This window comes from Stenotrophomonas sp. SKA14, from assembly GCF_000158575.1.
GTDB lineage: Bacteria > Pseudomonadota > Gammaproteobacteria > Xanthomonadales > Xanthomonadaceae > Stenotrophomonas > Stenotrophomonas forensis.
Genome location: NZ_DS999412.1, coordinates 4,050,995 through 4,092,198 on the forward strand (window position 1 = coordinate 4,050,995; position 41,204 = coordinate 4,092,198).

The 41,204-nt window shown below is 65.7% G+C and carries 32 protein-coding genes and 1 tRNA gene (1 of these 33 cut by a window edge); 11 read left to right on the plus strand and 22 right to left on the minus strand.

The window, feature by feature from the left end; genetic code table 11:
• On the minus strand, positions 1-1,164 hold the 5' portion of the coding sequence (radA, locus tag SSKA14_RS18370) for a DNA repair protein RadA (protein WP_006425111.1). It extends 213 nt beyond the left edge of the window; the window shows 1,164 of its 1,377 coding nt (coding positions 1-1,164); the start codon lies at positions 1,162-1,164; the stop codon falls past the left edge of the window.
• 150 nt (positions 1,165-1,314) lie between these two features.
• Here radA and SSKA14_RS18375 point away from each other — a divergent pair, with 150 nt between their 5' ends.
• The gene (locus SSKA14_RS18375) at positions 1,315-3,375 is read left to right on the plus strand and encodes a bifunctional diguanylate cyclase/phosphodiesterase (RefSeq protein ID WP_008264960.1); all 2,061 of its coding nucleotides are present in this window, start codon (positions 1,315-1,317) and stop codon (positions 3,373-3,375) included.
• Between the two features lie 117 nt (positions 3,376-3,492).
• On the opposite strand, the gene cyoD is transcribed toward SSKA14_RS18375, so the two are convergent.
• From cyoD to SSKA14_RS18425, 10 genes are all read right to left on the minus strand, one after another.
• Positions 3,493-3,834: a cytochrome o ubiquinol oxidase subunit IV gene (cyoD, locus tag SSKA14_RS18380; protein WP_005408584.1), complete on the minus strand. Its 342-nt coding sequence runs from the start codon at positions 3,832-3,834 to the stop codon at positions 3,493-3,495.
• Positions 3,834-4,472, minus strand: coding sequence for a cytochrome o ubiquinol oxidase subunit III (cyoC, locus tag SSKA14_RS18385; protein WP_006425005.1), 639 nt, complete (start codon positions 4,470-4,472; stop codon positions 3,834-3,836). The genes cyoD and cyoC overlap by 1 nt, the downstream gene beginning before the upstream one ends.
• Entirely contained in the window at positions 4,469-6,466 is a 1,998-nt protein-coding gene (gene cyoB / locus SSKA14_RS18390; RefSeq protein WP_040008505.1) for a cytochrome o ubiquinol oxidase subunit I, read from the minus strand. Before cyoB ends, cyoC begins: the two co-directional genes overlap by 4 nt.
• Before the next feature lie 2 nt (positions 6,467-6,468).
• The gene (gene cyoA / locus SSKA14_RS18395) at positions 6,469-7,509 is read right to left on the minus strand and encodes a ubiquinol oxidase subunit II (protein ID WP_008267587.1); all 1,041 of its coding nucleotides are present in this window, start codon (positions 7,507-7,509) and stop codon (positions 6,469-6,471) included.
• A 316-nt stretch (positions 7,510-7,825) separates the two neighbouring features.
• Positions 7,826-8,182 (minus strand): hypothetical protein, encoded by a 357-nt coding sequence (locus SSKA14_RS18400; protein ID WP_008267900.1) that lies wholly within the window; start codon positions 8,180-8,182, stop codon positions 7,826-7,828.
• Positions 8,183-9,437: 1,255 nt separating this feature from the next.
• On the minus strand, positions 9,438-10,205 hold the full coding sequence (locus tag SSKA14_RS23080; protein WP_008266470.1) for a hypothetical protein: 768 nt from the start codon (positions 10,203-10,205) through the stop codon (positions 9,438-9,440).
• A 949-nt stretch (positions 10,206-11,154) separates the two neighbouring features.
• Positions 11,155-12,381 (minus strand): lysozyme inhibitor LprI family protein, encoded by a 1,227-nt coding sequence (locus SSKA14_RS18410; protein WP_083797403.1) that lies wholly within the window; start codon positions 12,379-12,381, stop codon positions 11,155-11,157.
• 340 nt (positions 12,382-12,721) lie between these two features.
• A tRNA-Thr gene (locus SSKA14_RS18415) sits at positions 12,722-12,797 on the minus strand.
• 50 nt (positions 12,798-12,847) lie between these two features.
• Entirely contained in the window at positions 12,848-13,852 is a 1,005-nt protein-coding gene (locus tag SSKA14_RS18420; protein ID WP_008265971.1) for a 2-hydroxyacid dehydrogenase, read from the minus strand.
• Positions 13,853-13,949: 97 nt separating this feature from the next.
• Complete coding sequence (locus tag SSKA14_RS18425) at positions 13,950-16,823, minus strand: autotransporter outer membrane beta-barrel domain-containing protein (protein WP_008266923.1); 2,874 nt, start codon at positions 16,821-16,823, stop codon at positions 13,950-13,952.
• A gap of 235 nt (positions 16,824-17,058) precedes the next feature.
• On the opposite strand from SSKA14_RS18425, the gene SSKA14_RS18430 reads away from it, so the two are divergent.
• From SSKA14_RS18430 to SSKA14_RS18440, 3 genes are read left to right on the plus strand one after another with little or no spacing between them, the layout of a single operon-like run.
• A complete protein-coding gene (locus SSKA14_RS18430) occupies positions 17,059-17,586 on the plus strand; it encodes an RNA polymerase sigma factor (RefSeq protein WP_008267539.1) in 528 nt (175 codons plus the stop codon).
• Entirely contained in the window at positions 17,583-18,551 is a 969-nt protein-coding gene (locus tag SSKA14_RS18435; protein ID WP_008265170.1) for a FecR domain-containing protein, read from the plus strand. Before SSKA14_RS18430 ends, SSKA14_RS18435 begins: the two co-directional genes overlap by 4 nt.
• A gap of 14 nt (positions 18,552-18,565) precedes the next feature.
• Positions 18,566-21,352 carry a TonB-dependent receptor gene (locus SSKA14_RS18440; RefSeq protein ID WP_008266499.1) on the plus strand — a complete coding sequence of 929 codons (2,787 nt, stop codon included), beginning with the start codon at positions 18,566-18,568 and terminating at the stop codon, positions 21,350-21,352.
• Between the two features lie 87 nt (positions 21,353-21,439).
• Here SSKA14_RS18440 and SSKA14_RS18445 read toward each other — a convergent pair whose 3' ends face one another.
• The 7 genes from SSKA14_RS18445 to murJ all read right to left on the minus strand — a co-directional run bounded on the left by SSKA14_RS18445 (position 21,440) and on the right by murJ (position 31,156).
• Positions 21,440-22,105 (minus strand): lysoplasmalogenase, encoded by a 666-nt coding sequence (locus SSKA14_RS18445; protein ID WP_008265519.1) that lies wholly within the window; start codon positions 22,103-22,105, stop codon positions 21,440-21,442.
• Complete coding sequence (locus SSKA14_RS18450; RefSeq protein WP_040008509.1) at positions 22,102-23,991, minus strand: M61 family metallopeptidase; 1,890 nt, start codon at positions 23,989-23,991, stop codon at positions 22,102-22,104. The genes SSKA14_RS18445 and SSKA14_RS18450 overlap by 4 nt, the downstream gene beginning before the upstream one ends.
• Positions 23,992-24,198: 207 nt before the next feature.
• The gene (gene ispH / locus SSKA14_RS18455; RefSeq protein WP_008264966.1) at positions 24,199-25,149 is read right to left on the minus strand and encodes a 4-hydroxy-3-methylbut-2-enyl diphosphate reductase; all 951 of its coding nucleotides are present in this window, start codon (positions 25,147-25,149) and stop codon (positions 24,199-24,201) included.
• Between the two features lie 27 nt (positions 25,150-25,176).
• Positions 25,177-25,701: a signal peptidase II gene (gene lspA, locus SSKA14_RS18460; RefSeq protein WP_008266713.1), complete on the minus strand. Its 525-nt coding sequence runs from the start codon at positions 25,699-25,701 to the stop codon at positions 25,177-25,179.
• Positions 25,701-28,532, minus strand: coding sequence for an isoleucine--tRNA ligase (ileS, locus tag SSKA14_RS18465; RefSeq protein WP_008265914.1), 2,832 nt, complete (start codon positions 28,530-28,532; stop codon positions 25,701-25,703). Before ileS ends, lspA begins: the two co-directional genes overlap by 1 nt.
• Positions 28,529-29,476 (minus strand): bifunctional riboflavin kinase/FAD synthetase, encoded by a 948-nt coding sequence (locus SSKA14_RS18470; protein WP_008264991.1) that lies wholly within the window; start codon positions 29,474-29,476, stop codon positions 28,529-28,531. Before SSKA14_RS18470 ends, ileS begins: the two co-directional genes overlap by 4 nt.
• A 75-nt stretch (positions 29,477-29,551) precedes the next feature.
• Positions 29,552-31,156 (minus strand): murein biosynthesis integral membrane protein MurJ, encoded by a 1,605-nt coding sequence (murJ, locus tag SSKA14_RS18475; RefSeq protein ID WP_040008511.1) that lies wholly within the window; start codon positions 31,154-31,156, stop codon positions 29,552-29,554.
• Between the two features lie 117 nt (positions 31,157-31,273).
• Here murJ and rpsT point away from each other — a divergent pair, with 117 nt between their 5' ends.
• On the plus strand, positions 31,274-31,543 hold the full coding sequence (gene rpsT / locus SSKA14_RS18480; RefSeq protein ID WP_005408560.1) for a 30S ribosomal protein S20: 270 nt from the start codon (positions 31,274-31,276) through the stop codon (positions 31,541-31,543).
• A gap of 195 nt (positions 31,544-31,738) precedes the next feature.
• On the opposite strand, the gene cgtA is transcribed toward rpsT, so the two are convergent.
• From cgtA to rplU, 3 genes are all read right to left on the minus strand, one after another.
• Entirely contained in the window at positions 31,739-32,791 is a 1,053-nt protein-coding gene (gene cgtA, locus SSKA14_RS18485; protein WP_006424789.1) for an Obg family GTPase CgtA, read from the minus strand.
• A gap of 203 nt (positions 32,792-32,994) precedes the next feature.
• Positions 32,995-33,258, minus strand: a complete 264-nt coding sequence (rpmA, locus tag SSKA14_RS18490; protein ID WP_005415704.1) for a 50S ribosomal protein L27 — start codon at positions 33,256-33,258, stop codon at positions 32,995-32,997.
• A gap of 18 nt (positions 33,259-33,276) precedes the next feature.
• Entirely contained in the window at positions 33,277-33,585 is a 309-nt protein-coding gene (gene rplU / locus SSKA14_RS18495; protein ID WP_006424709.1) for a 50S ribosomal protein L21, read from the minus strand.
• A 318-nt stretch (positions 33,586-33,903) separates the two neighbouring features.
• Here rplU and uvrA point away from each other — a divergent pair, with 318 nt between their 5' ends.
• From uvrA to SSKA14_RS18510, 3 genes are all read left to right on the plus strand, one after another.
• Positions 33,904-36,906, plus strand: a complete 3,003-nt coding sequence (gene uvrA, locus SSKA14_RS18500; RefSeq protein ID WP_008265013.1) for an excinuclease ABC subunit UvrA — start codon at positions 33,904-33,906, stop codon at positions 36,904-36,906.
• On the plus strand, positions 36,906-37,313 hold the full coding sequence (locus SSKA14_RS18505) for a thioesterase family protein (RefSeq protein WP_006424673.1): 408 nt from the start codon (positions 36,906-36,908) through the stop codon (positions 37,311-37,313). The genes uvrA and SSKA14_RS18505 overlap by 1 nt, the downstream gene beginning before the upstream one ends.
• A 90-nt stretch (positions 37,314-37,403) precedes the next feature.
• Positions 37,404-38,129 carry a hypothetical protein gene (locus tag SSKA14_RS18510; RefSeq protein WP_008266038.1) on the plus strand — a complete coding sequence of 242 codons (726 nt, stop codon included), beginning with the start codon at positions 37,404-37,406 and terminating at the stop codon, positions 38,127-38,129.
• Between the two features lie 239 nt (positions 38,130-38,368).
• Here SSKA14_RS18510 and SSKA14_RS18515 read toward each other — a convergent pair whose 3' ends face one another.
• A complete protein-coding gene (locus SSKA14_RS18515) occupies positions 38,369-38,815 on the minus strand; it encodes a copper chaperone PCu(A)C (protein ID WP_040008517.1) in 447 nt (148 codons plus the stop codon).
• Between the two features lie 34 nt (positions 38,816-38,849).
• Here SSKA14_RS18515 and SSKA14_RS18520 point away from each other — a divergent pair, with 34 nt between their 5' ends.
• The 3 genes from SSKA14_RS18520 (at position 38,850) to SSKA14_RS18530 (ending at position 41,192) form a co-directional block, all read left to right on the plus strand.
• A complete protein-coding gene (locus tag SSKA14_RS18520; protein ID WP_008266076.1) occupies positions 38,850-39,626 on the plus strand; it encodes an enoyl-CoA hydratase/isomerase family protein in 777 nt (258 codons plus the stop codon).
• Between the two features lie 140 nt (positions 39,627-39,766).
• Positions 39,767-40,675: an acyl-CoA thioesterase II gene (gene tesB / locus SSKA14_RS18525; protein ID WP_008265305.1), complete on the plus strand. Its 909-nt coding sequence runs from the start codon at positions 39,767-39,769 to the stop codon at positions 40,673-40,675.
• Positions 40,676-40,679: 4 nt separating this feature from the next.
• Positions 40,680-41,192, plus strand: coding sequence for a pathogenicity-related protein (locus SSKA14_RS18530; protein WP_008264513.1), 513 nt, complete (start codon positions 40,680-40,682; stop codon positions 41,190-41,192).
• Positions 41,193-41,204: the final 12 nt, after the last annotated feature.

Below are 41,204 nucleotides of genomic sequence, written 5' to 3' on the forward strand. Positions count from 1 at the left end.
CCGGTCCTGCAACGAGGACAGCACCGCCAGCAGCACCGGCAGGTCGGCGGCGGTTTCCTGCACGCGGATGCCACCGACCACATTGACGAACACGTCCTGGTCGCCGACCAGCACGCCGCCGTGACGGTGCAGCACCGCCAGCAGCATGGCCAGGCGGTTCTGCTCCAGGCCAACGGCGACACGGCGCGGATTCGACAGCGGCGATGCATCGACCAGCGCCTGCACCTCCACCAGCAGCGGCCGGGTACCCTCGCGGGTGACCATCACGCAGCTGCCCGGCTGGTGGGTACTGCCCCCGGACAGGAAGATCGCCGACGGATTGGAGACCTCCTTCAGGCCCTTGTCGCCCATCGCGAACACGCCCAGCTCGTTGACCGCACCGAAGCGGTTCTTGAACGCGCGCAACAGGCGGAAGCGGCTGCCGCTCTCACCCTCGAAGTACAGCACCGCATCGACCATGTGCTCCAGCACGCGCGGGCCGGCGATGCCGCCCTCCTTGGTCACGTGGCCGACCAGGAACACGGCGGTGCCGGTCTCCTTGGCGAAGCGCACCAGCCGCGCCGCGCTCTCGCGCACCTGGCTGACCGAGCCGGGCGCGGCGGTCAGGCTTTCGGTCCACAGGGTCTGCACCGAATCGGCCACGATCAGCCGCGGGCCGGCCCTGGACGCATGCTGCAGGATCGATTCAACCCCGGTCTCGGCCAGCGCATTCACACCGTCCAAGGGCAGCTCCAGCCGGTGCGCACGGCCGGCCACCTGGGCCAGAGATTCCTCGCCGGTGACATACAGCACCGGCAGCTCAGCCGCCATCTTGGCCACCGCCTGCAGCAGCAGGGTCGACTTGCCGATGCCCGGATCGCCACCGACCAGCACCACTGCACCCTCGACCAGGCCGCCGCCCAGCACGCGGTCGAACTCGCCGATGCCGGTGGAGACCCGGCGGTGCTCGGTCTGCTCGACGTCCTTCAACGCGGTGATCTTCGGCGGATCGATCTTGCCGGCCCAGCCGGCCCGGCGCGAGGCCGGCGCCTTGGCCGCCGCCGCGCTCTCCAGCACGATCTCCGACAGCGAGTTCCAGGCATTGCACTCGGTGCACTGGCCCTGCCACTTGCTGTATTCGGCGCCGCATTCATTGCAGACGTAGGCGGTGCGGGCTTTTGCCATCGGATGATTTCCAGCAACGGGAACAGGCGTGGCAGGATAGCCGAGCCGGGTCGCAGGTGCTGCGACCGCTCAAGTCCCGCCCACCCGCGCCGATAGGGGTCGCGGGCGTGCGCCTTGCGGGCGCCCCTCCCTTCTCCCACTGGATTCAACATGACTGGCAGTTACAGTCAGAGCCTGGTTGCCATCTCGCTGCTGGTGGCCATTCTTGCTTCGTACACCGCGCTGGACATGGCCGGCCGCCTGGCCACCGCCGAAGGCCGCGTGGCCCGCTGGTGGCTGGCCGGGGGCGCGGCAGCGATGGGCCTGGGCATCTGGTCGATGCACTTCATCGGCATGCTCGCCTTCGACCTGCCGATTCCGGTGGGCTACGACCTCGGCATCACCCTGTACTCGCTGGCGGTCTCCATGGGTGCCTCGGCCTATGCGCTGTGGCTGGTGTCGCGGCCGAGCCTGCCGTGGCGACGGCTGCTGGCCGGCGCGGTGCTGATGGGGCTGGGCATCGCCACCATGCACTACCTCGGCATGGCGGCGATGCGCATGCAGCCGGGCATCGATTACCACCCGGGCTGGTTCGCCGCATCGATCGCGGTGGCCATCGGTGCCGCCGGCGCCGCGCTGTGGATCGCCTTCCGCCTGCGTGCCGAGCAGCACAACACCCTGCGCCTGCGCGCCCTGGCCTCGCTGGTGATGGGCCTGGCCATCGTCGGCATGCATTACACCGGCATGGCCGCGGCGCGCTTCCCCGAAGGCAGCATCTGCGGCGCGGTCGGCAGCGGCGCCATCGACACCCGCTGGCTGGCGGTGCTGGTGATCGTCACCACCGTGGCCACGCTGGGCATCGCGCTGGTTGCCTCGCTGTTCGACCGGCAGATGCGCGTGCGCACCGGGCTGCTGGCCGATTCGCTGGCGCGCGCCAACAACAAGCTGATCCAGGCCGCGCTGCATGACCCGCTCACCCAGCTGCCCAACCGCATGCTGCTGCAGGACCGCATCGAACAGGCCATCGAGAAGGCGCGCCGCCGCGGCCATACCGTGGCGGTGATGTTCTGCGACCTGGACGGTTTCAAGGCGGTCAACGATGCCTACGGCCACCAGCTGGGCGACCGCCTGCTGGTGGCGGTGGCGCAGCGCATCGGCGGCCTGCTGCGGCCGCAGGATACCTTCGCCCGCCTCGGCGGCGACGAGTTCGTGATCGTGCTGGCCATCGACATTCCCGACGATGCGGTGGTGGTGGCCGAGCGCATCATCGCCGCGGCCGGCGAGCCGTTCACGCTGGATGCGGCCGAACTGCAGGTCAGTGCCAGCCTCGGCATCGCGCTGTACCCGGACGATGCCGGCAACGAGCGCGAACTGATGGCGCACGCCGATGCGGCGATGTACCACACCAAGGAAACCGGCCGGAACGGCTACACCTTCTTCACCCCGTCGATGCAGCTGAGCGCCAACCGCCAGCTGCGCCTGCTGCAGGACCTGCGCAAGGCCATCGCCCGCGACGAACTGATCCTGCATTACCAGCCCAAGTTCCCGGCCGCGGGCGCACCGGCCACCGGCGCCGAGGCGCTGCTGCGCTGGCAACACCCGGAGCTGGGCCTGCTGGCCCCGGATGTGTTCATCCCCATCGCCGAGCGCAGCGGCCTGATCCTGCCGATTGGCGACTGGGTGCTGGACCGTGCGTGTGCGCAGCTGCGTGCGTGGCACGACGCGGGGCACAGCGAATGGTCGATGGCGGTGAACCTGTCGCCGTTGCAGTTCGCCTCGCCGGCATTGCTGGACAGCGTGCGCGAGGTGCTGCAGCGGCACCGGATCGAACCGGCACGACTGACCCTGGAGATCACCGAGACCACGGCGATGAAGGATGTCGATGCCAGCCTGGCGATCCTCAACGACCTGACCGCGATGGGCGTGCACATTGCCATCGACGATTTCGGCACCGGCTATTCCAGCCTGCTGTACCTCAAGCGCATGCCGGCCACCGAACTGAAGATCGACCGCGCCTTCGTGCACGACCTGGAATGCAATGACGAGGACGCCGCCATCGTCTCGTCGATCATCGCGCTGGGCCGCACCCTGCAGCTGCAGGTGGTGGCCGAAGGCGTGGAGACGCAGGCGCAGCGCGAGTACCTGAGCGAACTGGGCTGCGACCAGTTGCAGGGTTATCACCTGGGGCGGCCGATGGAGGCCGAGGAGTTCCTGCGCAAGGTGGCGGGGTAGAGCCGGCCGCTGGCCGGCTTCCCGCGATTGCCGGCCAGCGGCCGGCACTACCGGACAACGGAAAAACAAAAAGGCCGCCCGGGGGCGGCCTTTCTGCGTGGCAACGTCGCGAGGACGTCAGTGCATCATGTGCACGTTCATGTTGTGCATGACCCACAGGGTACCGACCACGATGATGCCGATCACCACCACGGTGAAGGCCGCAGCGTTGACGTTCCAGCGGCTTTCCGAAGAGCGGTCCAGGTGCAGGAAGAACACCAGGTGGACCAGCATCTGCAGTACCGCGGTGATCGCGATCACCACACCGTTGACGGTGCGCGAGAAATCACCCGACATCACCATCCAGAACGGGATGACGGTCAGCACCACCGCCAGCACGAAGCCGATCAGGTACGACTTCACGGTGCCATGGCTTTCGCCGCCGGTGCCGTGGTCGTGTGCATGGTTGTCATGTGCCATTACAGCGCTCCATTGAGGTAGACGACGGAGAACACGCCGATCCAGATCAGGTCCAGGAAGTGCCAGAACAGGCTCAGGCACGCCATGCGGGTCTTGTTGGTCGGGGTCAGGCCGTACTTCTTCAGCTGCACGAACATCACCAGCAGCCACAGCAGGCCGGCGCTGACGTGCAGGCCGTGGGTACCGACCAGGGCGAAGAACGCCGACAGGAAGGCACTGCGGTCCGGACCGTAGCCCTGGTGGATCAGGTGCTGGAACTCCCACACTTCCATGCACATGAAGCCGAAGCCCAGCAGCCAGGTGATGGCCAGCCACAGGTACATCTGGCCCATCTGCTTGCGGTGCATGGCGATCATGCCCAGGCCGAAGGTCAGCGACGAGGTCAGCAGCAGCGCGGTTTCCCACGCCACGAACGGCAGCTCGAACAGGTCCTTCGCGCCGGGGCCGCCATCGGTACCGCCGGACAGCACCACATAGGTGGCAAACAGCGAGGCGAAGATGAGGCAGTCGCTCATCAGGTACACCCAGAAACCGAAGACGGTGTTGCCGCCGGTGTCGTGGTGCTCGTGGTCGTCATGGCCATGGGCCGCCGCATGCGCGGCGTGCCCGTGGCTCAGGGTCGAGGTATTGGTGCTCATGCCTTCAGCTCCGACTTCACCAGGCCCTGGTTTTCCAGGTGCTTGCGGTGTTCGTTCTCGATGCGTTCCACCTCGGCGGCCGGGACCCAGTAGTCCACGTCCTGGTCGAAGGTGCGGTAGATGAACGTGGCGATCATGCCGACGAAGCCAACGATGGCCAGCCACCAGATGTGCCAGATCATCGCGAAGCCGAACACCAGGCTGAAGGCACCGATGACCACGCCCGTGCCGGTGTTGCGCGGCATGTGGATGTCGGTGTACTTGGCCGGCTTCGGCCAGGCTTCACCACGCTGCTTGCGCTCCCAGAAATCGTCCAGCTCGGTGACTTCCGGCAGCGTGCCGAAGTTGTAGAAGGCCGGCGGCGAAGAGGTTTCCCACTCCAGCGTACGGGCATCCCACGGGTCGCCGGTCAGGTCGGCAGTCTTCTTGCGGTCGCGGATCGACACGGCCACCTGGATGATCTGGCACAGGATGCCGGCGCCGACGATGAAGGCACCTGCAGCGGCCACCAGCAGCAGCGGCTCGTAGGCCGGGTTGACGGTGCTCTGCAGACGACGGGTCATGCCCATGAAGCCCAGCACGTACATCGGCATGAAGGTCACATAGAAGCCGATGAACCAGCACCAGAACGCGCACTTGCCCCAGAACTCATTGAGGCGGAAGCCGAACATCTTCGGCCACCAGTAGGTGATGCCGGCGAACATGCCGAACACCACGCCGCCGATGATGACGTTGTGGAAGTGGGCGATCAGGAACAGGCTGTTGTGCAGCACGAAGTCGATGGCCGGGATCGCCAGCATCACGCCGGTCATGCCGCCGATGGTGAAGGTGACCATGAAGCCGATGGTCCACAGCACGGGCGTGGTGAACTGCACGCGACCGCGGAACATGGTGAACAGCCAGTTGAAGATCTTCACGCCGGTCGGGATCGAGATGATCATCGTCGTGATGCCGAAGAAGGCATTGACGTTGGCACCCGAGCCCATGGTGAAGAAGTGGTGCAGCCACACGATGAACGACAGCACGCCGATGCAGGCGGTGGCGTAGACCATGCCCTTGTAGCCGAACAGCGCCTTGCGCGAGAAGGTCGCGATGACTTCGGAGAACACACCGAACGCCGGCAGGACCAGGATGTACACCTCCGGGTGGCCCCAGATCCAGATCAGGTTGATGTACAGCATGGCGTTGCCGCCACCGTCATTGGTGAAGAAGTGCGTACCCAGGTAACGGTCCAGGGTCAGCAGCACCAGGGTGATGGTCAGCACCGGGAAGGCAGCGACGATCAGCACGTTGGTCACCAGGGCGGTCCAGGTGAACACCGGCATCTGCATCAGCTTCATGCTGGGGGTACGCATCTTCAGGATGGTGATGAAGAAGTTGATACCGCTCAGCGTGGTACCCAGGCCTGCGACCTGTAGACCCCAGATGTAGTAGTCCATGCCGACGCTTGGACTGTATTCGATGCCCGACAACGGCGGGAACGCCAGCCAGCCGGTGGCGGCGAATTCACCGATCCAAAGCGACAGCATGATCAGCACCGCGCCGGACACGAACAGCCAGAAGCTGAGCGAGTTGACGAACGGGAACGCGACGTCGCGCGCACCGATCTGCAGCGGCACGGCCAGGTTCATCAGGCCGGTGATCAGCGGCATCGCCACGAAGAAGATCATGATCACGCCGTGGGCGGTGAAGATCTGGTCGTAGTGGTGCGGCGGCAGGTAACCCTCGGACCCGCCGACGGCGAGCGCCTGCTGGGTACGCATCATGATGGCGTCGGAGAAACCGCGCAGCAGCATGACGAAGGCGACGATGAGGTACATCACGCCGATCTTCTTGTGGTCCACCGAAGTGAACCACTCCTTCCACAGATAACCCCACAGCTTGAACTTGGTGATCAGGGCCATGACGCCCAGGCCACCCAGCACCGCGCCGACCAGGGTGGTCAGCACGATCGGATCGTGGGGGATCGACTCAATAGAGAGTTTTCCCAACATGTTCATTCTCCCGAACCCGCGTGGCCGGCATGGCCTGCGTGTTCGTGTTCGTTGGCATCCAGGTTTTCACCCGATTCCTTGGAATCATGCGCGTCACTGGGGGCGTGGCCCTCGTGCGCTTCATGGCTGGCGGCATCGGCAGCGGCGGCACCGGCGTGTTCGTGCTTCATGCCGTAGTGCTTGTTGTCGCCCATGTGCTTGGCGATGACCCAGTTGAACAGGCCTTCTTCGGTCTTGCCGAAGTAGGTGACCGGGTACCACTCGGCGTTGCGTGCTTCACCCAGGGCCTTGAACGAGGCCTTGTCCAGGGTCTGCTCGCCGGCACGGACCTGGTCCAGCCACTGGCGGTATTCGGCATCGGTGACCGAGTAGGCGGTGAAGTGCATCTTGGCGAAGCCCGCGCCGCTGTAGTGCGAGGACATGCCCGGGAATTCACCGGTCTCGTTGGCAATCAGATGGAGCTTGGTCTCCATCGCAGCCATCGAGTAGATCATGCTGCCCAGGTGCGGGATGAAGAAGGCATTCATCACCGTGTCGGACGTGATCTTGAAGTTCAGCGGCGTGTTGACCGGGAACTTGATTTCGTTGACGACCGCCACCTTCTCTTCCGGATAGATGAACAGCCACTTCCAGTCCAGCGAGATCGCCTCGATGGTGACCGGCTTGACGTCCGATTCCAGCGGCTTGTACGGGTCAAGCGCGTGCGACGAACGCCAGGTCAGGACCGCCAGCACCAGCACGATCATGCAGGGAATGGACCACACCACCACCTCGATCGCCGTCGAGTGGGACCACTTCGGCTCGTAACGGGCCTTGGTGTTGGAGGCGCGATACTTCCACGCGAAGGTCAGGGTCATGATGATGACCGGGATGACGACCAGCAGCATGAGCACGGTAGCCGTGATCAGCAGGGTCTTCTCATCCTGGCCGATCTGGCCCTTCGGACTGAGGATGGCCACGGCATCGCAGCCGGTGAGCATCACCAGCAACGACAGCAGCAGGCCCGGGCGCAACCAGCGCCCAAGGGTTTTCAACGGAATCATCGGTCGATCCAATTGCGAGGGAATGCCGTTCCCCGTCCTGCCTGTTCCGGCCAAAGCCGGTCCCACCGGTCCGGGGACAGGCAGGGAGGTGGGGTCGAGTCAGCCCTACAATTTTAGGCCGTCACCCACCATTTAAGAAAGGCATTGACAATGATCGAGCGCAGGAAAGGCGCCGATCTGGCTGCGACACGTTGTCGCACCGCGCACCCGCGGGCTGTCCCAGCAGCGCGGGCACGCAGCGTAGCATCGGGCCCGGCCCCGCCAAAGCCACCGGACCGGCAAAGCCTACTGAACGTGTTCAGCCATGCGCGGCAGGTCAGGACGGCCGTACTTCCCTGCACACCAGTTCAGCCAGCTCACGGCATGCGAAGAACAGCCCCTCGACGACGCCCTCATCCAGATGGCGGTCGGGCGTGGCCATGGATTCGCAGCGACTGGCCGCATGCAGCATTTCCACCGCCGTCAGCATGCCCACCGCCGCACGGTCGATCCTGGCCAGGGACTGACGGCGGCCGTCTGACAGGTTCTCTTCTGGCCACAGCATGCCATCGGACCCTTCGCCATCGCGGATGCGCTTGAGGCAGCCCTGGAAGGTGCTGAGGTCAAAAGCGGGGTTGTCGTCGTCGTTGGTGGGTTCATCGACGGGGAATGGCGGAATCTTGCGAGTGGTCATGGCGTCGGCTTCCGTGGCTGTACTTAACACTGCCACCGCGCGGAAGCGGGGTGGCGGACGGTGCGGGTTGCAAACCGGGCATAGCTAAACCGGCGGGTCCGGAGACCCCCACGCACCGCCCGCCATATAGGCCGACGGATTGCCAGCCGGCACCGCTTTTGGGCGGTGCCGGCTGGCAAGCGTTTACAGCTATGGTCGGGTTTGCACGCCCGGCCACCCTTTTTCGGTGGCGCGCCATGTTGTTTACGCCTGCACCTTCGATTCAATGAGAAAAATCCGAAAGGTTCGGATGCATCGGAAGGAGCGGTACGAATTGTTGCATGCCCAGTAGATGGCGAGGGCGACACGAGAAGACGCGAGCCCGCTGATGCCTAGGTGGCGACGACATGCGGTGCCGTAAAAAGCGCAGTAACGAGAGAGGCGCGTGACGCTTCTCGCTTACCAGTAGTTGTATGAAGCGCAGCAACTGAATGCATGGAGCACCGAGTGCTTGGTGCAACTTGACCCGATGGGCCGATTTGACGTGCAGGATGCGACAGATGGCCGGCTTCGGCTTTGCCAGCCGTAGGATGGCTCTACTGGAAGACCGGCACTGGTTACGGGAGTCGAGCCTTCGACCTACGTGCCAGTAATGCGCCGGGGATACAGGGACACAGCACCGGCTCTATCTCGCCCAGCCCCTACTCCAGACGTCCCTCATCCAACTTCTCCATCGCAGCCAAGGCGATCGCTTCGTACTCGTTATCCTGCTATTGGTGCGACGACAGCGCGAGGAACCCCAGCAAGTCGGATCGGGCAGTCGATCCTGCGCGTACAACCAATGGACCAGGCGCATGTGCAACGAGAGATTGGAGCCAGAAAGAAAATGACTGCGTACGACCCACGGGAGACACCGATCAGGGCTTCGGTATCGACACTGGCTAGATAAGCGGTGACGCCTACATCAATCGCCGTAGGAGCCGCGATTTCTCCCGACCAGTAGGCACCCCTCTGAGCAGGGTGATTTCGTTGCCGGCAGGGAGCACTCCCAATTCATGCAGATGCGCGACAAAGGCGCACTCGTCAACCCCCATTGACACCCACCTCCGATGCCAAACCGCCGAAAAGACATAATTCGGCCTGGATCACTGGTGTCCGCATCATATCTCGACAATTGAATTCAGATGTTCAAAGCGACATTCCACGCAAGCCGGCCAGGGCTGCCAAGGCCCTCGGAAATACGAAGTCGGCCAACATAAATCCGCCAGCAAAAAAGCTACAAGGACTCGGCCACTATCCACCCTTCGTGGGTAAGCTCGTACGTCAATTCTCCGAGCTGTTTGACGAGACCCCACTTGAGCAGCGATTCCAGTGCGCTTTCGTACCGCAAGAACTCACGCGTCCCCTTCATTCCAAAGGCTACCCCTCCGGCTTGCAGCCTACGTCCACCAATGTACTCAACACGCATGATGCTTCCGGAACCATCTTTAGTTGCCTGCTTCAGAAGATCAAGTTCCGTGGACGACAGCCGGTCCGACCAAAGCTCACCTTCATCCCTCCTCGACTCGAAATCACGCTTCTGGCGCAGGGCCTCTAATTGGGCCTCAGCTCGCTCCTTAACCTCCGCATCGCTGATCTTCTGGACCTCCACGTCGCGCATTGCCCGCTCGATGATTTCCGCCTCCTGCGTCGCCAGCAGGGCCGACCGGGATTGCTCCAGCTCAGTTTTTCTGACGGTTCGCCGATGCTCGGACTCAATCTGAAGATCGTCTATGTGCTCGAACGGCTTCTTCGCTAACCAAGCAAAGAGAAATCTGGTCCATGGTGTAGCTGCAGTAGCGACGACGCCCGCAGCCAATGGCCAAACGAACAGAGTCCAGGGGCTCGTCGCTGCGTCAAATGCAGCGAGCCGGACCAAGGGCGCCCCCTCTGTCGTTGCCAGCAGGAACATGCCTCGCCAGTTGATGGCGATGAACGCCAATACGGCGTAACCAAACCAGGGCGCTTTAATCCGAGCGCTCATTGCATCAAGAATGTCGTTCATTTGGCCCCCTCCGGCGGTGCCGGTACCGGAAGGGACAGTACCGTAGGGCGCAAGACGACGCCACGCCCCTAGCGCCTTCAGAGCCACCTGAAGCGGCTTCGAGGGGATCTGTCCTTTTTGGTCAGTAGGCCAGCTACCAAAGCGACCGCGCCACTCTACTCCTAGTCTCTAAGAATGACTCCCGGCCTCCCCGTTGGGTCCGAGGCTACTCCTACCGATACCCTGCCAACTAGCGTGAGTTGGATGACAGGAACGCGACCATAGGACCGATCCAGTGCCACGCCAACGTGACGCGCTTTAGCCGCAGGAGCGCGGAGCCTCTTCCAGCTTGCCGCCCCCCCGCCCACACGGAGCCGCGTGCAATTCGGCCAGCTCTTCGGCCGGAGCATCTTGAATCGAGGTGGTTACAGGTGCGCTACGTCTTGCCAAACGGCCGCCCTCCCGCCAATAATTGAACTAGGGTTTACCCCTCGAGCTTGGGTCCAACGGCAATCCATAAGCCTGCGGAAGTCCAGTCTCACTTCGGGTTGGAGCTTTCCCTGATGGGCGACGTTAACGTCATAACTGAGGAGAAAACTATGGCCACGAAAACCGTTGAAACGCGTAAATCAGCAGCTTTATTCGCAGAATCGCACGCCATTTCGGTCAAGAAAAATACCATTAGTGGAAAGATTCGAGTCTCGCTGACGACTGCGTTTTGGTCTGTTTGGTGCGGAGCATGTCTACTGCGGAGCCCAGGCTGGGAAACGCTCCAACCCGAATAGAAGACTGGATGTACGCGACCGCTTAGGAATGTCACCAAGAGATAGACTGGAAGGTTCGAGTCCTTCCCTCCGCACCAATCTTTAGACCTGTCGGTTTGGATCATCCCAATCAACGGGTCTTTCTCCGCGCGTGAATTCGAAACTTGCGGCAACACCCTAGTCGCTGCAACTGCAATGCCGCATTGCTATCTAATGTACCAGTTGAAGCTCGGAGGCTCGTCTGCGGCTGCAGAGATAGCCATCCAGTTGACCAGTACTTCATCAGGGTTGGTGACCAAGCGCCCAGAATCCGCATCCCACTCGAAGCGAACATCCTGAAGATCTCCGGCACCACTAAAGATGGAAAGTGCGCCAAAGTAGTGATAGTCCCAAGCACCGGCTGGGCCAGTTCTTACCCTGATGCACAACTCCTGCGTCCGCGCGCTCCAGCCGTGCTCAAGTTTGGCTTCAGAATCCATACGAATGACGTCACCAACCGTAAGCTGCCCTAATGGCCTTTCCAGGCCAACCCCCGGATAGTTATGGCCATTGCAGAGCGCAACGACGACGGAATCCACCGACCAGTCGTTGTTGAAACCTACCTCAACCTGAGTCTCCTCGTATCTGTACATCCATCGACTACCGTATGAGTAAGTCGGTGTACCTAGCAAATCTCGAACTCGATCCATCGGGACATTCAATTCAAGATGCTGCAGAAGATTTCTGGGAGTCGTCACCCTGCGGGCGTCCAACTCAGAACCATCGGGACCAGTAGTGTCACCCTTCAGTGCTGCTATCCTTTCGCGCGTCATTGCTTCGAACTTTGCGTTAACCATTAGGGGAAGAATAGACCCTCCCTCCCACGCACTCGCTTCACGATCAGCTTCAACCTTTCTAAACGCGAGCCAGTACCCTTGAGCCCGCTGCAACAATGCAGCCCCCTGTGGGTGAAGCTTCTGCATCAACTCCAACACCAAGGCCGTCAGCTCCCGGTCGGCCTCCTGAGCCTTTTCCGCTGACAGGATGTTCATTTCGGCTTGCGTGAGATTCCGTTCTTCTGCACTTAGAGCTGCGCTCAAAGAGTTGGAACGGGCGTAATCAATCTCCTCAACGTCAGCAACTAGGCGCTGCGCAACTTCACTGTACTGGTGCGCAATATTAATTGCACTTGCCGCCCCCTTACCAAGGACCTGACTACGAAGGGCATTCAAGTCAGCTATCGTCACGCTGTTCTCGCGAAGCTTCTTCTGAAGATCAGCGAGCTGGCTATAAGATTGAATTTGCTCATCGCTGGGCTTCCCTTCAACGCGTCTTTTAAGCAAATATTCCAAGAATCGGAATATTCCATATCCCAGTGGCAAGAAGACAGGCCACCAGGCACTGGATGTGATGCCGTCAAACCAAGCTGATATGAGTTCGCGTTGTCCGGACATTTCATGCTCAAATGGTTTGCGGCATCCAGATCTCAGTGTATATCGAGCTGAGCTTTGGTTTGAGTTGCCCAGCCAAAGAGAGCCCAAAGGCTTCCTCGCCACTGAAAGACGCAAGCTCTACCCGAGCAAGTACCCGTTCCCGACGGGAACCGCGTAAGTTGGAACTAAGCCGACTGTTCTCAACAAGTGCGCGTGTCACAAAAGGACACGAGCGCGTTTCTACGCGTCTACAGGCGAATGTGCCTCGCCCCGTGTCAGTCCCCCTCCCTCTCCAATCAACGAGTTCCAACACTCGCACAAACAAAAAGCCCCGGCCAAGGCCGGGGCTTTTCATTACAACTGGTGCCGGAAACAGGAGTCGAACCTGCGACCTACGCATTACGAATGCGCCGCTCTACCAACTGAGCTATTCCGGCGGAGCCCGCGATTTTACGGGCTGGGCGCCCCGGCGGTCAATCCACCCGGCTCAGCCCGCCTCTACCCGGTTGGCGCAGGGCCGGCCGGCGGCGAAATCGGCCAGGTTGCCCAGCGTGATCGCCGAGATCTCCTGCAGCGCCTCCACGGTGAAGAAGCCCTGGTGGCCGGTCACCAGCACGTTGGGGAAGGTCATCAGGCGCTGGAAGGCTTCGTCGTCGATGATCTCGCCGTACAGGTCCTGGAAGAACAGCGCGCTTTCCTGTTCGTAGACGTCGATGGCCAGATGGCCGAGCCGGCGCGACTTCAGCGCGCGGATCACCGCATGGGTATCGACCAGCGCGCCGCGTGAGGTGTTGACCAGCATCGCGCCGGGCTTCATCCGCGCCAGCGAGGCGTCGTTGATCAGGTGCTGGGTGTCGGGTGTCAGCGGGCAATGCAGCGAGACGATGTCGGCGTGCGCCAGCAGTTCGTCCAACGCCACCATATCTCCCACCCCGGCAAAGGCCGCCGACGGATACGGGTCGTGCCCCAGCACGGTGCAGCCCATGCCCTTGAAGATGCGCGCGGTGGCCAGCCCGATCTTGCCGGTGCCAACGATGCCGACGGTGCGGCCATGCAGGGTGCGGCCAAGCAGGCCATCGAGCATGAAGTTGCCTTCGCGCACCCGGTTGTAGGCGCGGTGGGTCTGCCGGTTGAGGGTCATCACCAGCGCCAGCGCATGCTCGGCCACCGCTTCAGGCGAATAGGCCGGCACCCGCGCGACGAACAGGCCCAGTGCCTTCGCCGCAGCAAGATCCACGTTGTTGAAGCCCGCGCAGCGCAGCAGCACCGCACGCACACCGAGCGAATGCAGGGCGTGCAGCACTGGCGCGTCAAGCCGGTCATTGACGAATACGCAGACGGCGGCGCAATCCTGTGCCAGCGCGGCGGTATGCACATCCAGCGCGGCATCGAAGTAGACGAACGCGTAGCCCTGCCCGTCCGCATCACGCTGGTTGGCTTCGTCCAGGAAGCGGCGGTCGTAGGGGCGTGCGCTGAAGACGGCGATCTGCATGGAAGGACCTGGGTGGGATGCCCTGCCGACCATACCGCAGCCACGCGCCTGTGGGGATGGCAAAGGCGATGCAGGCATCGCCGGTGCCCCGTGCCGCTTAGAACCGGTAGCCCAGCCCCAGCATCACGCCGTTCTGGATCTGCCCGTCGCGGCGCTCGCCCACGTAGTCGGCCATGATCGAAAGGCGCTCGCTGGCGCGGCTGGTCACGCCCAGGTTCCAGGCCAGCACCTGCTCACCGACGGCTTGGCTGCTGGCGCCGAACACCAGGTCCGGGGCGGCGGCGAAGCCGGTGCTGTAGCGGGCCTGCGAATCGCCCAGTTCCTTCTGCCAGACCACGCGGGCGCGCGGGGTGATGCGCTCGCCGTTGTTGCCTTCGAAGGTTTTGAACAGCTGCAGGCCGGCGCCAACGCGGATGCTCTCCAGGCTGCCGCTGCGGCCAACCAGTGCGCCCGCGCCCTGCCCTTCATTGAAGCGCGTGGCCGAGGTGCGCGCGTAGTCCACCACCGGCAGCAACGGCTGGATCACCAGCCCCTTACCGGTGGTGAACGAGAACGCGTGCTCGACACGTGCGGAGATTGCATCGTTGTTGTACTTGGCGCGCAGTGGCTGCTGCAGGCCATCGATGCCACTGATGCTGCGGCGGGTGTCGTGGCGCAGGTCGGTATAGCGCACCGCCGCCGACAGGTAGCCGCGCGAATAGGTTGCATCCAGATAGCCGCCCACATCCAGCGCGCGCACGTCACCGCTGAAGTCGGAGCCGTCGCGGCCCTTGGTCGACATGTCGGCCGCCGCCACGCTGACGCCGAGGGTGACGCGGTCATCGGCCACGCGGGTATCGGCCCCCACCACGATGCCACCGATGTTGTGGCTGAGACCGGCCACGCCACCCTCCGCATCGATGCGGCCATGGCTGGCGAAACCGCGCGCCCACAGGCCACGGCTGCGCCCGGTCTCGCTGCCGCTACCCGCACCGCCGGCGGTCGGCTCGACCAGATGCATCGCCAGCTGGTTGAACAGGCTGCCGTGGCGCATGCCCGGCTGTGCCGACACCGACTGCGCGGCCTGCGAGGCCAGGCCATCGGCATCACCACCACTGCGCATCGCGGCCTGGTGCTGCTGCACCACGTTGCCGATGCTGCCCACCAGCGCGTTGTCGGCCAGCCGCAGGCTGGCATGCGCATCACCGCGCAGGGCACCGGCCTGCTGCGCGATCACATCACGGTCGGCGAACTGCAGCGCGCCCAGCAGCGATTTCAGGTTGCCGTCCTGGCGGGCGGAGGCGGTCGCCAGCGCGCGGCCCAGCCCGTCGCCGGAGGTAGCGTTGGCGAACAGGCCCAGCTGATCGAAGCCTGGGTTTGCCGTCAGCCACAGGCCGTCCGCGGTCTGCTTGACGTTGAAGCTCAGCAGCGAGTTGTGGCGCGGGCGGAACACATCGCCCGCGGTGATGCTGGCGCTGTAGCCGGTGTCGCCCAGGCGCACGACATCCTCGAAGCCGCCCTGATAGATCGGGCCCTGTACCAGGTCACGGCGGAAGTCCTGGCCGTAGTAGCCCTGCGCCACATTCAATTCGAGGAAGGCGCCCTTGGAGATCACCAGCGCGCCGTCGGTCGGTTCGTCATCGAAGAACGTGCCCACGCGCAGTCGGCCCGTGGCGGCGCCGCCATTCTCGGTGACGTCGAACAGCAGCTTGCCGCCCGGCATGATGTTGACGTAGCCGTGAGTGACCAGATCACCGCCGCGCGGCATCAGCGTGCCAAACACGCGCAGGCGGTTGAAGCCATCCTCGCGCCAGGAGGGGCCGGAACCGCTGCCCAGTGCATCAAGATCCATCGCGGTGCCGGCCACGTCGCCATGGCCGACCAGCATGCCCGCGCCCAGCACGCGCACTTCCGACGCCCGCAGCGCGCCGCCTTCCAGTGCGATGGTGCCGTTGTCGACCAGCATGAAGTCGGCGCCGGTGGTGGCGGCGGTGCGCCAGGTGGCACCGTTGCTCACGCGGATCACGCCCATGGCGTTGTCGAGCGTGGATACGTCCAGGTCAGCCAGGCGCAGCTTGGACAGCAGCAGCGCCTGGATGCCCGGATCGTTGAGGTAGTCCTGCACCGAATCCGGGCCGATGCCCTGCGGGCCACGGCTTGAGGCGTTGTAGATGCTCTGCGCCAGGTTGATGTAGCTGGACTGCCAGTTGGTGTTCCAGCGCGCGAAATCGTCGTCGACGAAAGTCTGCAGCTGGCGCCCGGTGCGCAGGTAGCCTGGGTTGATGTCGCCGCTTACGTTCGCGCTCACGTTCAACGTGTCGCCAGGATCGCGATAGCCGTTCGCGGTGATGATGTTGTTGCTATGGATGTCCTGGCCCGGGAACGACTCCAGCTTGCTGCCACTGCCATCCGGGTCGAAGGTGACCGAGGTGCCAGTGGTGCGCGCCGGATCGCGGAACACCAGCAGGCCGTTGGGCTGCACGACCTCGTACATGGCCTTGTGCAGCAGGCCCGCATCCATGCCGCCGCCGTAGTTGCCGGTGTAGATCTGGGTCATGCGCGGCGACGGCGTATAGATCACCTTGCCGCCGCTGCTGGCCGCGTGGATCTGCACCGAATCGACGATCGGCAGGTCGCCGGCCAGATAGCGCTCGACGCCACCGGACTGCATGATCGAGCACGACGAGATGCAGTGGCCGGACACGATGGTGTTCAGGCCGGAGGTGCGGATCACGCCCTGCAGCCACTCGCCCGCAATCAGCGCGCCGCCGTTGGAGGTGCGCAGCACCACTTCGCGGATCGGCCTGCCCTCGGCCTGCGCCTTGGCCAGCAACGCCGGCAACGACACCACGTCGGCGTAGGTCACCCCGCCACTGAGGAAGATGCGATCGCCCTGCACGTGATAACTCATTGCCATGACGTCATCAGCCGCCGCGAGGGCGCCGACGCCGATCAGCCCGGCCAGGGCCAGGCTCAACTTCGAATGCTTCATACGTTCTCTCTCCACCCGCAACACGCGGGTAAGGGGTCAAACGTCAGAGCGGCGCGAACTCCCCCAGCCGAGCCGCCGCCCGATCATGAATGCATTCACAATGAGGATGAGGTGCCGCACACTCTTCCCCATCCGGTCATCGTCGCGTAAAACTCGATGACGCATCCGCCAATGTCAGCCGAGGCCAGCCCTGTCCGCTCCGTCCCCCCTGATCCACCACGCGCCGGAGCCGCCGGTGCCAGCGGATGCCTTCATCGCGTTCGTACGCGAAGAACGCGCACCGCTGTGTGCGTTCCTGCGCACGCGGGGCGTCGGGCCGGAGGATGCAGAGGACATCGCGCAGGACTGCATGGAGCGGCTGATCCGCTATCGCGCGCATGGCGCCGACGAGCTGCGCCTGCTGCTGTATCGTATCGCCCGCAACCGCCTGGCCGATCGCGGCCGCTCTGCGCAGTCGCGACCGCACCTGCCGTTGGCCGAGCATGATGGCAGCGATCAGCCCACCAGCCAGTCGCCCGATCCATTGCGCCAGGCCGAGTCCGGGCAGATGTTGTCCCTGCTGCGGCAGGCCCTTTTCAAACTGCCCGAGCGCGCGCGCGAGGTGTACCTGCTCAACCGGATCACCGGCATGAGCTATACGCAGATCGCGCGGCACTGTGGAATTACTGCCAAGACCGTGGAAAAACATATCGCCCGTGCCCTGCAGGGCCTGCGCCAGGAGTTGGGACCGGATCCGCTGCACAACGACAGGGATGTGGAATGAACCATTACCGGCACACGGAAGACGCCTCGCTGTTTGAACGCGCCAGCGCCTGGGTGGCGCGGCTGGAAGCGCCGGACTGCACACCGGCCGAACGCGAAACGTTCGAGGACTGGCTGGCCGAAAACCCGGCCCATGTAAAGGCGTGGGTGCAGGCCGAGAACCTGTTCCAGCAGGGCCAGGGCCTGGCGGCAGACCCCTGGCTGCGTACCGCTGCGGCCCGTGCGGCGCGACCGCCGCGCCGCCGCTGGTTGCCGGCATTCGCGGCCGCCGCCGGCATCTGCCTGGCCATCGGCGTGGGCTGGATGCTGGCCGTGGACGGCAACCCCACGCCGCAGCGCTATGCCAATGACAGTCATGAAACACAGCAGCTGACCCTGGCCGACGGCAGCGTGGCCACGCTCGACGCGGGCACCACGCTGCACGCCCGTTTCGGCTGGCGCCATCGCGAGCTGGACCTTGAACGCGGGCGCCTGCAGCTGCAGGTCGCGCCGTCGAACAAGGCGCTGCAGCTGCGCGCCGGCAGCAGCACCATCCGCGATATCGGCACGACCTTCCAGGTCGAACGCCTGCGCGATGGCCTGGTGGAAGTCGCGCTGCTGGAAGGCGCGGTGGAAGTGAGCAACGGTGCGGCCCAGCACACCCTGGCACCGGGCCAGCAGCTGCAGGTGTTGCCCTCCGGGCGCATCCAGCCGGGCCCGGCGCTGTCGTCCACGGCGGCCGCCGAGGGCTGGCTGCAGGGACAGCTGGTATTCGACGCCACGCCGCTGTCGATCGTGGTCGAACGGATGAACCGCTATGGCCGCACACCGCTGGTGATTGCCGATCCGGAGATCAGCAACCTGGCGGTCAGTGGCACGTTCCGCGCAGGCGACGCACAGGAGTTGCTGTCCGCGCTGGAACTGGGCTGGTCCGTCGCTGGCCAGACGCGCCCGGATGGCGCGCTGGAACTGCGCCGCACGTACTGAGGGGGCCTGCAGTGATGGCAGGACCGGGCGCGCTGCAGTGGGGGCTGCTCCGCCCCCTGCTGTGCCTGGCGCTGTTGGCCACTGCACTGCCCGCGGCCACTGCCAGCGAATCGGCGGCCACGCAGGCCTACCGCATCGATGCCGGCCCATTGCCGTCGGCGCTGCAGCAGTGGGCTCGGCAGAGCGGCATCGCGCTGCTGTTCGACGCCCGTGAGCTGGCAGGACTGCACAGCGACGGCGCGAACACCCGGACCGATCCCGCCACCGCCCTGAAGCAGCTGGTTGCCGGCATGCCGGTGACGATCCTGCGCACGCCTTCGGGTGGCTTCGTGGTGCGCCGGGTCGGTGTGGCCCCGATTGCCACAACACCCACGCCAAAGGCCGTGGTGGCTCCCCGCCACGATGCCCCCCGGCCGCCGCCGCAGGTGGAACTGGCACCGATCCACGTCACCGGCAGCCGCCTGCCACGCACCTCGGTGCAGACCACGCTGCCGGTCACCACGATCGATCGGGACGACATCCTGCGCAGTGGCTACGGCAGCCTGTTCGACCTGCTGCGGCACCTGCCCGGCATGAATGGCCTGCCGGCGATGAGCAGCGCACGCAGCGGTGACTCGCAGTACCTGCCGGTTGGTGCTGCGGCCACCACCAGCCTCGATGGCATGGGACCGCGCGCCACGCTGTTCCTGGTCAATGGCCGGCGCCTGCCGCGCTACCCGATGGTATCGCTGGAGCAGGGAGGGCTCACCGACCTGGGCGGCATTCCGCTCAGCTTCGTCGAACGCATCGAGCTGGTCCGTGGCGGTGCCTCGGCGATCTACGGCGCTGACGCCATGTCCGGCGTGGTCAACATCATCCTGCGCGACCAGGCCGATGGGCCCGAAGCCATGCTGCAGACCGGCCTGAGCAGCCGGGGCGACGCCGCGCAGTATCGCCTGCAGGCAGCCACCGGCGGCCTGCGCGGCAATGGCGATCGCTGGTTCGCCGGCGTCGACCTGCACCGTGTCGACCACCTGGCCGGCGACCGCCGCGACTGGCATGCGGAGACCTCGCAGTACCTGATCGGTGCCTTCGGTGCTGGCCGCTACTGGCCTGCACGGCGCTGCGAAGGACCGTTGAAGCGGCGCGATGGCGCCTGCTGGTTCGACAGCGCGCGCCCACGCTCGCTGCAGCCCGCTTCGGATACCGCGTCGGCCTACCTGCGCTATCGGCATGAACGTGGCGACGGCCGTTATGCCTATGCCGAGGCCCGCGCCAGCCACAACCGCCAGCGCTTCGACCTCGGCCCCACCGCGGTTTCCCTTGCCCTGTACGGAATCACGTTCAACACCGTGCTGCGCGAAGCCGGCAACGTGCGCCCACACGTGCGCGCCACCGACGCCGATGTCACTTTCGGCATCGGCCGCGACCTGGGCCGGCGCAGCTGGGATGCAGGGCTCAGCGCACAGCGCAGCGATGTCAGCCTGTCCACGCCGGGCACCGTGCGTGCCACCCCGCTGATCGAAGCCGCGCAGTCGCTTCGGTTCCTGCCCGGATTCGACATGCTGCCCAGCGACGAAACGGCGTCCTGGTTCCCGATGATCCGCAACCGTGGCCTCACCGAACAATGGCAGGGCTGGTGGGGCATGCAGCGCGAACTCATGCCGTTGCCGGGAGGCAATGCGCAGCTGGCCACCGGCATCGACCTGCGCCATGAGCGCTGGACCTCGCACCCCGATGCGCTGCTGAGCCAGGGCGACCTGGCGCTGGGGCTGCCACAGCAGCGGCGCCGGTTGTCGCGGCAGAGTGGTGGTGCCTACGCCGAACTCGGCCTGCCGCTGGCACCTGCGCTTCGCATGGACCTGGCCGCACGCTGGGACCGTGACGGTGACTACACCGCACTCTCGCCACGGGCCGGCCTGCGCTGGACGCCGTCGCCGCAGTGGTCATTCCTGCTGGCCAGCGGGCGCGGCTACCGTGCCCCCAGCCTGTTCGAGCAGCGGCGTCCGCCCGGCCAGTTCGGTACCCTCACCCTGCCCGCTTCGGACGCGCTGCCGCCGTGTGCGCAGAGCGCCGCGGATGGGCGCTGCAGGGTGACCGCAGACGTGGAAGAAAACACCACGCTGAAGGCGGAGAGCTCGCGCAGCCATTCACTGGCCGCGACCTGGTCTCCGAATGATGCGTTCTCGCTGTCGCTGACCCACAACATCGTCGAGCTGCGCAACGAGATCCTCGCGCTGCAGCCCAACGATGCGGTCTGGAACCGCGATACCTGGCAGCTGGATGAGCAAGGCAGGCTGCGCAGCCTGCGCCTGTCCTTCGACAACATCGGCCGTACCACCTCGCGCAACTGGGTGCTGCGCGGCGAGTACCGCATCGACACCGGCAGCAACGGCCAATGGCTGTTCTCGCTGGATGCACTGAAACAGCAGGAACTGCGCCGCCAGGTCGACCACGAACCCGCGATCGACCTGCGCGGCCATGTGACGCCGGAGACGGCGGCGGTGCTGAACGTACAGTGGCAGAACAGCCACTGGGACATCGCCCTGCGCGGCAACCAGGTGGGTCGCACCCGCGCCTGGCTGCCCGGTGCCGAGTGCCCGCAGGATCAGGTTGAACTGAACCACTGCATGAACCCCCGCCAGCTGCGCTGGAACCTGCATCTTGCACGCCGCCTCGGCCCGCGCATAGTTGCCGCGCTGGACGTGCACAACGTGCTCGACACGCAACCGGTGAACTACCTGGTCGGCAATGGCGGGCAGATGCCCGGGCTGGACGATCCACTGGGCCGCTACTACCTGCTGACCCTGCAGTTCCGCTGAGCGTAGTACCGGAAAAGGAGACGGAGGGGATTAAGTCGTATTCGGCATCGTGGCAGAAACGACTTAATCCCCTCCCTCCCCTTTTTGCTACTTCACCGAGCGGGCGATGGCGTACTGCGCGGCGTAGTAGGTGGACAGCACCAGCAGACTGGCCAGCGGCAGGCCGCCGGCGAAGCGGTCCCAGGCCAGCAGTGAATCGCTGGCCACGAACAACAGCGCACCGGCGGCGGCCCAGCGAGCACTGGCGGCCTCCACGGCATCGGGCGGCGGACGGCGCCACTGCCGTGCCAGCGCCAGCACCGCCATCGATGCCAGCACCACCACATAGGCCAGTACCGGAATGCGCATCGGCGCCGGCAGGTGCGGCCACAGGCCCAGCACATTGAGTGCGGCGAACGTACCCAGCAGCACACTGGCAGCCACCAGACCACGCCCGCTGTGCAGTCCATCGCGGAAGGCAGCGATGTAGCACAGGTGGGCCAGCAGGAACGCCACCAGGCCAGGCACGAACGCATCCATCGGCAGCATCAGCGCGATGTCGCCCACGCACGAGAGCAGCATGCCGGCCAGCACCGCGCGCCGGTAGAACGGTTGCGCAGGAGCGTGCACCTGCCAGGCGATGCCGGCGATCAGCAGCGTCGTGGCCGGCTTCGCCAGCCAGTGCAGCCAGCGTCCATCACCGTGCAGGTACGCGCCAATGATGGCCAGGATCGCCACCAGCAGGATCATGCCGTCGCGGGCGCGCGCTTTCATCGCGCCTTCCACAGGTCGGCCAGGCGATCAGGCGTGCCGGCCATGCGCTCCAGCACCGGGTACTGAAGGCCACCGTGGTAGTCGATGTTCATCGTATCGATGCGGTCGAACTGCTTGACCAGCAGCACGATCGGCGCCTTGTCCCTGGCCGCGTCGGCCACCGCGTCCTTCAGGCGTTGGCTGCTGTACTCGCGGCCGCCGACGGCGATCACCTTCATGCCGGGCGCCAACCCGGCGTTGAACGCCGGGCTGTCCCAGATCACGTCACCCACTGTCCCACTGTCGAGCACAGTCGCGCCCAGCGAGTAGGCCAGCAATGCGGCCTTGGCGCGCTTTTCCTGCGCCTTGTAGGCATCGTTCGGGGTATCGCGGTAGACCAGCTTCCAGCCGGCCAGCGCCAGGCCACCGGTCAGCGGACCATGCCCGTCCAGGCGGCCGCGCAGGAACGTCGCCCAGTCATACGGCGCAATGCCGTTCAAGGTCGCGACCACATCGTCGAAGGTGTACGGGTTGACGTCCCAATCGCCATTGCCCACGCCGAAGAACGCGCGCGCGAAGTCATCCAGGCTGCGACGGTTGCCGCTCAGCTCGCGCAGCTTGCCCTCCACTTCCAGCCACAGCATCTGGCCGCCGGAGTAGTAGTCCTCGCTCATCTGGTAGTTGCGGTACGGCAGCGTGCGGCGCTGGGCGATGGTCGGGTCGTTGGTGGTGTCCTGCAAGGGTCGCCAGGCCAGACCCGGGCGGCCACGGTCATAGGTGGCGGCCACATTGGCCAGCATGTCGCGCGCCTCCTCCACCGACCACAACCCGGAGCGCGCGGCCAATACCTGGCCCCAGAACTGGGTCTGGCCCTCGTACACCCACAGCAGGCTGTCGCCCATGGGCACGTTGAAGCTGGCGGTGGCCAGGTCAGCGCCGCGGCGGTACTTGCCGTTCCACGAGTGGGTGTACTCGTGCGGCAGCAGGTCACGCATCCACGCGCTCTTGTCCCACTCGGTGAAGTAACCCGGCTCGGCGCTGTTCTCGCTGGAGCGATGATGCTCCAGGCCGATGCCACCGAGGCGGTCAGTCAGCGCCAACAGGAATTCATAGTGGTTGTAGTGGCGCGCAGCGTAGAGCTTGTCGGCCTGCTGCACCAGCGCCCGGTGGAGCTTGATCTGTGCGTCCGTCGGCTTCAGCGACTTGGCGTCGTCGGCGAACACGTTGAGGTGCACCGGCACCTTCGCGCCCGGGTCGAGGTCGATGCGCTGGTAGTGCTCGCCGGCGAACAACGGCGAATCGACCAGGTGGTCATAGGAAATCGGCTTGAACACCACGGTGTCACCGTCGCGGCGCGCGGTTTCCAGCGCGGTGGCAAACGACCAGCCATTGGGCAAAGTCACGCTGGCCTGCGCCTGCAGCTGACGGGCATCGACCCCGGCCGGATACAGCGAATTGGCGTTCCACTGCAGGTTGAGCATTTCCGGGGTCATCACCACCCGGCCCTGGCTGCCGCCCTGCGAGGACAGGAAGTCAAAGTGGGCGACGATTTCGCTCACGCCTTCGGGCACGTTCACCTTGAACGCATAGACATTGAACTGATCGCGCTGCCAGGCCAGCGGCTTGCCGTTGGCGGTGACGCGCAGCCCGGCCAGCTTGTCGATCGGGCCGGTGGGCGAATGGTTGCCGGGAATCCACTGCGGATACAGCAGGGTCATCGGGCCGGGTTGGGCCGGCACGGTGGCGGTGACCTTGAAGATGCGCCGGGCCAGGTCGCGCGCATCCACGTCGATGCGCAGCAGGCCAGGCGCTGCGGCATTGGCCGGGGGCGCGGCCTGTGCCAGCGCCAATGCAGGCGTGGCGGCCAGCGCGAACAGCAACGACATGGCCAAGGCTCGGGTTTTCATCGGGCAGCGTCCAACAGCGGAGAATTCCCCGATGCTAGGCCTGCAGGATGCGTGGCCCCATGGCCAAAGGTCATGGCCCGCGCGAACCCCGCCAGAAGCGGCAAACCCGGCAACAAGACCGTGAGCAGCAGATCCGTGCCATGCGTGGATGGAGTGCATCCAGAAGCAGTGCGAACCAAGGTTCGCACCCACCAGAGTCAGGCCCGGTCAGTCGATCAGGCGCAGGCGCAGTTCCTTCGGCAGCGCGAACACCATCGATTCCGGTTCGCCATCCAGCTCGCCCACGCCGCTGGCACCCAGTTCGGCCAGGCGCGCCAGCACGCCGTCGACCAGCACCTGCGGTGCAGAAGCACCTGCGGTGACGCCGATGTGCTGCTTGCCTGCCACCCACGCCGGGTCGATCTCGTGCGCGCCATCGATCAGGTAGCTCTCCACGCCTTCGCGACGGGCGAGCTCACTCAGTCGATTGGAATTGGAACTGTTTGGCGAACCGACCACCAGCACCAGGTCGCAGCGCTTGGCCAGGTCGCGCACCGCGTCCTGGCGGTTCTGCGTGGCGTAGCAGATGTCGTCGTTCTTCGGGCCCTGCATCGCCGGGAAGCGCTCGCGCAGCGCATCGATGATGCCGCGCGTGTCATCCACCGACAGCGTGGTCTGGGTGGTGTAGGCGAAGTTTTCCGGCTGGTTGATCTGCAGCGTGGCCACCTGCTCCACATCCTCGACCAGATAGATCTGGCCGGTGCCGGCCTCGCGGTTCCACTGGCCCATGGTGCCTTCCACTTCCGGGTGGCCGGCGTGGCCGATCAGCACCACGTCACGGCCGGCACGGCAGTGGCGGGCGACTTCGAAGTGGACCTTGGTCACCAGCGGACAGGTGGCGTCGAACACCTTCAGGCCACGGCGCTCGGCTTCCTGGCGCACCGCCTGGGACACGCCATGGGCGCTGAAGATGACCGTGTTGTTGTCCGGCACCTCGTCCAGTTCCTCGACGAAGATCGCACCGCGCTGCTTCAGGTCGTCGACCACGAAGCGGTTGTGCACCACTTCATGGCGGACGTAGATGGGCGCGCCCAGCGTTTCGATCGCGCGCTTGACGATCTCGATCGCACGATCGACACCGGCACAGAAACCACGCGGGTTGGCGAGCAGCACATCCATCAGTTCAATCTCCCGGCAGCGGCCGGCTTACGGTTTCGGATTGGCATTATCCGCCTTTTTGGCGGACTTGCCGTCGAACAGGCCAAACAGGGCGATGCCGATGGCCCCCACCACGATGGCCGAATCGGCGATGTTGAACGAGGGCCAGGTGTAGCTGCCCACGTACCACTGGATGAAATCGACCACATGACCGTGCACCTGGCGGTCGATCACGTTGCCGATGGCACCGCCGATGATCAGCGCATACGGCACTGCGGCCTTCCAGTTGCCGCGGGCGGTGCCGCGCAGCCACCAGGCCATCAGGCCGCTGATGGCGATCGCCAGCGCGGTGAAGAAGTACTTCTGCCAGCCACCGGCGTCACTCAGGAAACTGAACGCCGCGCCGGTGTTGTAGGTGCGGTACCAGTTCCAGAAGCCATCGATGACCACCACCGGCTGGAACTCCGGCAGGCTCGACAGCACCCAGGCCTTGGACCACTGGTCCAGGCCGATGATGGCCGCCGACAGCAGCAGCCAGACCAGGGCGTTGGGATGCGGGCGTGCAGTGCTCATCAGAACCAGCTCCGCAGTTCGCCGGCGCCGGTGATGTTGCTCACGCAGCGGCCGCACAGTTCGGGATGGTCGGCGTTGCTGCCGACGTCGGCGCGGTGGTGCCAGCAGCGCACGCACTTGGCCTTGGTGGTCGGCTGGGCGCTGACGAACACTTCGTCGGTGGTTGCCGGGCGCACCTGCACGTCGCCGCTGATGAACAGGAAGCGCAGTTCATCGGCCAGCGGCTGCCACTTCGCGGCCTGCTCTTCGCTGGCGGCGATGGTGATCTCCGCTTCCAGCGCGGCGCCGATCGCGCCGTTGGCACGCATCGGCTCCAGCACCTTGGCCACCTGCTCGCGCACGGCCAGCAGCTGCTCGAAGTCGGCGGCGTTGAGCTGGGCATCGGCCGGCAGCGGCGCCAGGCCGTCGTACCAGGTGGTGAACAGCACGTGCCCGGCACGTTCGCCCGGCAGGTAGCCCCACAGCTCGTCGGCGGTGAAGGTCAGGATCGGCGCCACCCAGCGGGTGAACGCTTCGGCGATGTGGTACATCGCGCTCTGTGCCGAACGGCGACCGTGCGAATCGGTCGGCATCGTGTACAGGCGGTCCTTGGTCACGTCCAGGTACAGCGAGCCCAGGTCCACGCTGCAGAAGTTCAGCAGCAGCTGCACGATCTCGGCCATGTTGTAGCCGTCGTAGGCCGCCTTGATCTTCTCCTGCAGCTCCCACGCGCGATGCACGATCCAGCGGTCCAGCGCGACCATCTGCTCGAGCGGTTGCAGGTGCTGGGCCGGATCGAAGCCGTCCAGGTTGCCGAGCAGGAAACGCGCGGTGTTGCGCAGGCGGCGGTAGGCATCGGCGTTGCGCTTGAGGATCTCCTGCGACAGCGACATCTCGTTGCTGTAGTCGGCCGAGGCGATCCACAGGCGCAGGATGTCCGCGCCCAGCTTGTTCATGATGTCCTGCGGTTCGATGCCGTTGCCCAGCGACTTGGACATCTTGCGGCCGTGCTCGTCCACGGTGAAACCGTGGGTGAGGCACTGCTTGTACGGGGCGCGCTTGTCGATCGCCACGCCGGTCAGCAGCGAGGACTGGAACCAGCCGCGGTGCTGGTCGGAACCCTCCAGGTACAGGTCGGCCGGCTTGCCGAAGCCACGCGCGGCGAGCACGCCTTCATGGGTCACGCCCGAATCGAACCAGACGTCGAGGATGTCGGTGACCTTCTCGTAGTCGGCTGCTTCGGCGCCCAGCAGTTCGGCGGCATCCAGCGAGTACCACACGTCGATGCCCTCGGCCTCGACGCGGTCGGCGACCTGCTGCATCAGCTCGACCGAACGCGGATGGATCTCGCCGGTCTGGCGGTGGGTGAACAGTGCGATCGGCACGCCCCAGGTGCGCTGGCGCGAGATGGTCCAGTCCGGGCGACCGTCGACCATGCTCTGGATGCGCGCCTTGCCCCAGCTCGGGAACCAACCGACGGTGTCAATGGCGGCCAGCGCATCGGTGCGCAGGTTGGCCTTGTCCATCGAGATGAACCACTGCGGGGTGGCGCGGAACACCACCGGCGTCTTGTGGCGCCAGCAGTGCGGGTAGCTGTGGCGGATCGGGTGGAAGGCCAGCAGCGAACCGTTGTCGCGCAGCACGCCGACGATGGCCTCCTGCGCCTTCCACAGGTGCTGGCCGGCCAGCACCACGTCACCGGCCGGCGGGGTCGATTCCAGGTACACGCCACGGCCGTCGATCGGGGTGACCTGGCCGGCGTTGTACTTGTCCAGCAGGCCGTACTTCTGGCTGACCACGAAGTCTTCCTGGCCGTGGCCGGGTGCAGTGTGCACGGCACCGGTACCGTCCTCGTCGGAGACGTGGTCGCCGTTGAGCACCAGGATCTCGCGCTCCGGGTAGAACGGATGCGCCAGCAGCTGGTTTTCCAGCGCCGCGCCGGTGGTTTCACCGTGCAGCACGACTTCATCCACGCCGTAGCGCTGCAGCGCGCGCTCGGCCAGCGCGGCGGCCAGCACCAGCCAACGACGCTTGCCGTTGTGGGCCGGGCCTTCGGCAAGCACGTAGTTGATCTCCGCGCCCAGCGAAACGGCCAGCGAGGCCGGCAGCGTCCACGGCGTGGTGGTCCAGATCGGCACGGCCACTTCGACATCGGCCGGCACGCTCACGCCGAACGCCTGGCCGATGGCCTGCGCATCGCGCGCGGCGTAGGCCACGTCGATCGCCGGCGATTCCTTTTCCTGGTACTCGATCTCGGCTTCGGCCAGCGCCGAACCACAGTCGAAGCACCAGTACACCGGCTTGGCGCCACGCACCAGGTGGCCATTGGCCACGACCTTGGCCAGCGCACGGATCTCGTTGGCCTCGAAGTCGAAGCTCAGGGTCTTGTACGGGTTGTCCCAGTCGCCGGTCACGCCCAGGCGCTTGAAGTCCACGCGCTGGATGTTGATCTGCTCTTCGGCGAACTCGCGGCACTTCTGCCGGAATTCGACGGCGTCGAGCTTGGTGCCGACCTTGCCCCACTTCTTCTCCACCGCGATCTCGATCGGCAGGCCGTGGCAGTCCCAGCCCGGTACGTAGGGCGCATCGAAGCCGGCCAGGTAGCGCGACTTGACGATGATGTCCTTCAGGATCTTGTTGACCGCGTGGCCGAGGTGGATGCGGCCGTTGGCGTACGGCGGGCCGTCATGCAGCACGAACAGCGGGCGGCCGGCGGCGTTTTCGCGCAGCTGCTGGTAGAGCCCCTGCGCTTCCCACTGCGCCAGAATGCCCGGCTCGCGCTTGGGCAGGTCGCCGCGCATCGGGAATTCGGTGGCTGGCAGGTTCAGGGTGGTCTTGTAGTCCTGGCTCACGCAGTGGCTCGCAATCTATGTTCGGAAAGGATGGCGCGCGCCTGTTCGGCGTCGCGGTGCATCTGGTCGGTCAGTGCCGCCAGATCATTGAATTTCTCTTCGTCGCGCAGCTTGGCGACGAACTCCACGTCGATGTGACGGCCGTACAGGTCGCCCTGGAAATCGAACAGGTGGGCTTCCAGCAGCGGCTCCACGCCGTCCACCGTCGGCCGCGTGCCGAAGCTGGACACCGAGGGCCACGGCTGGTCGAACACACCGTGCACCCAGGTCGCGTAGATGCCCGACAACGCCGGGGTCTTCGGGAAGCGCAGGTTGGCGGTCGGGAAACCGAGCGTGCGGCCGAGCTGGCGCCCGCGCACCACCCGCCCGCTGATCGCGTACGGACGGCCGAGCAGGTCGCCGGCGCGGGCGAAGTCGCCGTCCTGCAGCAGCTGGCGGATGCGGGTGCTGGAAATGCGCTCACCGTGCAGGTCCACCGCTTCGATCTCGCCGGCGCTGAAGCCCAGCTCGGCGCCCATCTTCTGCAGCAGGGCCAGGTCGCCACGGCGGCGGTTGCCGAAGCAGAACTCCGGGCCGATCCACACTTCGCGGGCGCCCAGCCGGTGCACCAGCAGGCGCCGCACGAATTCCTCGGCCGGCATGGCGGCCATCGCCGCGTCGAAACGCAGCAGGCCGATCGCATCGACACCGAGCTCGCGCAGGATCTCGACCTTGCTGCGCGCCAGGGTCAGCCGCGGCGGCGGCGTACCCTGGGCGAAGAATTCACGCGGCAGCGGCTCGAACGCCACGGCCACCGCGGCCACGCCCAAGGCGCGCGCGCGGGCGACCGCGTGGCGGACCAGCGCACGATGCCCCAGGTGGAGGCCGTCGAATGCACCGATACAGACCACGCTTCCGTTGGGGAACAGCTCCCCGCCCTCGACGCTTCTGAACAGCCTGCTCATCAACTCTCGTTCCGGCCCGACCGGGGCCGCCGCTTCAATGGTGTAACCCTGAAGTATAGCCGCCACGGGCTGCGATCAATGCCCGCGCAGGTCGCGCGGGCGGAAGCCCATCGCCACCATCGCCACCGCATAGGTCGCACCACCGCCACCGACCAGCAGCGCCAGGGCACCGATCCGCTCCCACACGCTCATCGCCGAGAAGCCCGGCAGCCAGTACAGCAGCGCCAGCAGCACGCCGACCATGGCCAGGCAGGCCAGCAGCAGGCGCAGCAGATAGCCGCCCCAGCCCGGGCGGCGCTGGTAGACATCGGTCTTGCCCAGCCAGTACCAGAGCAGGCCCAGGTTCAGGTAACTGGACAGCGCGCTGGCAATGCCCAGCGCCAGGTGCAGGCCCGGCTGCTTGCCGATGGCCGCCATCACACCCTGGGCCTTCAGCTCGTCCGGCACCATCACCTGGTACAGCACGGCCAGCAGCGCGAAGTTGAACACCATGTTGGCCACCAGCGCGGCGATACCGGCGCGCACCGGGGTCTTGGTGTCCTGCCGCGCGTAGAACGCCGGCAGCACCACCTTCAGCAGGGCGAACGCCGGCAGGCCGAAGCTCAGGCCGTACACCGACAACGCGGTCATGCGGGTATCGAAGGCACTGAACTGGCCGTGCTGGAAAATGGTGGCGATCAGCGGCTCGGCCAGCAGCAGCAGGCCGAGCATGGCCGGCACCGAGATCAGCAGGGTCATGCGCAGGCCCCAGTCCAGCGAGCGCGAGAAACCCTCGCGGTCGGTGCTGACGTGGTGGCGGGCCAGCGCCGGCAGGATCACCGTGCCCAGGGCCACGCCGAACACGCCCAGCGGCAGTTCCAGGAATCGATCGGCCAGCGACAGCCAGGACTGCGAGCCGTCGGTCAGCTTGGCCGCGATGACCGTGTCCAGCAGCAGGTTGATCTGCGCCACCGAGGAACCGAACAGGGTCGGCACCATCAGCGTCATCACCTTGCGCACGCCCGGATGGCTCCAGCCCCAGCGCGGCAGGGTCAGCAGGTTGATGCCCTTCAGCGACGGCAGCTGGAACAGCAGCTGCAGGATGCCGGCGGCCAGTACCGCCCAGCCCAGCGCCAGGATCTGCTTCTCTGGAGTGCCGCCCAGCCGCGGCGCCAGCCACAGCGCACCGGCGATCATGCACAGGTTGAGGATGACCGGGGTCAGCGCCGGCATCGCAAAGCGCTGGAAACTGTTCAGCGCGCCGCCGGCCAGGGCGGTGAGCGAGACGAACAGCAGGAACGGGAAGGTCAGGCGGAACAGGTCGACCAGCAGGCCCTGCTTGACCGGGTCGGTATCAACGCCGCTTGAGAAGACCGAGGCCAGCTGCGGCGCGAAGATCAGCGCCAGCGCGGTGACCAGCATCAGCACCCCACCCAGGGTGCCGGCGGTGCGGGCCATCAGTTCACGCAGCTCGGCGTGGCTGCGGGTTTCCTTCACTTCCGTGAACACCGGCACGAAAGCGGTGGCGAAGGAGCCTTCGGCGAACAACCGGCGCAGGAAATTGGGTACCCTGAAGGCGACCCAGAAAGCATCAGTGATGGCGTTGGTGCCGAACGTGGTGGTCACCACGAAGTCCCGGACAAGTCCAAGGACGCGCGAGACCATGGTCATGCTGCTGAACGACAGCAGGCCCCGCAACAACTTGGGTGAACTCACTCAGCGTCCCTCTTGACAATCGACTTGACGTGCATTTCTTACGCCATCATACTAGCTAGCTTGCTGTTCCCATAACACCGATTTTTTCAGGAAACCACCACCGTGGCCAATATCAAGTCCGCCAAGAAGCGCGCCAAGCAGACCGTCGTGCGCAACGCGCGCAACGTGGCTCAGCGCTCGATGCTGCGCACCGCTGTCAAGAAAGTGATCAAGGCGCTGGACGCCAACGATGCCGCCGGCGCCGAAGCCGCCTTCGCCGTTGCCCAGCCGATCCTGGATCGCTTCAGCGCGCGTGGCCTGATCCACAAGAACAAGGCTGCTCGCCACAAGAGCCGCCTGAACGACCGCATCAAGGCCCTCAAGGCCGCCTGATCCGGCGTTGCCGCCCTGCCCTTCGGGGTTGGGCAGCAGACAAAAGCCCGGCCTTGGCCGGGTTTTTTGTTGCCTGCAATCCGGTAGTGCCGGCCGCTGGCCGGCAACCCCGGGGAATGCCGGCCAGCGGCCGGCACTACCGGAAAGCAAAAAACCCGGCCGAAGCCGGGTTTTTCGCATGGAACCACAACAGCATTACTGCGCGTTGCGGGCTTCCAGCTCGTCTTCCTTCTGGCGATCGAAGAACGCCATGATCCGGCTCATGATCGGGAAGGTACCTTCGCGACCCAGCGCCGAGACCAGGAACCACGGCTCCTTCCAGCCCAGCTCGGCGACGATCTGCTCGGCCGCCGCCTTGGCCTCGTCTTCGAACATCAGGTCGGCCTTGTTCAGCACCAGCCAGCGCGGCTTGTTCAGCAGCTCCGGATCGTGCTTTTCCAGTTCGCGCTCGATCGCACGCACCTGCTCCACCGGAGAAATACCCTCCACGCCACCTTCCATCGGCGAGATGTCCACCAGGTGCAGCAGCAGGCGGGTGCGCTGCAGGTGGCGCAGGAACTGCGCACCAAGGCCGGCACCGTCCGCCGCGCCTTCGATCAGGCCCGGAATGTCGGCGATCACGAAGCTGCGGTAGTTCTCCACCTTCACCACACCCAGGTTCGGGTACAGCGTGGTGAACGGGTAATCGGCCACCTTTGGCGTTGCCGCCGAGACGGCGCGGATCAGGGTGCTCTTGCCGGCGTTGGGGAAGCCCAGCAGGCCGACGTCGGCCAGCAGCTTCAGCTCCAGCTTCAGCGTGCGCTCTTCGCCCGGCTCGCCCGGCAGCGCCTGGCGCGGCGAACGGTTGGTCGAGCTCTTGAAATGCATGTTGCCCAGGCCGCCGCGGCCGCCCTTGGCCACCAGCAGGCGGTCGTTGTGCTGGGTCAGGTCGCCGATGACTTCATCGGTGGCAACGTTGATCACCACGGTGCCGACCGGCACGGTGATGGTCAGGTCTTCGCCGCCCTTGCCATAGGCCTGGCGGCCCATGCCGTTCTCGCCGCGCTGCGCCTTGAAGATGCGGTCATGGCGGAAGTCGACCAGGGTGTTCAGGTTTTCGTCGGCGCGGATGTACACGCTGCCGCCCGCACCGCCGTCGCCGCCGTCCGGGCCGCCGAGCGGAATGAACTTCTCGCGACGGAAGCCAATGCAGCCGTTGCCGCCGTTGCCGGCGAACACTTCGATTTCTGCTTCGTCTACCAGTTTCATTGTTTCGATGCCTGCGATGGGCGCGGCATCTGCGCCGTCGCCTTGAATGTAATGCGGGCGCACGTGGCCCGCAGCCCGGCGCGGCCGGTCTTCCTTTTACCCGGTAACTCTAACGAAAAGCCCCGCCGAAGCGGGGCTCTTCATGCAGCGTGCTCTTCATCCAGCACGACCATGCCGAGGCATGGGTGCCGGCGATGCCTGGATCAGGCGTCGGCCGAGACGATGCTGACGGTGCGACGCTTCTTGGCGCCCTTGACCGAGAACTCCACCTTGCCGTCCACGAGGGCGAACAGGGTGTGGTCACGGCCCAGGCCCACGCCGGAACCCGGGTGGAACTGGGTGCCGCGCTGACGCACGATGATGTTGCCGGCTTCGATGGCCTGGCCGCCGAAGATCTTGACGCCCAGGTACTTCGGGTTGGAGTCGCGACCGTTGCGCGAGGAGCCTACGCCCTTTTTATGTGCCATGACTGCTTCTCCTGATGCTTAGCCGGCGATGCCGGTGATCTCGATTTCGGTGTAGTACTGACGGTGACCCTGACGCTTCATGTGGTGCTTGCGGCGACGGAACTTGATGATCCGGACCTTGTCAGCACGACCCTGGGACAGGACCTTGGCGGTGACGGCAGCGCCCTTCAGCGCATCGCCCAGCTTCACGCCATCGCTGTCGCCCAGCATCAGGATGTTGTCAAACTTGATCTCGCTGCCGACTTCGACTTCGAGCTTTTCGACGCGGAGCTTTTCGCCCTGCGCCACGCGGTATTGCTTACCGCCGGTGACCAGTACTGCGTACATGACCAGACTTCCTCTGTAGTTATTGTGGTCTATGGACTGCCGCCGTCGAGGGCGGACAGGAGCGGGATTGTACGCAGATCAATGCGTCAGGGTCAAGTCAACCCCTGAACGACCCGGGAGGCCCGCCCGGAACGCGGGGCAGATCCTTTTCACAGCGTGAAAAGGGATCTGACCCCTTCATAAAGCCTTGTCTCACAGGGTGAGACACCGGGCTGGCATTGTCGCCCATTGCCCCCATCTGGTCACCTCGGTAGGCTGACCGATTGCCGTTCCCTGCTGGCCCGGCACCCAGCCAACGCCCCCACAACCGGATCCCCCATGGCGATGGATTTCATCCGCATCCGCGGCGCGCGGACGCACAATCTCAAGAACATCGACCTCGACCTGCCCCGCGACAAGCTGATCGTGATCACCGGCCTGTCCGGCTCGGGCAAGTCCTCGCTGGCGTTCGACACCATCTACGCAGAAGGCCAGCGCCGCTACGTCGAGTCGCTGTCGGCCTATGCGCGCCAGTTCCTGAGCGTGATGGAAAAGCCGGACCTGGACCACATCGAAGGCCTGTCCCCGGCGATTTCGATCGAGCAGAAGTCGACCTCGCACAACCCGCGTTCGACGGTCGGCACGATCACCGAGATCTACGACTACCTGCGCCTGCTGTATGCCCGCGTCGGCACCCCGCGCTGCCCGGACCACGGCTACCCGCTGGAAGCACAGACGGTCAGCCAGATGGTCGACCAGGTGCTGACCCTGGACCCGGAACAGCGCTACATGCTGCTGGCGCCGGTCATCCGCGACCGCAAGGGCGAGCACGCGCAGGTGTTCGACCAGCTGCGCGCGCAGGGCTTCGTGCGCGTGCGCGTGGACGGCGAGCTGCATGAAATCGACGCGGTGCCGCCGCTGGCGCTGCGCCAGAAGCACACCATCGAGGCGGTGATCGACCGCTTCCGCCCGCGCGAGGACATCAAGCAGCGCCTGGCCGAGAGCTTCGAGACCGCGCTGAAGCTGGGCGACGGCATGGCCTCGGTGCAGAGCCTGGACAACACCGAAACCGCGCCGACGCTGTTCTCCTCCAAGTACTCGTGCCCGGTGTGCGATTACTCGCTGCCGGAGCTGGAGCCGCGCCTGTTCTCGTTCAACGCACCGATGGGCGCCTGCCCCGGCTGCGATGGCCTGGGCATGGCCGAATTCTTCGATCCGTCGCGCGTGGTGGTACATCCGGAGCTGTCGCTGGCCGCCGGTGCGGTGCGCGGCTGGGATCGCCGCAATGCCTATTATTTCCAGCTGATCGCCTCGCTGGCCAAGCACTACAAGTTCGACGTCGATGCGGCGTGGAACTCGCTGCCGGAAAACGTGCAGCAGGCCGTGCTGTACGGCAGCGGCGATGAAGCGATCACCTTCACCTACTTCACCGAAGCCGGCGGCCGCACCCAGCGCAAGCACCGCTTCGAGGGCATCATTCCCAACCTCGAGCGCCGCTACAAGGAAACTGAATCGCCGGCGGTGCGCGAGGAGCTGTCCAAGTACATCAGCGAACAGCCGTGCCCGGAATGCCATGGCGCCCGCCTCAACAAGGCGGCGCGCAACGTGTTCGTGGCCGATCGCCCGCTGCCGGACCTGGTGGTGCTGCCGATCGACGAAGCGCTGAAGTTCTTCAGCGAACTGAGCCTGCCGGGCTGGCGCGGCGAGATCGCCTCCAAGATCGTCAAGGAGATCGGCGAACGCCTGGGCTTCCTGGTCGATGTGGGCCTCGATTACCTGACCCTGGAGCGCAAGGCCGACACCCTGTCCGGTGGCGAAGCGCAGCGCATCCGCCTGGCCAGCCAGATCGGCGCCGGCCTGGTCGGCGTGATGTACGTGCTCGACGAGCCGTCGATCGGCCTGCACCAGCGTGACAACGAGCGCCTGCTCGGCACCCTCACCCGCCTGCGCGACCTGGGCAACACGGTGATCGTGGTCGAGCATGACGAGGACGCGATCCGCCTGGCCGACTACGTGCTGGACATCGGCCCGGGCGCGGGCGTGCATGGCGGCGAGATCGTCGGCCAGGGCACCCTGCAGGACATCCTGGAGGCACCGCGCTCGCTGACCGGCCAGTACCTGTCGGGCAAGCGCGCGATCGAGATCCCGGCGCGCCGGCACAAGCCGAACCCGAAGATGACCCTGCACCTGCGCGGGGCCAGCGGCAACAACCTGAAGGGCGTGGACCTGGCGATTCCGTCGGGCCTGCTGACCTGCGTGACCGGCGTGTCCGGCTCGGGCAAGTCGACCCTGATCAACGACACCCTGTTCTCGCTGGCTGCCAACGAGATCAACGGTTCCTCGCACCCGATCGCCCCGTACAAGGAGATCGATGGTCTGGACCTGTTCGACAAGGTGGTGGACATCGACCAGTCGCCGATCGGCCGCACCCCGCGTTCGAACCCGGCCACTTACACCGGCCTGTTCACCCCGCTGCGCGAGCTGTTCGCGCAGGTGCCCGAAGCGCGTGCGCGCGGCTATTCGCCGGGCCGCTTCAGCTTCAACGTGCGCGGTGGCCGCTGTGAAGCGTGCCAGGGCGATGGCCTGATCAAGGTCGAGATGCACTTCCTGCCGGACGTGTACGTGCCCTGCGACGTCTGCCACGGCAAGCGCTACAACCGCGAGACGCTGGAGATCCTGTACAAGGGCTTCAACATCAACGACGTGCTGGAAATGACCGTCGAGGATGCGCTGAAGCTGTTCGAACCGGTGCCGTCGATCGCCCGCAAGCTGGAAACGCTGGTCGACGTGGGCCTGAGCTACATCAAGCTGGGCCAGAGCGCGACCACGCTGTCCGGTGGTGAAGCGCAGCGCGTGAAGCTGTCCAAGGAACTGTCGCGCCGCGATACCGGGCGCACCCTGTACATCCTCGACGAGCCGACCACCGGCCTGCACTTCCACGACATCGAAGCGCTGCTGGGCGTGCTGCACAAGCTGCGCGACGAAGGCAACACGGTGGTGGTGATCGAACACAACCTGGACGTGATCAAGACCGCCGACTGGATCGTCGACCTGGGTCCGGAAGGTGGCCATCGCGGTGGCACCATCCTGGTCACCGGCACGCCGGAAGACGTCGCGGCCTGCCCGCAGTCGTACACCGGCCAGTTCCTGGCCCGCATGCTGCCGTCCACCAGCGCGCGACCGGAACGCCCGGCCGCCGTGGCCAACAAGCCCGACGCCCGCCCGCCGCGCAAGGTGAAGCCTGAAAAGCCCGCCAAGGTGGCGAAGAAGGCGGTGGCGGCAACAAGCACCGGCAAGGCCAGCAAGACTGCTGCCGCCAGCAAGAAGAAGAAGGACGCCTGATGAGCAGCGAACACAAGATCCTGGCCCGCATCCCGATCAGCGTGCGCTGGCGTGACATGGACAGCATGGGCCACGTCAACAACGCCAAGTACATCTCCTACCTGGAAGAAGCGCGCGTGCGCTGGATGCTGGGCGTGGACGGCGTGTCGATGACCGACCGCATCGCACCGGTGGTGGCCGCGACCAACGTCAACTACCGGCTGCCGATCGTGTGGCCCAACGACATCCTGGTCGAACTGTTTGTCGAGCGCCTGGGCAACAGCAGCGTGACCATCGGCCACCGCATCGTTGACCAGCAGGATGAGTCGAAGCTGTATTCGGACGGCAACGTGGTGGTGGTCTGGATGGATACCCAGACCGGCAAGAGCGCACCGCTGCCGGAGGCGATCCGCAGCGCGTCGACCTGAAGGTAGTGCCGGCCGCTGGCCGGCAACTTCCAGATGTATCGCGGATGCCGGCCAGCGGCCGGCACTACCGACACTGTTCAAAGGACTGACATGATCCACCACACCGAACTGCGCGACCTGCTGCCCGGCATGGTCGCCTTCCCCGCCGACGTTTTCCCCGCCGACCAGGCCTGGCTCGACCAGCATCTGCTGCCGCTGCTGAAGATCGACCTGGGCGTGCTGCGCCCGGAACTGGCCGGTCAGGTGGCGACGATGCTGTGCCCGATCGAGCCGTATGACGGCTGTATCGGCGAGACCACCGAGGAACACCACAACGCGTTCACCGGCACCAACTGGATCGCCTTCGAACTGACCGCCGGCAACGAGATGCGCTTCCTCGGCAACAAGGGCTACTTCATCGGCGATGCGGTGGACGGCAAGGACGCGCAGGAACACATCGCGCAGATGCGCGACAGTTACGCCAAGGCACGCGACTACCACGCCACGCATGGCCGCCTCGCCTGCTACTCGCGCTTCGGCAAGGGCGAAGCCAGCGAACGCGATTATCTGGATACGCTGGGTGGCCCGATCGGTTTCGGCAACTGGACCGAAACCGCAGAGATTCCCGCGGCCTTCGCGCTGGCCTTCACTGAAGCCGCCGATGACCCCAACGCTGCGGACGATGCCGAAACGGTGATCATCACCCGCGACGGCAACAAATTCTTCGCGGTGGCCGACGTGGCCGGCTACAACTGGTGCGCCACCGGCGCCGATGCGATCGTGATGCTCTACGAGCCGGAAAGCCGCACGGTGCTGTTCTCGTACGACTGGTCGTAAGCCCGTCTGGTAGTGCCGGCCGCTGGCCGGCATTTCGCGTGCTGCCGGCCAGCGGCCGGCACTACCGGATATTCCGGTCGCGCCGAGCGTCCTCGACGCTACGGCAGCCATCCCAACCGTCGCTTCCGTAGAGTCGAGCTTGCTCGACTGCTGCTGGCCCGGGCCGTCGAGCAAGCTCGACGCTACGACGGCCATCCCAACCCCTTGCTTCAGCAGCAGCGTGCCGTTTCCCCGCGCGCTTACGGCGCGGCCTTGCGCACCACCAACGTGGCACTCACTTCGCCACCGCCTTCCAGCTGCAGCCGCAGTGGCAGCGCCTGCCCGTCCTTCAATGCGCCCTTGCCCTGCATCAGCATCAGGTGCAGGCCACCGGGCTTGAGTTCGGCACGGGCGTCCGGTGCCAGCGGCAGGCGCTCGATCGCGCGCATCCGGCTGACCCCATCCGTGATCGTGGTCTCGTGCAGCGACACATCGCCGAAACCGCTGCTGCTCGCGCCGGTGATCACCACCGCCTTGCGGCAGCCGTTGTGGATCACGCCATAGCCGGCGGTCATCGGCATCGCCGGATTCGGCGGCAGCCGCGCCCAGCCCTGCTCCAGGGTGACGCAGGCGGGTTCCGCCGCCGAAGCCGATGCTGCGGCCGCACACAGAACCCACAGTACGCCAACGAATGGTTTGGTTATCATCGCCCAGGTTCCTTCTTCGCAACGAGACCGCAGCATGACGACGCTCATCGAGGTGATCAACCATGGCCCCATCCGCGAACTGCGCCTGGCGCGGCCGCCGGTCAACGCACTGGATACCGAACTGTGCCGGCAGTTGATCCACGCCATCGAGCTGGCCATGGCCGAAGACGCGCACGGCATCGTGCTGTCGGGCAGCGAACGCATCTTCACTGGTGGCATGGACGTGCCGCACCTGCTCTCGCACGGCGATGACAAGCACAAGCTGTTGGACACCTGGAACGCCTTCTTTGGCGCCGTGCGCACGCTGGCCGAGAGCCGCATCCCGGTGGTCGCGGCGATCACCGGGCATGCCCCGGCCGGCGGCTGCGTGCTGGCGCTGTGCTGCGACTACCGGGTGATGGCCCGCAGTGCCGATGCTTCGCGCCCATATGCCATCGGCCTGAACGAAGTGCAGGTGGGCCTGATCGCGCCGGAGGGCATCCAGCGCCTGCTGCGCCGCGCGGTGGGCGTGCACCGCGCCGGGGTCCTGCTGACCACCGGTTCGCTGGTGCCGGCCGAACAGGCGCTGCAGATCGGCCTGGTCGATGAACTGGCTGAAGGTGACCTGGTGGTGCCGCGTGCGGTGGCCTGGCTGCAGAACCTGCTGAAGCAGCCGCGCCAGCCGATGCTGCTGACCCGCGCGGTTGCCCGCGCCGACCTGCACGAAGCCCTGCACCCGGACCTGATTCAGCTGGACCGCTTCGTCGAAGCCTGGTTCGCCCCGGATGCACAGAACGCCCTGCAGGCGCTGGTCGCCCGGCTCGGCAAGTAAGCGGTAGTGCCGGCCGCTGGCCGGCAATCGCAGGCCCCCCAGGATGATCATGAGGTTGCCGGCCAGCGGCCGGCACTACCGATGATGGGCCGGGCTGCACCGGTATAATCAGGCCCACTTTCACTGCTGTGGCTGCCCCCTTGAACGACACGCCCGAACCCGTCGTCTCCGAGCTGATCGACCTGCTCACCCTGGAGCGGCTGGAGGACAACCTGTTCCGCGGGCAGAGCCGCGACATCGGCACCAAGTACGTGTTCGGCGGGCAGGTGCTGGGCCAGGCATTGGCCGCGGCGCAGGCCACGGTCGACAACGGCCGCCACGTGCATTCGCTGCACGCCTATTTCCTGCGCGCCGGCAACATCGACCACCCGATCGTCTACGACGTGGACCGTACCCGCGATGGCGGCAGCTTCTCGGTGCGCCGGGTCACCGCGATCCAGCACGGCAAGGTGATCTTCTTCTGCGCGGCCTCGTTCCAGCAGGCCGAAACCGGTGCCGAGCACCAGCACAAGATGCCCGAAGTGCCGCAGCCGGAAGACATCGAACCGAACCGTCCGCTGCCGGCCGAAGTGCTGGAGCGGCTGCCGATCAAGGTGCAGCGCTGGCTGTCGCGCGGCGGCCCGTTCGAGTTCCGCCACGTCTACCCGCGCGACGAACTGAACCCGCCCAAGCGCCCGCCCTACCACCAGGTGTGGCTGCGTCTGAGCGAGCCGGTCGGCGATGCACCCGAGCTGCACCAGGCGCTGCTGGCCTATGCCTCCGACTTCCACCTGCTGGGCACCGCGACGTTCCCGCACGGCATCAGCTACTACCACCCACATGTGCAGATGGCCTCGCTCGACCACGCCATCTGGTTCCACCGCCCGTTCCGTGCCGACGACTGGCTGCTGTACTCGCTGGACAGCCCCAGCGCACAGGATTCGCGCGGCCTGGCCCGCGGCCAGTTCTTCACCCGCAACGGCGTGCTGGTGGCCAGCACCGCGCAGGAAGGCCTGATCCGCGTCGTTCCCGACCAGGCAGCGGCCGCCGCCGTGCCGGCAAAGGATTGATCCGATGCGCCAGATCTTCAGCAGCCAGCGCGTGGAAACCGTGGAAGGCGTGGCCGAGCTCCTGCGCGGGCATGGCATCGAGGTCAAGGTGACCAACGGGCGCTCGTACAAGACCCGCCGCCGCGGCCAGTTCAGCTATACCGACCTGGGTAACGCCAGCGCCTACCCGGCGGTGTGGATCGTGCGCGCCGACGACCAGCCGCGCGCACGCGAAATCCTGCGTGACGCGCGCCTGCTCGACACCACCCGTCGCGATCACCCGACCGCCGAGTTCGCCTTCCGCGACATGCCGGAACAGGGCAGCGGCGGCCGCGGCTGGGCCTGGCGCATCCGCATCGCCCTGCTGGTGGTGATCGCCGGCGTGGCGCTGGTGATCGGGCTGCGCCATCGCGGCACCCCGGCGCCGGCCGCACCGGCCCCTGCCCCGCAGGCGCAGCCGCAGCCGCAGCAGGCCCCTGCCCAACCGGCTGCGCCGGAAGAGGAAGAAATCCGGGTCCGCATCCAGCCGTCGAAATGACGCACGGGTAGT

Bases quoted from the DNA above. Each gene is read 5' to 3' on its own strand.
- SSKA14_RS18375 (WP_008264960.1), top strand. From the start codon at position 1,315: ATGACTGGCAGTTACAGTCAGAGCCTGGTTGCCATCTCGCTGCTGGTG.
- cyoD (WP_005408584.1), bottom strand. From the start codon at position 3,834: ATGGCACATGACAACCATGCACACGACCACGGCACCGGCGGCGAAAGC.
- cyoC (WP_006425005.1), bottom strand. From the start codon at position 4,472: ATGAGCACCAATACCTCGACCCTGAGCCACGGGCACGCCGCGCATGCG.
- cyoB (WP_040008505.1), bottom strand. From the start codon at position 6,466: ATGTTGGGAAAACTCTCTATTGAGTCGATCCCCCACGATCCGATCGTG.
- cyoA (WP_008267587.1), bottom strand. From the start codon at position 7,509: ATGATTCCGTTGAAAACCCTTGGGCGCTGGTTGCGCCCGGGCCTGCTG.
- SSKA14_RS18400 (WP_008267900.1), bottom strand. From the start codon at position 8,182: ATGACCACTCGCAAGATTCCGCCATTCCCCGTCGATGAACCCACCAAC.
- SSKA14_RS23080 (WP_008266470.1), bottom strand. From the start codon at position 10,205: ATGAACGACATTCTTGATGCAATGAGCGCTCGGATTAAAGCGCCCTGG.
- SSKA14_RS18410 (WP_083797403.1), bottom strand. From the start codon at position 12,381: ATGTCCGGACAACGCGAACTCATATCAGCTTGGTTTGACGGCATCACA.
- SSKA14_RS18420 (WP_008265971.1), bottom strand. From the start codon at position 13,852: ATGCAGATCGCCGTCTTCAGCGCACGCCCCTACGACCGCCGCTTCCTG.
- SSKA14_RS18425 (WP_008266923.1), bottom strand. From the start codon at position 16,823: ATGAAGCATTCGAAGTTGAGCCTGGCCCTGGCCGGGCTGATCGGCGTC.
- SSKA14_RS18435 (WP_008265170.1), top strand. From the start codon at position 17,583: ATGAACCATTACCGGCACACGGAAGACGCCTCGCTGTTTGAACGCGCC.
- SSKA14_RS18440 (WP_008266499.1), top strand. From the start codon at position 18,566: ATGGCAGGACCGGGCGCGCTGCAGTGGGGGCTGCTCCGCCCCCTGCTG.
- SSKA14_RS18445 (WP_008265519.1), bottom strand. From the start codon at position 22,105: ATGAAAGCGCGCGCCCGCGACGGCATGATCCTGCTGGTGGCGATCCTG.
- SSKA14_RS18450 (WP_040008509.1), bottom strand. From the start codon at position 23,991: ATGAAAACCCGAGCCTTGGCCATGTCGTTGCTGTTCGCGCTGGCCGCC.
- ispH (WP_008264966.1), bottom strand. From the start codon at position 25,149: ATGGATGTGCTGCTCGCCAACCCGCGTGGTTTCTGTGCCGGTGTCGAT.
- lspA (WP_008266713.1), bottom strand. From the start codon at position 25,701: ATGAGCACTGCACGCCCGCATCCCAACGCCCTGGTCTGGCTGCTGCTG.
- SSKA14_RS18470 (WP_008264991.1), bottom strand. From the start codon at position 29,476: ATGAGCAGGCTGTTCAGAAGCGTCGAGGGCGGGGAGCTGTTCCCCAAC.
- cgtA (WP_006424789.1), bottom strand. From the start codon at position 32,791: ATGAAACTGGTAGACGAAGCAGAAATCGAAGTGTTCGCCGGCAACGGC.
- rpmA (WP_005415704.1), bottom strand. From the start codon at position 33,258: ATGGCACATAAAAAGGGCGTAGGCTCCTCGCGCAACGGTCGCGACTCC.
- rplU (WP_006424709.1), bottom strand. From the start codon at position 33,585: ATGTACGCAGTACTGGTCACCGGCGGTAAGCAATACCGCGTGGCGCAG.
- uvrA (WP_008265013.1), top strand. From the start codon at position 33,904: ATGGCGATGGATTTCATCCGCATCCGCGGCGCGCGGACGCACAATCTC.
- SSKA14_RS18505 (WP_006424673.1), top strand. From the start codon at position 36,906: ATGAGCAGCGAACACAAGATCCTGGCCCGCATCCCGATCAGCGTGCGC.
- SSKA14_RS18510 (WP_008266038.1), top strand. From the start codon at position 37,404: ATGATCCACCACACCGAACTGCGCGACCTGCTGCCCGGCATGGTCGCC.
- SSKA14_RS18515 (WP_040008517.1), bottom strand. From the start codon at position 38,815: ATGATAACCAAACCATTCGTTGGCGTACTGTGGGTTCTGTGTGCGGCC.
- SSKA14_RS18520 (WP_008266076.1), top strand. From the start codon at position 38,850: ATGACGACGCTCATCGAGGTGATCAACCATGGCCCCATCCGCGAACTG.
- SSKA14_RS18530 (WP_008264513.1), top strand. From the start codon at position 40,680: ATGCGCCAGATCTTCAGCAGCCAGCGCGTGGAAACCGTGGAAGGCGTG.